The sequence below is a fragment of the Vibrio splendidus genome (assembly GCF_024347615.1).
Lineage (GTDB): Bacteria > Pseudomonadota > Gammaproteobacteria > Enterobacterales > Vibrionaceae > Vibrio > Vibrio splendidus.
On sequence record NZ_AP025508.1, the window covers coordinates 3,800,128 to 3,857,798 of the forward strand.

The window sequence follows — 57,671 nt, forward strand, 5'->3', positions numbered from 1 at the left end:
ACGAGAACCAACCTGAACCAGGTCAGTTGGAGATGAATACTCTGTACCTAGTCGATTCAGGTGGCCAGTACCTAGACGGCACAACGGACATCACTCGCACTATCGCAATTGGTCAGCCAAGCGACGAAATGATCCAGCAGTTCACGCTAGCACTTAAAGGTCATATCGGTATCGCGCGTGCACGTTTCCCACAGGGTACTCGTGGTTTCCAACTTGATATCCTAGCTCGCCAACACTTATGGGCTGAAGGCTTCGACTACGACCACGGTACTGGTCACGGTGTTGGTCATTTCCTAAGTGTTCATGAAGGCCCACAAAGCATCTCTAAGAAGCTGATCGACGTACCTCTAGTTGAAGGTATGGTGTTATCGAACGAGCCGGGTTACTACCGTGCTGATGAATTTGGTATCCGAATCGAAAACCTAGAGCTCGTGGTTGAACTGCCAACTCAAGGTGATTTCTCAGTACTAACCTTTGAGTCGCTAACACGTTGCCCTATCGATAAGCGCAACATCAATGTTGATTTGCTAACACGACCTGAACTGGCGTGGCTGAACGACTACCATCAGAAAGTATGGAACGATGTTAGCCCATTAGTTGAAGGTGATACGCTGGAATGGCTACGCCAATCAACAACACCACTTGCTCACGCTTAATGCCTTGCTCGACAGATAACTGAACCAAAACGAGCTTGCTAGGTTAATAAGTTAAATAGCAAATAGCAAAACGGCTACCCAAAGGTAGCCGTTTTTATTTGCCTGTATCATTACATCGATGTTTCACGTGGAACATCAACCAATATGTTGATTAACCAGAATAGGCACTGTGCCAGTCTCGCCACACTGGGTCGAAACCACGCTGACGAATCATAGACTCAACATCAGCAGCACTTCTCTCGTCACTGATCTCAAACTGCTCGAGTTCTTCCTCACCCGAAGCATAACCACCGGGTTGGGTTTTCGAAGCTGCCGACATACTGGTGATACCCAAAGGCAACACGTTATCGCGGAAAGTTGCCGATTCACGGGTCGAAAGGGATAACTCGACCTCAGGATTCAAGAGTCGATATGCGCAGATAAGCTGAACCAGCTGTTTATCGTTCATGATTGATTTAGGCTGTAATCCACCACCAGAGTCTCCACCCTCACACGGACGAAGACGTGGGAATGAAATTGAGTAACGTGTTTGCCAATAAGTACGCTCTAAGTAATCTAAGTGAGCAGCAACAAAAAAGCAGTCGGTTCGCCAATCTTCCAAACCAATCAAGGCACCAATACCTATCTTATCGATCCCCGCTTTTGCCAAGCGATCTGGGGTTTCAAGACGGTATTCAAAATCCATTTTATTGCCACGTAGATGATGCTCAGCGTAAGTTCTTGGCTGATAAGTCTCTTGGTAAACCATAACAGCATCTAGGCCGAGAGTTTTAAGCTCTGCGTAATCATGTTGATCAAGCGGCTGCACTTCCATCGCTAGGTAGTTGAATTGCTTTTTGATATTCGGCAACACCTGTCGAAAGTAATTCATCCCGACCTTAGTTTCATGTTCACCGGTGACTAACAAAACGCTATCGAACTTCATCTTTTTGATAGCCGCACTTTCGGCATCAATTTCATCCAAAGTAAGCGTGCGACGTTTGATACGGTTCTCCATTGAGAAGCCACAATACGTGCACGCATTAGCGCATAGATTCGAGAGGTACAAAGGAATGTAAAGCGACATTGTATTGCCAAATCGCTTACGAGTTAGCGCCAACGACTGTTGTGCCATCTGCTCTAAGTAAGGTTCTGCCGCCGGAGAGATCAGAGCCTTAAAGTCTTCTAAGTCACGTTTGGGTTTACTCAGAGCGCGTTCAACATCCGCTGCCGTTTTACTGAAGATAGACATACCAATGTCATCCCAGTTGAGCTGTTTAAATCGATCAACAAACGTCATAGGGACACTACTCGTCTAGAAATGAAGTTAACGGGCTCGAAGCAACCGCGTGAGATACTTTTCCTGCAAGCCCAGCAAGGTAAGCCATACGACCCGCTTCAACTGCCAGCTTAAAGGCAATCGCCATATCGACGGGTTGTTGAGAAGCCGCAATCGCAGTATTCACTAACACAGCGTCTGCGCCCATTTCCATTGCACGAGCAGCATGCGATGGTGCGCCTATGCCTGCATCCACAATCACAGGGACATTCGCTTGGTCGATAATGATCTCTAAAAAGTCTGCAGACGCAATACCCTTATTTGAACCAATAGGTGCGCCCAGCGGCATAACTGCAGCGCAACCCACCTCTTCCAAGCGTTTACACAATACTGGATCGGCATGGCAGTAAGGCAACACAACAAAACCATCTTTAACCAGTTGCTCAGCAGCTTTAAGCGTCTCAATTGGGTCTGGCATCAAGTACTTTGGATCTGGGTGAATTTCCAGTTTAAGCCAGTTTGTGCCTAGCGCTTCACGAGCCAAATGCGCAGCAAAGACGGCATCTTTTGCACTCTTCGCCCCAGAGGTATTCGGTAGCAAGTTCACGCCAGCATCAATGATTGGTTGTAAAATGTCGTCTTGCTCAGAGCGAATATCGACTCTCTTCAACGCCATGGTTGCCAGTTGCGAACCTGAAGCTTCAATAGCACTCGCCATCAAATGCTTGTTTGCGAACTTCCCGGTTCCAGTGAAGAGTCGTGATTGAAACGTTTTATCAGCGATAGTTAACATGGTTAGCCTCCTGCAATGGCTTGGAAAAGAGAAATAGCATCGCCTTCATTGACGACAGTTTGTTGCCACTGGCTGCGCGGGACAACCGCATTATTGATTGCAAATACACAACCTAGATCAGGTAATGATAGAGCTTGGATAATGTCCGCTAGAGACGACAAGTGCGCGACCTGTTCTGGTTGCTCGTTTATAGAGATCGTTATATGACTCATTGGATTTCTTCTTCTAAATGCTTAACTGCAGACGCACTGCACACGGGACATTCACTATCTTGAGTGACCATTAAATTTTGCCAATTCATCGTTTGGCCATCGAACAGTTTGAGCTGGTGTGTTGCTACCTGAAACTCACCACGAGTTAAACGTTGAATAGCAGCCAAAGCTTGAAGGTTCCCTATCGTGCCAACAACTGGGCCTATGATGCCGCTATCACTACAACGAGTCGTTTGCGGATGGTGACTGAACGGGAATAAACAGTGATAGCACCCTTTCTGCTTCTGATAATCAAAGACAATAAACTGACCTTTCCAGCCGATCGCAGAACCAGAAATCAAAGGCGTACTGCTGCCAAAACATGCTTGGTTAACCTGCTGGCGCGACTCAAAGTTGTCAGTACAATCCAACACCAAATCAGCGAGCATCACCTCAAGCTCAAGTTGGCTTTGAGTCATTCGCTTATTGATGGTTCTTACTTGGCTTCGACCATTAAGCTCACTCAGTTGTTGCTTCAGAGCTTCAACCTTAGGTGAACCTAACTGACTTTCCTTGAACGCTACCTGTCGTTGCAGGTTAGACGAATCCACACAGTCATCATCAACCAATACGATTTTTCCGACACCGGAAGCAGCAAGATAGAGAGCTGCTGCATTTCCTAAGCCACCACAACCGATGACCAACACATGGCTATCTAATAGATTGCGTTGCCCTTGCTCACCCACTTCAGGTAACGCAATTTGTCGTTGATAACGAATAAACTCAAAATCACTCAGCATAGCTAGGCTCCTGCATAACCTCTTCTTTGAGAGCTGGAGGTTTAGGTGCCATCAGTTTTTCGAAAAATTCGATCACCTTTTTGGGGTCTTCCGCTAATGTAATCGCACGAACAACCGCCAAACTCGACACCCCACAATCCCACACCTGCTCAGCTGTCGATTGGTCAATACCACCAATAGCAACCGTCGGATAACCGGTGAGTTGCTCTGTGTATGGGATAGTATCAATCAGCTGTTGATACAGAGATAAGCGAACTAAACCCTGAGGCTTTGATGGCATCTGTTTAGTTGTTGTTGGGAAAATGTGCCCTAGCGCAATATAGCTTGGATTGATTTGAACAATGCGTAGCAACTCGTAATAGCCATGAGTCGAGAGACCAATCTTTATACCCGCAAGGCTCAACTGTGAGAGGTTTGATTCTTCAATATCCTCTTGCCCCAAATGAACACCAAAAGCGTCATGCTTGAGTGCAAGTTGCCAGTAATCATTGATAAAAACTTGAGCGTTGTACTCACGACCAAGTTCGATAGATCGTGCGACTTGTAGTTCTAAGTCCGTTTGCTGTGGGTTCTTAATACGTAGTTGGACAGTGTTGATTCCAAGCTTGAGCAATCTTTCGATCCACTCAACATCATCAACCACAGGGTATAAACCGAGGCTACTCTTACTCAACTCAGGAAAAGAAAGTGATGTCCCTTGGTTAGCCCAACCTACGCTTATGTCCAATCGTTGATCTTCAAGAACAGGGATAGGAAAGTTTTGGTAATGTGCTGGCCATGTTCCACGTGAAACATTGGACGCTGCGCGAGCTAAAACTAGTGCGTCTTCTAATGGGAATTCCAGCGCCAACAAAGTAAGTAACCAAGCAAAGTGGCCGCGATTATCTAACTCCTGATGAGCTGTAGTGCCACTCTTGATAGCACGGCTAGCACCCAGGTGTGACCAGATATCCAGTACAGCTGAATCATCTGAAACACCGATATAAATGGTATTCGGAGTTTGTGTAAAGGCATCACAAACGTCAGCTAGCGCGACTGAATTGCTGTAATCAACAACATGGTTCAGTTCTGCTAGCTGACACACCGTCAATGAATCAAGATCATGAGCGAAGCCAATAGATAACGCCTGCTGAGAATCAACGATAGAGAAGTATTGAGTTGGGCTTACACCCAACTCAACCGCATCAGTTGCCAAGCCTTGTCGCTTAGCAACCAATAGACAGTTCTGCACCTCTCCCGTTAACTCAATATTTTGAGATGGGATTAGTATCTTCACTGTCATTATTCCTCTAATTGAGCTTCTTTTGCGGCTACTGCAGGATGATAAAGTTCAGAGCCAGTATCACGGAACTCTTGTGATTTCTGACGCATCCCTTCCAACGGGTTATCTAGCATCTTAATCTCGATAGCCTGATCCGCGGCTACTTGTTCGGTGTCTTTCGCATACTCTCGAACTTCTTGAGAAATCTTCATCGAGCAGAATTTAGGTCCACACATTGAGCAGAAGTGAGCAACCTTGCCCGACTCTTGTGGCAGAGTTTCATCATGGAAAGAACGCGCGGTTTCAGGATCTAAAGCTAGATTGAATTGGTCTTCCCAACGGAATTCAAAACGTGCCTTTGATAATGCATTATCTCGGATTTGTGCGCCCGGATGTCCTTTAGCGAGGTCCGCTGCGTGTGCTGCTAGCTTGTAAGTAATCAGGCCAGTCTTCACATCTTCTTTATTTGGTAAGCCTAGGTGCTCTTTAGGGGTGACATAACAGAGCATCGCACAGCCGTACCAACCAATCATGGCCGCGCCAATACCAGAGGTAATATGGTCGTAACCAGGGGCAATATCTGTCGTCAATGGGCCTAAAGTATAGAAAGGCGCTTCATGGCAGTGCTCTAACTGCTCGTCCATATTCTCTTTAATCAGGTGCATTGGTACATGTCCAGGGCCTTCAATGATCACCTGAACGTCATATTCCCAAGCCACTTTAGTCAACTCACCTAGAGTACGTAACTCCGAGAATTGAGCCTCATCATTAGCATCTGCAATTGAGCCCGGGCGTAAACCGTCACCTAATGACAGAGCAACATCGTACTTCGCACAGATCTCACAGATCTCACGGAAGTGGGTATAAAGGAAACTTTCTTGGTGATGAGCAAGACACCATTTCGCGATGATGGAGCCGCCACGAGAGACAATACCAGTCACACGTTTAGCGGTCATAGGAACGTAGCGAAGCAATAAGCCTGCGTGGATAGTAAAGTAATCAACACCCTGCTCTGCTTGTTCAATCAAGGTATCGCGCATCACTTCCCAGTTAAGGTCTTCGGCAACGCCATTCACTTTTTCAAGCGCTTGATACATAGGAACCGTACCAATTGGTACTGGGCTATTACGTAGGATCCATTCGCGAGTCTCGTGAATATTACGACCAGTAGAAAGGTCCATCACGGTATCGCCACCCCAGCGAGTCGACCATACTAGCTTCTCAACTTCTTCTTCAATCGAAGAGCTTACTGAAGAGTTACCGATATTAGCGTTCACCTTCACTAAGAAGTTTCGACCAATAATCATCGGTTCTGATTCTGGGTGGTTGATGTTTGAAGGGATAATAGCTCGACCTTCAGCAACCTCTTTACGCACGAACTCAGGAGTAATTTCTTTCGGCAGGTTTGCACCAAAGTTATGGCCAGGGTGTTGATGGTTAAGCTGCTCATCAGCGAACTTCTGACGTCCCATGTTCTCACGTATGGCAATGTACTCCATTTCAGGTGTGATAATACCCTGACGAGCATAGTGCAGCTGAGTAACACATTGGTTGTCTGTCGCGCGACGAATTCTAGGCAGGTTGCCGTAGCGAAGGTCGTCTAGAGTTTCATCATCTAAACGTTCTTTGGTGTAAACAGAGCTTACGTCGTCTAACAATTCCGTATCACCACGCTCTTCAATCCATTGCTCTCGCAACTTAGGAAGACCGCTATACAGGTCTATTTGATGTGTAGGGTCTGTGTAAACACCTGAGGTATCGTAAACTTGAATGGGTACATTAGGTTCGAATACAGGCTCTTTTTTGGTACCACCAACAAGGCTATCAGCGAGTGATATTTCTCGGACAGGGACTTGAATGTCCTCTCGAGATCCTTGGATGTAAGCTTTTTTTGAGTTTGGGTAGGGTTGTACGGATAAAGAATCAATGAAATTCTTCGCTTCCAGTCTTGCTTGTTTACGAGTCGACATAGCATTTTTCCTTGGCTTTTAGCCATTATTTATAGGGATAAAAATGCTTGACGGATTAGATGCTACAAGAGGGATCACGGTAAGAAATACAGTTGTGATCTGGAGATAGATCTCTAGAAGGATTCTAGTTAGATATCTACTCTTGTTCCCTTCGCAGGTATTAGCCTGATCAGGTTCAACGGATCCCGAGTTAACGGTCTCAGCCATATGGCACTCCGACAAGTTCGATCGAGTATATAAAAACGGCTTGGATAAACCAAGCCGAGTTGTTAACAAATCGTAAGAAAGTTTTAAGACTTTATCAAAAGTTGGAAGCCGATCCATGCGGCTGAAATACTGAGTACCACGTTGAGTAGCACATTGAGTCCCATCTTAAAGAAAGCGCCCTGCTGCATAAGAAGTACGTTATCCATCGAAAATGTAGAAAATGTCGTCAGTGCTCCTAGGAAACCAAGACCGATGATCTGTCTCCATGGTTCTGTCGCAACCATTTCATTCTCAAACGCAGCGATGAGCAATCCCATAATTAAAGAACCAATTACGTTAACAGTCAGCGTACCATAAGGAAAACCACGCCCTAGCATTACCACACATAACTCTGAAATCAAATAACGCGAACAAGCACCAAATGCGCCACCAATGGCAATAAAACCTAAAATAGATAACTGACCCATGAATCCTCCCAAACAATAATCCCTATATTCTAGCTTTAACGCCGATAAAAGCGAGGGTAGAAACTAAGAATGCATGCGCAAATATTAAACGTTACAGGTGTCACTTAACTTCAATGTATCCCATTAAACCCGTTTTCATGTGTTCTATAACATGACAGTGGTACATCCAGCGGCCAGGGTTATCTGCAACAAATGCAGCTTTAGCTCGGCCGTTTTTTCCAAGTAACACTGTATCGGTATGGAAAGGCTCTTCAACTTTCTTCCCATCAAGTTCCAATACAGTGAATGTATGACCGTGAATATGGATCGGGTGATGGTATTGGGTGACGTTCTTTAGATCGAATATGTAAGTCTTACCTAACTCTAAAATCGTCAACGGCTCAGGAATATTGTCTTTGCTCATCCCTTCCCATGCTCTTTTATTAGTAAGCCAAAACTTAGGCATCGATTTACCATCTTTAGAAACTGGTGATACCGCACCTTCCCACTCGAACACAAAATCGATCTCTTCAGCATTAGGAAGATCTAGATTAGGTACAGGGTTAAGAGGCAACAATGGCAATAAACGCCCTTCAGTAAGGGGGGAATCTACTACCTCGAACTCACATAAAGAGAAAGGAAAGCGGCCCTTCATTTGAAGAACATTAACTCGCTCGCCTACTTTGGGCGCTATCAGTCCAATATCCACGCGCATCCCTGGGCCGATTTTATGTTGAGTAAGTTTATATGGCGTCTTTACAGGATTACCATCAATGGCAATCACCCATGCCTCAGCCCCTTCGACAGCAATAGGATAAGTGATCGTATTATCGACATTCGCGATACGCAGTCGAGTCGTTGCGTGCTGCTTTAATTGGTACACAGGTTCATGAACACCATTGACGCTACTCCACTCTCCTGGAGTTCCCATACGAGCACTAAGTCGTGGAATCATTAAGTCTTTCCATTGACCCTGTTTATCGATGTGCCAATGCTTAAGCATCAGTGCATGCTCTTCATCAAACTGCACGGGAGTGCTTTCTTCTACGATAATTAGCCCAACCAAACCCATACCAAGTTGTTTAACGCTATTCATATGTGGGTGATACCAAAATGTGCCAGCATCTGGCGGCGTAAACTCATAAATGAATGTTTCACCTGGCATGATCGGTGGCTGACTTAAGAAGGGAACACCGTCCATTTCGATAGGAATTCTTAAGCCATGCCAATGGATAGTCGTCGGCTCTGATAGCTTATTCGTAAAACGAATTGTGACCTTTTCACCTTGTCGACATCGAATCGTTGGTGCTGGAATCTGACCATTAAAGCCTAGAATATTAGTCTCAAACCCCGTCACGAGTTCAGCGGTTGAAGGCACTGCCGTTAAGTCATAAACATACTTTCCTTGTTCATCAACCGCCCGTTTCATAGAGCAAGCAGGCAGTACAGTGAGTGCAGGTATAGCGAGAGATGATTGAATAAACTTACGACGGGAGATATCCATATTTGTTGCCTTTTAGTAATAACGACCAAAATGTAACAAAATATTGAGAATAATTCTCATAAAGAAGCGTGGTTTGTGCTGTTGATTGTTTATAAAAGAGGCTGGGATAAGTAAGCACTTACCCTTCTATGGTCAAATATCATCCAAGGCAAGAAGTGACAGCTTAAATATCCCACATATAGAAAGCCAAAAGACCTTCCTGTTCGACTAGATCTTCGAACTACTACGGAAGCGTAAAGGTTCGAATATCAACATATCCAAATTGGTAGAATTAGGTAAACCATTATAAGTCGAAGCTAATAAAAAAAGGCTCCAACATTTCTGCCGGGACGCGTAGTCTGGAGCCTTATATATGACAGGGGTGGACTGAGCTGGCACTCCGGATATTCGACCAGGCTGGCATTCCAGATCACGACATTGCTTCGTAGAAGCAATAGATGCAAAAAAGCCTCAGCATTTCTGCTGAGGCTTCGTATATGGCAGGGGTGGAGAGATTCGAACTCCCAACACGCGGATTTGGAATCCGCTGCTCTGCCAATTGGAGCTACACCCCTAAAACTTTATCTTGCTTCAGATTCGAAAAAACCTCGCACTAGGCGAGGTTATCGAATAAGTGGCGGAGTGGACGGGACTCGAACCCGCGACCCCCGGCGTGACAGGCCGGTATTCTAACCAACTGAACTACCACTCCGCAGTGGTCAACTCACTAAGTGAGCGTCCATATCTCCAGGTCGGTCAACCTAAAGATTTAATTTAAAGCCTGGCGATGTCCTACTCTCACATGGGGAAACCCCACACTACCATCGGCGCTATTGTGTTTCACTTCTGAGTTCGGCATGGAATCAGGTGGGTCCACAATGCTATGGTCGCCAAGCAAATTTTAAAATTCGGAAAGCTTATCTAAAAGTTATTTCTCTTCAAACTCATTCAAGGTCTGTCTTTGAGTCCACAAAACCCCTTGGGTGTTGTATGGTTAAGCCTCACGGGCAATTAGTACAGGTTAGCTCAATGCCTCGCAGCACTTACACACCCTGCCTATCAACGTCGTAGTCTACGACAACCCTTTAGGACACTTATAGTGCCAGGGAAAACTCATCTCAAGGCTCGCTTCCCGCTTAGATGCTTTCAGCGGTTATCGATTCCGAACTTAGCTACCGGGCAATGCCATTGGCATGACAACCCGAACACCAGAGGTTCGTCCACTCCGGTCCTCTCGTACTAGGAGCAGCCCCTTTCAATTTTCCAACGCCCACGGCAGATAGGGACCGAACTGTCTCACGACGTTCTAAACCCAGCTCGCGTACCACTTTAAATGGCGAACAGCCATACCCTTGGGACCGACTTCAGCCCCAGGATGTGATGAGCCGACATCGAGGTGCCAAACACCGCCGTCGATATGAACTCTTGGGCGGTATCAGCCTGTTATCCCCGGAGTACCTTTTATCCGTTGAGCGATGGCCCTTCCATTCAGAACCACCGGATCACTATGACCTGCTTTCGCACCTGCTCGAATTGTCATTCTCGCAGTCAAGCGGGCTTATGCCATTGCACTAACCACACGATGTCCAACCGTGTTTAGCCCACCTTCGTGCTCCTCCGTTACTCTTTGGGAGGAGACCGCCCCAGTCAAACTACCCACCAGGCACTGTCCGTAATCCCGATTCAGGGACCAACGTTAGAACATCAAAACTACAAGGGTGGTATTTCAAGGACGACTCCATCACATCTAGCGACGCAATTTCATAGTCTCCCACCTATCCTACACATGTAGGTTCAATGTTCAGTGCCAAGCTGTAGTAAAGGTTCACGGGGTCTTTCCGTCTAGCCGCGGGTACACTGCATCTTCACAGCGATTTCAATTTCACTGAGTCTCGGGTGGAGACAGCGTGGCCATCATTACGCCATTCGTGCAGGTCGGAACTTACCCGACAAGGAATTTCGCTACCTTAGGACCGTTATAGTTACGGCCGCCGTTTACCGGGGCTTCGATCAAGAGCTTCGACCGAAGTCTAACCCCATCAATTAACCTTCCGGCACCGGGCAGGCGTCACACCGTATACGTCATCTTACGATTTTGCACAGTGCTGTGTTTTTAATAAACAGTTGCAGCCACCTGGTATCTGCGACTCTCGTCTGCTCCATCCGCAAGGGACTTCACTGATAAGAGCGTACCTTCTCCCGAAGTTACGGTACCATTTTGCCTAGTTCCTTCACCCGAGTTCTCTCAAGCGCCTTGGTATTCTCTACCCGACCACCTGTGTCGGTTTGGGGTACGATTCCTTACAATCTGAAGCTTAGAGGCTTTTCCTGGAAGCATGGCATCAATGACTTCACTACCGTAGTAGCTCGACATCGTATCTCAGCGTTAATGAAAGTCCGGATTTACCTAAACTTTCCGCCTACATACTTGAACCTGGACAACCGTCGCCAGGCCCACCTAGCCTTCTCCGTCCCCCCATCGCAATTGTAAGAAGTACGGGAATATTAACCCGTTTCCCATCGACTACGCCTTTCGGCCTCGCCTTAGGAGTCGACTTACCCTGCCCCGATTAACGTTGGACAGGAACCCTTGGTCTTCCGGCGAGGGAGTTTTTCACTCCCTTTATCGTTACTCATGTCAGCATTCGCACTTCTGATACCTCCAGCAGCCCTTACAGACCACCTTCAACGGCTTACAGAACGCTCCCCTACCCCACATACCCTAAGGTACGTAGCCGCAGCTTCGGTGTATAGCTTAGCCCCGTTACATCTTCCGCGCAGGCCGACTCGACCAGTGAGCTATTACGCTTTCTTTAAATGATGGCTGCTTCTAAGCCAACATCCTGGCTGTCTGAGCCTTCCCACATCGTTTCCCACTTAGCTATACTTTGGGACCTTAGCTGGCGGTCTGGGTTGTTTCCCTCTCCACGACGGACGTTAGCACCCGCCGTGTGTCTCCCGGATAGTACTTACTGGTATTCGGAGTTTGCAAAGGGTTGGTAAGTCGGGATGACCCCCTAGCCTTAACAGTGCTCTACCCCCAGTAGTATTCGTCCGAGGCGCTACCTAAATAGCTTTCGGGGAGAACCAGCTATCTCCAGGTTTGATTGGCCTTTCACCCCTAGCCACAAGTCATCCGCTAATTTTTCAACATTAGTCGGTTCGGTCCTCCAGTTGATGTTACTCAACCTTCAACCTGCCCATGGCTAGATCACCTGGTTTCGGGTCTAATCCTAGCAACTGTACGCCCAGTTAAGACTCGGTTTCCCTACGGCTCCCCTAAACGGTTAACCTTGCTACTAAAATTAAGTCGCTGACCCATTATACAAAAGGTACGCAGTCACACCACGAAGGTGCTCCTACTGCTTGTACGTACACGGTTTCAGGTTCTATTTCACTCCCCTCACAGGGGTTCTTTTCGCCTTTCCCTCACGGTACTGGTTCACTATCGGTCAGTCAGTAGTATTTAGCCTTGGAGGATGGTCCCCCCATATTCAGACAGGATATCACGTGTCCCGCCCTACTCGTTTTCACTGATTATGAGATGTCGATTACGGGGCTATCACCCTTTATTGCGGCACTTTCCAGAGCCTTCATCTGTCTCATTAAAAGCTTAAGGGCTAATCCAATTTCGCTCGCCGCTACTTTCGGAATCTCGGTTGATTTCTCTTCCTCGGGGTACTTAGATGTTTCAGTTCCCCCGGTTTGCCTCCTGTTGCTATGTATTCACAACAGGATACTTACTTATGTAAGTGGGTTTCCCCATTCAGGAATCCCAGACTCAAAAGGTTATTACTACCTAATCTGGGCTTATCGCAAGTTATTACGCCTTTCATCGCCTCTGACTGCCAAGGCATCCACCGTGTACGCTTAGTCACTTAACCATACAACCCGAAAGGGTTTCTATTTGCTTTCACTTTAAAAAGTGAAGACAAATAAGCGTATGGCAACTAACCAAGGTTTTTGGTTGTCATCAAGAAGGGTTAATTCTTAATGACTGTTTGCCGGACTCAATTGTGAATCAAACTAAGTTTGATTCGAATACAAGACACTTGAATGTGTTTGTTGTGTCTATCTAATGAAAGATAAACATTGAGAACTTTTAAATTTGATTGAATTACTCGTAAGTAATCAATCAGTCAGCTTTCCAAATTGTTAAAGAGCATGAGACTTTAAGAACCAGCGTTCTAAAATTCACATTTTCTAAAGACTCTCAGGGTCAAACATACCAACCAACGACAAAAGAAGTGGTTTGGATATGAATATAACCAAGAATTTTTAGAGAATGGTGGGCGATACCGGGCTCGAACCAGTGACCCCCTGCTTGTAAGGCAGGTGCTCTCCCAACTGAGCTAATCGCCCACGATAGTTTTAATTCCTTCGCGGAGAAAGAATGGTGGGTCGTGCAGGATTCGAACCTGCGACCAATTGATTAAAAGTCAACTGCTCTACCAACTGAGCTAACGACCCAATGGTATCCCGTAGGGGAGTCGAACCCCTGTTACCGCCGTGAAAGGGCGGTGTCCTAGGCCTCTAGACGAACGGGACACTGCAATTTATCTCCACTTTAAAAAGTAGAAACAAACTTCGAAGAACTTGGGAGTTCTTCATCTCTTTGCTTTTCTAAACCTAATCAATCTGTGTGGACACTCATCGTGGTATCTTCGTATAAGGAGGTGATCCAGCCCCAGGTTCCCCTAGGGCTACCTTGTTACGACTTCACCCCAGTCATGAACCACAAAGTGGTGAGCGTCCTCCCCGAAAGGTTAAACTACCCACTTCTTTTGCAGCCCACTCCCATGGTGTGACGGGCGGTGTGTACAAGGCCCGGGAACGTATTCACCGTGACATTCTGATTCACGATTACTAGCGATTCCGACTTCATGGAGTCGAGTTGCAGACTCCAATCCGGACTACGACGCACTTTTTGGGATTCGCTCACTATCGCTAGCTTGCTGCCCTCTGTATGCGCCATTGTAGCACGTGTGTAGCCCTACTCGTAAGGGCCATGATGACTTGACGTCGTCCCCACCTTCCTCCGGTTTATCACCGGCAGTCTCCCTGGAGTTCCCGACATTACTCGCTGGCAAACAAGGATAAGGGTTGCGCTCGTTGCGGGACTTAACCCAACATTTCACAACACGAGCTGACGACAGCCATGCAGCACCTGTCTCAGAGTTCCCGAAGGCACACCTGCGTCTCCGCTGGCTTCTCTGGATGTCAAGAGTAGGTAAGGTTCTTCGCGTTGCATCGAATTAAACCACATGCTCCACCGCTTGTGCGGGCCCCCGTCAATTCATTTGAGTTTTAATCTTGCGACCGTACTCCCCAGGCGGTCTACTTAACGCGTTAGCTCCGAAAGCCACGGCTCAAGGCCACAACCTCCAAGTAGACATCGTTTACGGCGTGGACTACCAGGGTATCTAATCCTGTTTGCTCCCCACGCTTTCGCATCTGAGTGTCAGTGTCTGTCCAGGGGGCCGCCTTCGCCACTGGTATTCCTTCAGATCTCTACGCATTTCACCGCTACACCTGAAATTCTACCCCCCTCTACAGCACTCTAGTTCACCAGTTTCAAATGCAGTTCCGAGGTTGAGCCCCGGGCTTTCACATCTGACTTAATGAACCACCTGCATGCGCTTTACGCCCAGTAATTCCGATTAACGCTCGCACCCTCCGTATTACCGCGGCTGCTGGCACGGAGTTAGCCGGTGCTTCTTCTGTTGCTAACGTCAAGAGATAACGCTATTAACGTTACCCCCTTCCTCACAACTGAAAGTACTTTACAACCCGAAGGCCTTCTTCATACACGCGGCATGGCTGCATCAGGCTTTCGCCCATTGTGCAATATTCCCCACTGCTGCCTCCCGTAGGAGTCTGGACCGTGTCTCAGTTCCAGTGTGGCTGATCATCCTCTCAGACCAGCTAGGGATCGTCGCCTTGGTGAGCCATTACCTCACCAACTAGCTAATCCCACCTAGGCATATCTTGACGCGAGAGGTCCGAAGATCCCCCTCTTTGGCCCGTAGGCATTATGCGGTATTAGCCATCGTTTCCAATGGTTATCCCCCACATCAAGGCAATTTCCTAGGCATTACTCACCCGTCCGCCGCTCGACGCCCAACAAATCCTCCGAAGATTCAATGTTGTCGTTTCCGCTCGACTTGCATGTGTTAGGCCTGCCGCCAGCGTTCAATCTGAGCCATGATCAAACTCTTCAATTTAAGATTTTGTGACTCAATGAATACTGACTTCAAAACTAATATTTACTGCTCTTTCGAAAAAAAACAGAAACATGTAATTCTAAAGCTATTACCATTCCAACAGAATGGTAATGAATTGACTGTGCCAAATAACCGAAGTTATTTGTATTGGTCACTCAGTTCATTGAAATCAATTTGTTACCGAAGTAACTGTTTTATCCAAAGGATAAAACGTTTTGATATTCATCAACGAGTGCCCACACAGATTGATAGGTTTAAATTGTTAAAGAGCTTTTCCTTTTTGAGCTTCGCTCAAATCGGACGGCCATTTTAGCGATTTAAGTTTTAGTGTCAACCACTATTTTCAAAACTTTTTTCAAGCGCTTAGCTTGGCTAATTTGACCTGCTGATTCGTTTTGGTTTCTTACGAAGCCTTCCCGTTTCAACGAGGTCGCATTATAGAGATTTCGATCACACTGGCAAGCCCTTTTTGAAGTTTTTCTTACTTTTTTGATTGTTCGAGCGTTTTTTGTTCAAAACACTCCATTTTCACTAGTATTCCCCTTAATTAAGGGCTTAAGGTGCCTATATAAAGGAGGATTTATGAGTTCAATGCGCAGTTATAAAGGAGTATCCCCTCAGATTGGACAAGGTGTCTATATAGATACAAGTTCGGTACTGGTTGGTGATATCAAAATCGGTGACGACTCTAGCGTGTGGCCTTTGGTTGCAGCTCGAGGAGATGTGAACCACATTCATATTGGAGATAGAACGAATATCCAAGACGGCAGCGTTTTGCACGTCACCCATAAGAATGCTGACAACCCTGAAGGTTATCCTCTACTAATAGGTAATGATGTCACTATCGGACATAAAGTAATGCTGCATGGCTGCACGATTGAAGATCGTGTACTTGTTGGTATGGGAGCTATCGTGTTGGATGGCGTGGTTATTAAAGAAGATGTGATGATTGGTGCTGGTAGCTTAGTGCCGCCTAATAAGGTACTTGAGAGCGGTTATCTATATGTAGGAAGCCCGGTAAAACAAGCACGCCCATTAAATGATAAGGAGCGTGCCTTTTTACAGAAGTCAGCTGACAACTATGTTCAGAATAAAAACGACTATCTAGACTCTGTGCTTCCAGTTTAAAGCGCTTTGATCTGAATCCGATTAGAGGAGTCATACTCCTCTTCTTCTATTAACTCTTCCGCTAGCTCTTCAATATCGAAACGCAACTCTGAAAAGATAACTAAAGCTTGATCGCCCTCTTCTATCTCTTTACCTGCCAATCGTGATAATTCTTCAATAGATAAGACACATTCGATCAATGCACCCGACTGTTGTGCTGGGAAGGTGATAGATTGACTTGCTTCATCCCAATCTTGGATATCCGGAAATAGAATTGATTGATTCATTTTTTATAATTACCTTGTTACATCTCTAAGTTTCTACGTAATTCTCTTAAAATCTGTTTTGTTCCTGGGCGAAGGCCACGCCAAAGCATAAAGCTCTCTGCTGCCTGCCCCACTAGCATACCCAAACCATCATAAGCAGCATGAACACCGTTATCTAATGCCCATTGATTAAATACTGTGGTTCCAGATCCGTAAACCATGTCATAAACGGCGCTATTAGAATTGAAAATAGCATCAGACACCTCAGGAAGCTGCCCGCTTAGACCAGACGAAGTAGAGTTAATAATGACATCAAAGCCTTCATTAACATCACTTAGCCCCATCCCCTTGATGTTGCCATGCGAAGAAAACATCTCAGCCAGAAGTTCAGCCTTGGAGCTGGTTCGATTAGCGACCACCAGCTGTTGTGGCTTTTGATCGAGAAGAGGTTGAATCACTCCTCTCGCAGCACCACCAGCGCCAAGAAGAAGAACGCGAGCTCCTTTTAACGCAACTTGATGTTGAAGAAGGTCTTGAACTAAGCCTTCACCATCGGTGTTATCACCAATAATCTCTCCATCATCGAGCTTCTTAAGTGTGTTTACGGCACCTGCTAGTTCAGCTCTTTCAGTCAGGCGATTAGCGAACTGATACGCATCTTCTTTAAAAGGTGCTGTGACATTACACCCTCTACCACCCTCACTAAAAAAAGCTTGAGCAGCAATGATGAATTCACCTTGTTCTGGCTGGAGTGCTGTATAGGTAAGTTGTTGGCTGGTTTGGCGAGCAAATAATGTGTGAATGAATGGCGATTTGCTTTGCCCAATAGGGTTACCGAAAACGGCATAACGATCTACTTGCTGTGTCATATCCTTACCTAACAGAAATAAAAAAGGGTCATCTATATAGATGACCCTATCACTATCCCTATAAGGAAGGAAGAACTACCAAACTCGAGGCTTTAGGTAGTCGCTATAAAGCAGAGCTTCTGGTGAACCCGCTTGTGGTTCGTAGCGGTATTCCCAACGAGCCAATGGCGGCATCGACATCAATATAGACTCTGTGCGCCCACCGCTTTGCAGACCAAATAGGGTGCCACGGTCATACACTAAGTTAAATTCAACATAGCGACCACGACGATAAAGTTGGAAGTCACGCTCGCGCTCACCGTAAGACGTCTCTTTACGTCGTTCTACAATGGGTAGATAGGCGGCTGCAAAGCCTTCACCGACCGCCTGCATATAAGCAAAGCTCTTATCGAAACCCCACTCATTCAGATCATCAAAGAACAGACCACCAACACCGCGTGTTTCGTCTCGGTGAGGCAGATAGAAGTATTTATCACACCACTCTTTATGCTCTTGATAAACATCATCACCAAACGGCGCACAAAGATCTTTAGCGGTTTGATGCCAAGATTGGCAGTCTTCATCGAAAGGATAAAATGGCGTTAAGTCAAAACCACCACCAAACCACCAAATCGGGTCTTCCCCCTCTTTTTCCGCAATAAAGAATCGAACGTTCGCGTGTGAGGTTGGGATGTATGGGTTTTTAGGGTGGATAACTAATGAGACCCCCATTGCCTCAAACTTACGTCCAGCTAATTCAGGGCGATGAGCCGTGGCTGAGGCAGGCATTGCCTTACCCGCTACGTGAGAGAAATTAACCCCACCTTGCTCAAATACCGCACCATTGGTCATCACGCGAGTTCGACCACCGCCACCAAGGCGCTCGCCAGGTTCACGCTGCCATGCATCTTCTTCAAACAGTGCAGTACCATCAGCTTGCTCAAGCTGCTGGCAAATCGAATCTTGTAGGCTCAGTAAAAACTGTTTTACTGCTTCTTTATCAATTGCTGACATCTTTCTTCCTCTGCAGGGTTTAACCCTGTCTTAATATTTTCGACGTTTTTGCATCTCTAATTTCGCTTGGCTTCTCACGACCACCCGTTTGACCTTCTAAAATAGCCACCAAATGTTGACCCAGTTGCTGTTGAACTTCTTCAGTCGTCATACAAGGCGGTTCACCTGTCAGGTTAGCACTGGTCGAGGTTAACGGCTTACCGAATTCATTACACATTCTTTGAACTAAAGGGTGATCCGTCACTCGCACCGCGATGGATTCAAATTGGCCACTGACCCAGTCAGTTACTTTACTGCTGGTTGGCATTATCCAAGTCACTGGTCCCGGCCATGTTGCTTTTACGGTCGCTAACTGCGCTTCCGTCAACTGGCTTTCGTCAATATAGGGCAGCAACTGCTCGTAACTCGCTGCAATTAGGATCAACCCTTTTTCCATCGGCCGCTGTTTTAAATCGAGCAATTTCTTAATGGCTTGTGGATTATCGGGATCACAACCGACCCCAAAAACGCCTTCAGTCGGGTAAGCAATGACTTCACCTTGTTGTAATGCCTGCAAAGTATGTTGAAAGTTATCCAAGGGTTGCCTCATTAATTCTGTTATCGAACTCGCTAAGTGTACAAATTATCATTCACTGTGACTAAAGCTATTTGTTTATAAAATGTATCAATTAACAACTTAGACTGACGCAAACGTTTTCCTTAAGCAATTTTACCCGTATAATGCGCGCAAAATATCTAATCACTAATTAAATCGTACCTGAAGGAGTTTGAGATGACTGTCGGTATTATCATGGGTTCTAAATCTGATTGGCCAACAATGAAGCTAGCTGCAGAAATGTTGGATCAGTTTGGCGTGGCGTACGAAACAAAAGTGGTTTCTGCTCACCGCACACCTCAGTTGCTTGCTGATTACGCAACCAGTGCGAAAGAGCGCGGTATTAAAGTGATTATTGCTGGTGCTGGCGGTGCTGCGCATCTTCCGGGCATGGCTGCAGCTTTCACAAGCGTACCTGTTTTAGGTGTTCCTGTTCAGTCTAAAGCACTGAAGGGCATGGATTCTCTGCTTTCTATCGTACAGATGCCAAAAGGCATTGCGGTAGGTACTTTGGCTATCGGTGAAGCTGGCGCTGCCAATGCTGGTATCTTAGCCGCTCAAATCATTGGTACTCACAATGAAGAAGTGATGGCAAAAGTAGAAGCGTTCCGCTCTGAGCAAACAGAAACGGTTCTGGCTAATCCAAACCCTGCTGAGGACTAATTCCCATGCATGTTCTTGTGTTAGGCGCGGGCCAACTTGCTCGCATGATGTCCCTAGCTGGGGCGCCGCTGAATATTGAAATTTCTGCTTTTGATGTTGGCAGCAAAAATATTGTTCACCCATTAACGCAAGCGATTCTAGGCAACGGCTTAGACAATGCGATTGAGCGTGCGGACGTCATTACTGCTGAATTCGAACATATCCCTCACGATGTTCTTGAGGTATGTGAGCGCAGCGGTAAGTTCTTACCGACAACAGAAGCAATCAAAGCTGGCGGTGACCGTCGCCTTGAAAAAGCCCTGTTAGACGAAGCAAGCGTGAAAAATGCTAAGTACTACGAGATTAACTCTCGCGAAGACTTTGACGCTGCGATCGCTCACGTTGGCTTACCAATGGTATTGAAGAGCACACTTGGCGGCTACGATGGCAAAGGTCAATGGCGCTTAAAAACATTAGACAATGTTGGCGCGACTTGGGCAGAAATGGCCGAGTGCATCGCCGCAACAGACAACCAAGCCATTGTGGCTGAAGAGTTCGTTCCGTTTGATCGCGAAGTATCACTGGTTGGTGCTCGTGGCGCTAATGGCGAGATTCAAGTGTACCCACTGGCTGAAAATGTTCACACCGACGGCGTGTTGAGCTTATCGACAGCGATTGATGACATTGAACTGCAAGAGCAAGCGAAAACCATGTTCACCGCTGTTGCAGAACGTTTGGATTACGTTGGCGTGCTAGCGTTAGAGTTCTTTGATGTTAAAGGTTCACTGCTGGTTAACGAAATTGCACCACGTGTTCATAACTCTGGCCACTGGACACAGCAAGGCGCTGAAACTTGTCAGTTTGAGAACCACCTACGTGCTGTGTGCGGTATGCCACTAGGCAGTACTAAACTGATTCGCCCAACCGCAATGATCAATATTCTTGGTGAAGATACCCTACCTGAGGCTATTCTGGCTCAAGGTGGCTGTCATGTTCATTGGTATGGCAAAGAGAAGCGTGCAGGTCGTAAGATGGGTCACATTAACGTGAGCGCTGACTACAACGCAGAGCTGCAAAGAGCGTTGTGCTCATTGGCTGATATTCTTGATAAGCAAGCCTACCCTGCTGTGCATGAGTTTGCTGAGCAGATGAAGTAAGCCTACATTGGTTTATTGATATAAAAAGTTTATTGGATATAGAAACGGCGCTCATTGGGCGCCGTTTTTTTGTCTATAACATCAGGTTATTGAGATTGAATGTGATGACACTTGCGATCAGCACATTGCTTCTTAGTACCACTGGCCGTTTTCTTCTCCAGTAGCAGCGGGAATTTGCACTGTTCACAACGACCTATAACAGGTGGCTGATTAACGGCGAACTTACACTTAGGGTAGTTATCACACGCATAGAAGGTTTTGCCATAGCGAGATTTACGCTCAACCAAATGGCCTCTGCCACACTCAGGACAAGCAACAAGTGGCTGCTCTTCAGGTTGTTCTTTTGGTTGGTCCAAAGATTCGATGTGATTACACGTTGGGTAGCTGCTACAACCAATGAACATACCAAAGCGACCTTGCCTTAATACCAATTCGTTTTGGCATTTAGGGCACGGTACACCCAGCTCTTTCACTACGTGGCCATCGTTCTGATGCAGAGGCTTGATGTAATCACAGCTAGGATACTGCTTACAGCCTAAAAATGGGCCGTGCTTACCATGGCGAAGCTGAAGCTCTCCACCACACTGTGGACATGGTTCATGCTCTAATGCATGTTCATGTGCTGAAAAAAGCTGATTATCAATCTTACTACTCATGACAAGCCTGTATTAATGCAAGATACCTTGCTCTTTGGTGTACAACAGCTCTTCCATTTGCGTGTAAGCACTTTCATTACCCGGCACATTAAATAGCACCATTAAGATAATCCATTTCAGATCATCCAATTCAAATTCGCTCGTCTCAAGCCCCATCACACGATCAATCACCATTTCACGAATCTCTGTCGTGAGTACATTGATCTGTTCAAGGAACAATAAGAAGCCTCGGCACTCCATATTAATACGTGAAATCTCTCGACTGGTATAAATACGCATCGAGGTATTGGAACACATAGTAATCGCCGCTTGATTCTCAGTATCTTGCAATGCCGCAAGATCTTCTAACCAATGGAGGGCCTTATAAATATCATCTTGGTGAAACCCTGCTCGAAGAAGCTCATCTTCCAGCTCATCTTGATCCACCTGCAATTCAGAATCGCTATGGATGTAGGTTTCAAACAAGTACATCAGTATGTCCATCATCATAGCTTAGCCTCTCCCCTTTCGAATATAGCCACCGGAAACTGCAACAACATGCCCTGAGAGCTCAAGCTCTAAAAGCTGCATCATGACCTCATGCACAGGTATATGGGTTCTCTGTGCCAAAATATCAACGGGTGTCGCCTCTAACCCTACGTTAGCTAACAGCTGTGGAAATGGCAATTGTTCATTTTCACCCTCATTCGACGTAGGCTCGAACAAGCTAGGCTGTTGGTCTATAGACCAGTCTAACAGACTCTTTATTTCAATCAGAACATCTTGTGCACTCTGTACCAAGCATGCTCCAGCTTTGATTAAGCTATTACCTCCTCGACTGGTTGGGTTATGAATAGAGCCAGGAAGCGCAAACACCTCTCGGCCTTGCTCCATGGCATAGCGAGCTGTAATCAAAGAACCACTCTTCTCAGCCGCTTCAACCACCAAGGTTCCGAGCGATAACCCACTTATAATACGGTTACGGCGAGGGAAATGTTCAGGTCGTGGCTTGGCACTTGGGCGAAACTCTGAAATCAACGCACCATTTTCACAGATCCTATCGGCTAAATTTCTGTGTCGCGCAGGATAAATTGAATCCAATCCAGAGCCCAGCACCGCGAAAGTTTCCCCTCCTTTATCTAGAGCACCATCATGAGCATAACCATCGATGCCTAAGGCTAAGCCACTCGTGACAATCAAACCGTTTTGCACAAACTCTTTGGCGAAGGATTTCGCGGTTTGCAACCCTTCGAGACTGGCATTGCGACTGCCGACCATAGCGATTTGAGGCTCAATCAGTTTTTCAACATGACCTTTAACGAAAAGCACGCTTGGCGCGGAGGCTGTCTCGTTCAGCAGTTTGGGATAATGCGAGCAATTCGGGGTAATGATGTGATGGTTGGGTTGTCTTGCTTGCCACTCTAGGCAAGCCTCCACTTCTCTTGGGGCTTGCTCTCTTAGATAGGCAATTTGCTTGGCAGACAAACCAAGCGCTTGCAGTTGCTGACTTGAGTAACCAACAATATTCAAAGGGGAATCAATACTCAGCAGTCGAGAAAGGCGCTTGCCACCCAATTGCGGAACAAAACTTAGAGTTAACCAAGCACTCAGTTGTTGCTCATTCACTCGGTGCCCTTAGCTTCTTCCTTCAAAGCCAGATCCAAAGGTGATACCGCCAGAATATCATTACTAACCGGTTTTGAGCTCTGAGTGATCAAGGCCAAGCTAAAATACTCATAAGGACGAATGACCATCAAACTACCAAGTGAGGTACTTGGCAGCTGCACCTTATCGCTCGCCGCAGACTCTTTGTAGCTGTATTCACCTTGCTTACCAAACACCACAGCGCCGCTTTCACTGAGCGTAAACATAGAGCCTTGGCGAAGATTGTCCTGTGAGCCTTTATTAATAACGATCACTTGATTCTTTGCACTGTATTGGCTGCCATCTAATGAACCCAAGATATTAGCAAACTGCCCCGCAGCACTAGGCGCTGGATAAAATGTGGTTGAGAGCTTCACCTGATCAACGCCAAGTTCAGGTAACACGAGGTCATTAAGTAACACCTCTTGCAGTTGAGTCTCTATCTGTAAACTACTGAACTCAGCATCCACCTCTTTCAAGCGCGCCGTGGCGACCAAACGCAAAGAGGTAATACTCGCTTGAGGTTGTTGCCTTTGATAAGTCTCGACGGCACGGTAGATACCCCATTTTTGATGCTGCTGGTTTCCCGAAATAAACAATCGGTCTTCACCCGATAAGAAGCGTTTGCCATCACTGGTCCCTAACACTCGTTGCGCTGACTGGATATCTTGCTGCTCAACCAAGCGGTCAGATTGTAGATACGGTAGAACAAGCCCCTCATTCACGGTAGGTACTGCTTTCTTCTCTGATACACGAATCTTAGGGCTTAGCTTTATGACGGGTTTGAGGCTCAACACAGGCTCGCCATTAATCCAAACTAGAGACAATTTATCTCCAGGGTAAATAAGGTGAGGGTTTTCTATTTCAGGGTTTACCTGCCATAGCCTTGGCCACAACCAAGGGCTATCGAGATACATCGCGGAAATATCCCATAAGGTATCCCCCTTAACCACCACATACGCCTCGGGTGCGCCTTGTTTAATGGTTAAAGGTTGCTCACTATTTTCAGCCATAACGGCGAACGAAAGCGAGGCACAAATAAGAGAAAAAGTGGGAGAAAAATGACGCATGACCTAGGTTCCTTGGTCTGAATATATGACATCTGATTAGAGAATTAACTTCAGGATGCTGTCATTTGACCTCTAAAATGTCTAGAATTGAGCCAACAAGGTTTAAGCTGTTTCGGCACAGTTCAATATTTCGAGTGTATATGTCTGTATTACAAGTATTAACATTACCAGATGATCGTCTACGTACCGTGGCGAAACCGGTAAAAGAAGTTACCCCAGAGATTCAAAAGTTCGTTGATGACATGATTGAAACCATGTACGACGAAGAAGGTATCGGCCTTGCGGCAACGCAAGTAGATTTCCACCAGCGCATCGTTGTTATCGACATTTCAGAAACACGTGACGAGCCTATGGTTCTGATCAACCCTGAAATTACCGACAAACGTGGCGAAGATGGTATCGAAGAAGGCTGTCTATCTGTACCAGGCGCTCGAGCTCTAGTCCCTCGCGCTGCAGAAGTAACGGTTAAAGCATTAGACCGTGAAGGCAACGAATTCACATTCGACGCTGACGACCTTCTGGCTATCTGTGTTCAGCACGAACTTGACCACCTAGAAGGCAAGTTGTTTGTTGATTACCTATCGCCACTAAAGCGCAAACGTATTCAAGATAAGCTAGCGAAGATTAAACGTTTCAACGAGAAACAAGGTTAATAACCGCTGCTATTACTAAATTAAGAAGGAAGTCTACCTTGAGTCAATCTTTAAGAATTGTCTTCGCAGGTACTCCGGATTTCGCCGCCCGTCATTTGGCGGCGTTGTTGTCTTCGGAGTATGAAGTTATTGCTGTTTACACACAGCCAGATCGTCCAGCAGGCCGCGGTAAAAAACTGACTGCGAGCCCAGTAAAAAACATCGCACTTGAAAACAATATTCCGGTTTACCAACCAGAAAACTTCAAGTCAGATGAAGCTAAGCAAGAGCTAGCAGATTTGAATGCTGACATCATGGTTGTTGTCGCTTACGGCTTGCTTCTTCCACAAGCTGTATTAGATACGCCTCGCTTGGGTTGTATCAACGTGCATGGTTCAATCCTGCCACGCTGGCGTGGTGCTGCTCCGATCCAACGCTCTATCTGGGCGGGCGATAAAGAGACAGGCGTGACGATCATGCAGATGGATATCGGCCTAGATACTGGTGATATGCTCAGCATCGCAACGCTACCAATCGAAGCGACAGATACTAGCGCGTCAATGTATGAGAAGTTGGCAGGCCTTGGTCCTGATGCTCTTGTTGAGTGTTTAGCAGATATCGCTTCTGGTAAGGCAGTTGCTGAGAAGCAAGATGACGAGTTTGCTAACTACGCGAAGAAGCTGAGCAAAGAAGAAGCGAAGATTGACTGGAATGACAGTGCAGAACACATCGAACGTTGTGTGCGCGCTTTCAATCCATGGCCAATGAGCCACTTTGCGGTTGTTGATAGCAGCTCGAATGATGAAAAAAGCATTAAAGTTTGGCAGACACGTGTTGATCAAGAATCAAGGTCTGCGCCAGCTGGTTCAATCATCAAAGCAGATAAAACGGGTATCTATGTTGCGACTGGCGACAAAGTACTGGTTTTGGAACAACTGCAAGTTCCTGGCAAAAAAGCTATGTCAGTTCAAGACATATTGAACTCACGTGCAAGCTGGTTTGAAGTTGGTACTCAACTTTCTTAACCGCTTTAAAGCTACTCAATATGCACTTAAAAATGTGTAGCTTGTAAAAACACAGTTTAGAAAACCTTTACGAGGGCAGAGATGCCCTCATGTATTCAAATAAATATTCGGTACCCCTCATGAATGTTCGCGCTGCTGCTGCAAATGTCCTATTCCAAGTTGTCGATAAAGGCCACTCTCTTTCACACGCTCTCCCTGCGGCTCAAAAAACGATCCGTCCGCGAGACCATGCTCTACTGCAAGAGATTTGCTACGGCGCACTTCGTTACCTGCCTCGCTTAGAGTCAATCGCTAACGAACTGATGGAAAACTCGCTTAAAGGTAAAAAGCGCGTCTTCCATCACCTGATCTTAGTAGGCATTTATCAGTTGGGCTTTATGCGAATTCCTTCGCATGCCGCCGTTGCTGAAACAGTTGAAGCAACCAAAACACTGCGTGGCCCAAGCCTCAGTGGTTTGATCAATGCCGTACTTCGCAGCTATCTGCGCGATCAAGAAGAACTAGACGAGAAAGCCGTTAGCCACAATGCTGGTAAATACAGCCATCCAAGCTGGATTCTAAAAATGCTTCAAGAGAGCTACCCAGATCAGTGGGAGCAATTAGTTGAAGCAAACAATAACAAGGCACCAATGTGGCTGCGTGTAAATCGCCAACACCACACTCGTGACGAGTATGTTGAACTGCTTAAAAACGAAAACATTGAATACACACTGCACCCTGAAGCAGCTGATGCCATAAAATTAGCCTCACCTTGTGACGTTACTTTGCTTCCTGGCTTCGACAGAGGCTGGGTATCTGTGCAAGATGCTGCAGCTCAGCTTTCCGTTGATTTCCTAACACCAAAAGATGGTGAGCTAATCCTAGATTGCTGCGCAGCACCTGGTGGTAAAACTGCACACATTCTTGAACATACTCAAGACACTGAAGTGGTTGCAATCGACAGTGATATTAAGCGCCTAGACCGCGTTTACGATAACCTTGAACGCCTACAACTACGTGCCGACGTAATCTGTGGTGATGCTCGCTACCCTGAAGAGTGGTGGACAGGCAGTCAGTTTGACCGCATCCTACTTGATGCTCCGTGTTCAGCGACCGGCGTAATCCGCCGTCATCCTGACATTAAGTGGCTACGCCGTGCATCTGATATTGATGCTCTAGCAGAGCTGCAAAGTGAGATTTTGGATGCAATGTGGCGCCAGCTAAAAGAAGGCGGCACCATGGTTTATGCGACATGTTCTATCACGCCGCAAGAAAACGTACTGCAAGTGAAAGCCTTCTTAGAGCGTACCGAGAACGCAACGCTGGTTGGGTCTGATATCGAAAAACCGGGTCGTCAAATACTGCCTGGTGAAGAAGATATGGATGGCTTCTACTACGCTGTTCTAGTAAAACAGGCATAACAACTAACAGCGGCTAAGAATTTATTTCTTAGCCGCTGTTTCTTTCTAGTGCATTATCAAACCAAAATGAGATCACTAGAATTACAACGGCAAAAAATAAGAGAAAGGCTATGAAGATCATTATTCTAGGTGCTGGACAAGTTGGCGGTACCCTTGCTGAAAACCTAGTGGGTGAAAACAATGACATCACGATCGTCGACCGTAATGCCGACCGACTGCGTGAACTTCAAGACAAATACGACCTTAGGGTTGTAAACGGTTATGCCAGCCACCCGAACACACTACGTGAAGCGGGCGCGCAAGATGCCGACATGCTGGTTGCCGTAACCAACATGGATGAAACCAACATGGCCGCATGTCAGGTTGCCTTCTCTCTGTTTAACACGCCAAACCGTATTGCTCGTATTCGTTCTCCTCAATACCTAGAAGAGAAAGAAGCACTCTTCAAATCAGGTGCGATTCCGGTCGATCATTTAATTGCCCCAGAAGAACTCGTCACTAGCTACATCGAGCGCCTGATTCAATATCCAGGTGCATTGCAGGTTGTGAGCTTTGCTGAACAGAAGGTTAGCCTAGTAGCAGTAAAAGCTTATTACGGTGGACCATTGGTTGGTAACGCACTGTCTGCTTTGCGTGAGCACATGCCGCACATTGATACTCGTGTAGCCGCTATCTTCCGTCAAGGTCGCCCTATTCGCCCACAAGGCACTACCATCATTGAAGCCGATGATGAGGTTTTCTTTGTGGCAGCGAGTAATCATATCCGCTCAGTAATGAGTGAGCTTCAGCGTCTAGAGAAACCGTACCGACGCATCATGATTGTTGGCGGTGGTAACATTGGTGCAAGCTTGGCAAAGCGCCTTGAACAGAGCTACAGCATCAAGCTTATTGAGCGCAGTTACACTCGTGCCGAGAAGCTGTCTGAAGAATTAGAAAACACCATCGTATTCTGTGGCGATGCAGCCGACCAAGAGCTGCTGACCGAAGAGAACATCGATCAGGTGGATGTGTTCATTGCTCTAACCAATGAAGATGAAACCAACATCATGTCAGCGATGCTGGCGAAGCGAATGGGTGCCAAGAAAGTAATGGTGCTGATTCAGCGTGGCGCTTATGTCGACCTTGTTCAAGGTGGCGTGATTGATATTGCGATATCTCCACAGCAAGCGACGATTTCTGCGCTGCTTACTCACGTTCGTCGTGCTGATATTGTTAACGTATCCTCTCTACGTCGCGGCGCTGCAGAAGCGATTGAAGCCATTGCTCACGGTGACGAGACCACATCTAAAGTCGTTGGCCGAGCGATTGGCGACATCAAACTGCCATCGGGCACCACCATTGGTGCGATTGTTCGCGGAGAAGAGGTGCTTATCGCGCACGATAGAACCGTAATCGAACAGGATGACCACGTAGTGATGTTCCTAGTGGACAAGAAATACGTACCGGATGTTGAGTCTCTATTCCAACCGAGCCCGTTCTTCTTATAGCCTTGTTCTCGTAAGCTTCTTCTCGCAACTTTCTTTTTGTGAGAACGACGCTCCGGCACAAAGCTGTAATCAATTAAAGCTATGGTCTATTAAGCTATGGTCAACTTTCGTCCGATATTATTAGTGATAGGGTTAGTGTTATCAAAACTCGCCCTTTTCATGTACATCCCCACATTGGTTGCCTTTTTTACTGGCACCGGTGGCTTCCTCGAGTTTGGTCAATCAGTAGTGATCACGCACATTGTGGCGTTCATCTGCTTGAGCTTGGGCCGCTCCGCTAAGTTCCGACTTGGGGTGCGGGACATGTTCCTTATCACCTCTTTGGTTTGGACAATCGCCAGCGCCTTTGCCGCCCTGCCCTTTGTCTTCATTAACCACATCAGCTTTACGGACGCCTACTTCGAAACCATGTCAGGTATCACCACGACAGGCTCAACCGTATTAAGCGGCTTAGACAGCATGGCACCAAGCATTCTGTTGTGGCGTTCTATACTGCAATGGTTAGGCGGCATCGGCTTTATCGTTATGGCGGTAGCAGTTCTACCAATGCTCAACGTTGGTGGTATGCGCCTGTTCCAAACCGAATCATCCGATTGGTCAGATAAAAGCAGCCCACGAGCAAAAACCGTCGCGAAGAACATCGTAGCAGTTTATCTGGTTCTGACTGGTTTATGCATCATTAGCTATTTGCTTGCAGGCATGGGCATCTTTGACGCGATCAATCATGCCTTCACAACACTGTCTACAGGTGGTTACTCAACCTCAGATGGCTCGATGAACCACTTCTCTAACAGTGCTCACTGGGTGGGAACACTGTTCATGTTCCTTGGTGGACTGCCGTTCTTACTGTTTGTTAGCGCACTGCGAGGCCGAAAACTCTCAATCCTCTACAAAGACGCGCAAGTGAGAGGTTTCACGTACCTGTTCTTGGTCACCAGCGCCGTAATATCAACATGGTTGGTGGTTAGAGATGGCTACACTGTTATGGATGCGATGCGTGTTTCGATGTTCAACATTGTGTCAGTCGTCACCACAACCGGTTTTGGCTTAGAAGACTTCACCGCCTGGGGTGCACTGCCAACTACTTTGTTTGCATTCCTAATGATGGCGGGCGCTTGCTCGGGTTCAACCTCTGGCGGTATTAAAATCTTCCGTTTCCAGATCGCGATGACCATGCTCCACAAACAAATGATGAAGCTAATTCACCCATCAGGCGTATTTGTTCAACGCTACAATCAGCGACCGGTGAATGACGATATTGTGCGTTCACTCGTGGCATTTGGTTTGATGTTCTTTATCACGATTATCTTAATTGCAGGCGGTTTGAGCGCGATGGGACTTGATCCTGTGACCAGTATATCTGGCGCTATCACAGCCGTTGCCAATGTGGGCCCAGGAATGGGGAGCGTGATCGGTCCGACCGGGAACTTTGCTCCACTGCCAGACGCCGCTAAATGGTTGCTAAGTTTAGGAATGCTAATGGGACGCCTCGAGATACTGACGCTCATTGTTCTATTTTTCCCAGCCTTTTGGCGACGCTAACCAAGCAAAAAAATCAAGGAAACACAGATGAAATCATACGTACTTCTCGCTAGCGCATTGCTCGCAAACTCAGTATTCGTAAGTTCTGCCTTTGCTGATCAAATGGTCACATTGCCTGATGGCAAGCAAGTGTTACTAAAAGACGATTTTACTTGGCAGTATGTGGCAGAAAATAAAACAGAAGAAACAACAACGACAGAGATAACTTCAGCGGTAGCGACGGCGCCAGTCGCAGCTGTACCCGTAGTCGCAGTCCCAGTTGCAACCAGTACGCGTGGTACTACGATTGTGGTTAATAGTAAAAAGCCAAGCTTGCAACTGTCTCAATCAGGAGTGGATGTCGTATTAGGCGCGAGCCGCTATGAAGGTGGTGAGCTTATCATTCCGACAGCCATCACCAACCAAGGCACTCAAGCTGTCATTTTGGTATCACTTAACATCAGCGTATTTACCGCAGAAGGTGAGTTACTGGCACAACAAGAAGTCGCAGTCTGGAAATCAATCAAACGAATGGCCGACACTTACCTGCGACCAAAGACAGCTGAAGAAGGTAAGTTGATAGAACTCGACCTAGCAGAGCACCCTGAATATCAGATTAAAGCCGAGATTATCGAGGTCGTTGCCCGCTAAACCGGTGTCACAAACAGATAGATAGCGAAGAAATGGCAAGCGCAGCCCGCCAACACAAACAGGTGCCAGATGGCATGGTTATAAGGGATGCGTTTTGCCACATAGAAAATGACACCCAGCGAGTAAATCACCCCGCCAACCGCCAGTAACACCAAACCACCTATATCAATGTTCATCGCTAATTGATAAACAACAATCAAAGATAGCCAACCCATCGCTAAGTAAATGAACAGCGATAAGCGCTTGAATCGGTAAACAAAGGCAATCTTCATGATGATGCCCACCAGCGCAATTCCCCAGATCACCGCCATCAAGCCCATCGCTAATGGGGTTCTTAAGCCCACCAAAAGAAACGGCGTGTAACTGCCCGCGATCAGCAAATAAATCGCACAGTGATCGAGCGTTTTGAGTAAGCGCTTGGTTTTCTCAGTGGTGATCGAGTGGTACAACGTGGAAGCAAGAAAGAGCAGAATAATACTGCTGCCATACACCGCCATACTGGCAACAGTAAGCATGTCGGCTTGGTAATCAAACGCACGAATCAGTAACAGGATCAGGCCCACTACGCCAAGTACGACGCCCAAACCATGGGTTATCGCATTAGCGCGTTCTTCGATGTCACTGTATTCGCTGGCTGATGATGCAGACATGAGTATCCTACTAGAGTAAATGTTCGATTGACCCAGTATTACACATTAAGCTTACACGTGTAAGCTTAAATTTTTATGACAAAATGACTTATAAAATGTGCGATTCAGCTAAGACGCGTTTTCTAAATACTCGATCACCATCTTACCGGCGTCTTCTGGTGAGGTATCAAGCGGGACACTCAATTGACGCTGTAGTTGACCCATTCCCAGCAAGCTCGCCAACATACCTTTTGCGCCATCGCGATTGCGGTCTATCTCAAACCACAACTTAAGTTCTGTCTCACCACGATGAGCAACAACCTCAAGCTCACGCCAGCGACCATGATAAGGGCCAGTAGTCGGCACAAACTCAAACTCTTGGACAAACGGCAGTTCAAAGCCATCGACCGCTTCACACTCCACTTGGCGTATCCGCAGCCCTTGAGCTTCAAGCTCGTTAAAGATGCCGTCGAGGAGTGCATCAGGACGAACCGTTAAGGTGTCTTTATCCGATGGGTCAATCGCCATCGCAATATCCAACCCGGTTTCCAGCCACACCTTTGAATCACCAATCGTGACTGGTGTATTCAGCGGTACATCAAACTCACATTCAAAGTCACGGGTTTCTCCCGGCTGAATCACAAAGGCATACGGCAGGCTCCATTTAGCCAACGAGTACGTCTGGTGCATTCGGCGTTTATGACCGCCCTCTTGCCTTTGCGAGTTCATGGTGACTTCTTTGACGTAACGACAGCACAAGTTGAGATCGATGTTGTCGATTTCTTGTGGCTGAGCGCCACCATAGACATGCACAATAATGCTCGCCTTCTTGCCTGGGTAAAGCACTTCCTGTTGCAATACAGAATCCACTTTGGCAGATCCAATACCAAAACTAGCTAACGTTTTCTTTAAGAACGACATATGCACCTCCTTTAAAGCATCATCTTAAGCCTGAAAGAGGTTCAAACTCAAATATACTGCTCACACTATTTTAGCTCTAATATCGTTTAATTATCACTCAGGCGTCGATCGATAACTTAGATAGTGATAATCTAAGCCTTGATATGCATGCATATCATTATCCTGATTTATTTTTCGGATTGGCGAAAGCCAGACGAGTGACTCTTCAAGTAATTGAAGCGAAGCTCATGATAAGTCAGGCCATTAGATTGGCAATGGATATGCCTGACCGTTAGGTAAATTAATGCGCCCAACAGCTGTCAGGTTCTCGCACACCAACCGTAGTGCGATGCGTCGTCGTAGTGGCTTTGTTGCTGCTCCAACGGCTAAGAAATTGGCTCCTACAATGACTCTCGTTCAGAAGACTGCTTTATTAGCACCGACTGCAACAAAAGTAATTAAAGCCGCTTAACGAAAAGCGCAGTTTTTACTGCGCTTTTTTCTTGCCCAGTCCCATCTTGAAATGCCTTTACACATTGGTATTCCCTACCCGATTTGATACCTTAACCACAAATCATTATAAAATTTGTGGAGAAGTAAAGTATGAAGTGTCACCGCATTGAGGAACTGCTTGAACTGATGGAGCCTGAGTGGCAGAAAGATCAAGAGCTTAACCTATTAGAGTTCATTATTAAGCTATCAAACGAAGCAGGCTACCAAGGCAAGCTAGAAGAGCTGACTGACGATGTTCTTATCTACCATCTAAAAATGCGTAACAGCGAAAAAGATGAAATGATCCCAGGTCTTAAAAAAGACCAAGAAGATGATTTCAAAACCGCAATTCTAAAAGCGCGTGGCCTTCTTTAATCGCCTATTTGGTTAGAACTCAATTGCCGTATAGATAAAACACTCAATTTTAAAAAGCGACCACCAGGTCGCTTTTTTGTTTCTGTTCGCTATTTTTTCGTCACAACTGTTATGACTTTTGTTGTTAAAGGTTGATAGCGTTAAAGAAATGAGAACAAGATTGTCGCTATAATCGCCATCCATAAGAATCTTCTAAAATAATAAGAGTGAGTGCGATAACAACAAATGCACCAAGCTCAATTTCTACAGGTTCTCTAAACCATACTTTCAAGTAATGTCGTCATGCCCGACTTAACCGGGCAAACAAGCCACAAAAAGGATAGTCCATGAGTCAGGATAAAATCGACATCAAAGATGTGACTCCTAAAACCTTTAACCCAAAAACACATAAAGGTAATGGAGATCGATTTAACCCAAGTAACCGAATCTATGTTCGAGAAAGCAAAGGTAAATTCCAACAACTTCGTCGTTACGGCGGTTGGTTCTTACTTTTACTTTTTGCGCTTATCCCATGGATTCCATTTGGTGAACGACAAGCGATCTTGCTCGATATCGGTAGCCAGCAGTTCAACTTCTTTGGCACCACGCTATACCCACAAGATCTGACCCTACTCGCCATCCTATTTATGATTGCTGCGTTTGGCTTATTCTTCATAACCACCTTCTTAGGGCGAGTCTGGTGTGGTTATTTATGCCCGCAAACTGTCTGGACCTTCATGTACATCTGGTTCGAAGAGAAGCTGGAAGGTGCTGCCAATAAGCGAAGAAAACAAGACTCGGGCAAACTGACGAGCAATTTAATTCTCAGAAAAACCATCAAACACATCGCGTGGTGGGCGATTGCGATTGCGACGGGCTTAACCTTTGTCGGTTATTTCATCCCAATCAAAGAGCTGGTGGTTGGCTTCTTTACCTTTAACTCGACTTTCTGGCCGGTGTTTTGGGTATTGTTCTTTGCTGGGTGTACTTATGCGAATGCGGGATGGATGCGTTCTATTGTTTGTCTGCACATGTGTCCTTACGCGCGTTTCCAATCTGCAATGTTCGATAAAGATACCTTCATCGTGGGTTACGACACTGAACGGGGTGAAAGCCGCGGCCCTCGCTCTCGTAAAGCCGATCCAAAAGAACTTGGTCTAGGCGACTGTATTGACTGTAATTTATGTGTTCAAGTGTGCCCAACGGGTATCGATATCCGTGACGGCCTACAATACGAGTGTATTAACTGTGGCGCGTGTATTGATGCCTGCGACAACACCATGGAACGTATGGGTTATGACAAAGGTCTGATCAACTACACTACCGAGCACAGGCTCGATGGTCACACAACCAAGGTGATGCGTCCTAAGCTGCTAGGTTATGGCGCTATATTGATCGTCATGCTGGGTTTGTTCTTCGCACAGATAGCGAGTGTTGATCCTGCAGGCTTAAGCGTTCTACGAGATAGAAACCAACTATTTAGAATCAATAGCCAAGGGCTTGTCGAAAATACTTACAACTTGAAAGTAATCAACAAAACTCAGCAAGAGCAAGAGTACAAGCTTGATGTCAGCGGGCTACCAGATTCTATCTGGTACGGTAAACAAACGATTACCGTAGACCCAGGTGAGGTTTTAAACCTTCCTATCAGCTTAGGCGTCGATCCAGAAAAACTGAGCTCACCAGTTTCGACAATTCAGTTTATACTCTCGGATAATGAAGAGTTTACGATGGAAGTCGAAAGCCGCTTTATCAAGAAGCTCTGATACCAGCCAACTTAGTGCTTGGTATAACACCCCAATAAATGGAAAAAGGCTCAGTAATGAGCCTTTTTTATTCTATGACGATGCAAGCCTTTAACTTTGATAACCTGACTCCTGACTTCATGTGGTACGCACTGGAGAGCATTGGAGTTCGTGCTGAATCCGGGCTTCTCGCTCTCAACAGCTACGAAAACCGGGTGTATCAATTCACCGATGAAGACCGTAAACGCTACGTCGTTAAGTTTTATCGTCCGCAGCGTTGGAACACCGCACAGATCCAAGAAGAGCACGACTTCGCGTTAGAGCTGATCGAACAAGAGTTACCGGTTGCTCCACCTATGCGAATCAACGGCGCAACCTTGCATGAATATCAAGGCTATCTATTTGCACTGTTTGAAAGCGTCGGTGGCAGGCAATATGAAGTCGACAATCTAGATCAATTGGAAGGCGTTGGACGCTTCCTTGGTCGTATTCATAAAGCCAGTGCTGGAAGAACATTTCAGCATCGCCCGACCATCAGCTTAGATGAATACCTTTATCAGCCACGTAAGATTCTAGAGAACTCTCAGTTTATCCCAACGCACCTAGAGAACGCGTTCTTCAATGACGTCGACCTTCTGATCAAAGAGCTAGAGAGCCAGTGGCCAAGTAACATTGACAACATTCGTCTCCATGGCGACTGCCACCCGGGCAATATATTGTGGCGCGACGGGCCAATGTTCGTCGATCTTGATGACGCGCGTAATGGTCCTGCTGTTCAAGATCTGTGGATGCTGCTTAACGGCGAACGCCAAGATAAAATGATGCAACTGGATATTCTGCTAGAGAGTTATCAAGAGTTTTGCGATTTTAATACCGCGCAACTGAAACTAATCGAACCTCTGCGCGGTCTACGTATGGTGCATTACATGGCGTGGTTAGCGAAACGATGGCACGATCCAGCGTTTCCTTTGGCCTTCCCATGGTTTAATGACCCGAAATACTGGGAGCAACAAGTACTTGCTTGTAAAGAGCAAATTGCTACCCTGCAAGAGCCACCACTTTCGTTAATGCCTCAGTGGTAACAGCAATCGCAACATACAACTAGATAAAAATTCAAACATAATGGAGATTGGATAAATGAAAAAGCTATTCGCATTTTTCTCATTAATCATGTTGAGCCTTTCAGCTCACGCTGCGAAATTTAACGAAGGTGAACACTACAAAGTTCTCGATCTAGAAGCATCAAAAAAACCAATGGTGACAGAGTTCTTCTCTTTTTACTGCCCACACTGTAATAGCTTTGAGCCAATCATCCAGCAGCTAAAACAACAGCTACCTAAAGACGCTAAGCTACAGAAGAACCATGTTTCATTCATGGGTGGCAACATGGGTCTGCCAATGAGCAAAGCTTACGCGACCATGATTGCACTGAAAGTTGAAGATAAAATGGTGCCAGTGATGTTTAACCGCATCCACACCATGAACAAGCCACCACGCGATGAAGCAGAACTGCGTCAAATCTTCCTTGATGAAGGCGTTGATGCTAAGAAATTCGATGCGGCATACAACGGCTTTGCCGTAGATTCTATGGTTCGTCGTTTCGACAAAGCATTCAAAGACAGCGGCTTGTCAGGCGTTCCAGCTGTTGTAGTAAACAACCGCTACCTGATTGACGCTCAAGGTATTAACTCTCTCGATGAGTACTTCGAGCTGGTTAACTTCTTATTAAAGAAGTAAGGTAATGATTAAAGGAAGCTTCGGCTTCCTTTTTTTTTGCTTGTTCAAAAATCATCATTGATAAATAATTAACCTGGAAATTTAAAGCTTTACTGCTATTAATAACCCGTCCTAAGAACTGGTGGGCAAGGAGCCCTTGAATGAAAATAAAAATAACTCTTCTCGCATTGAGCGTTGCAGCCTCTCCCGCTTTTGCCAAGCTTGCAGACGAACAAGGTTTCAGTGGTGAAATATCTATCAATACCGGGGTTGCCTCTTCCACCTCAAACTTTAATACCGATGCTGATAGCACCATTTCGTCCAATACACAGAAAGCCTCATCTGAGAGCTCATTTCTTGTCGCACCTTTAGGCAGTGTCGCTTACACCTTTGGTGAAAAGCTAAATCACCAGGTGTACACAGGTACCGCTCGTGATGATGTGGCAACCGGTACTGTTGTGCTGGAGGTTGGCTATAAATACCAACTAGAGTCAGGCATGACTATCGACGCGTCACTTCTGCCAACCATCATGTCAGGTGAGACTTGGGCTGATCCGTACAACACCACATCAGCTCGCACAAAGACCGATGAAACTGGCAATGCCTTTCGTTTGAAGCTAAGCAGTATTGCGGGCTCAGCTTTCTCGCTAGACATGGCCTATGCGACCAAAGACGTGAAAGATGATCTGGTTAGAGAAGAGCTTCAACGAGATGCCGATACTTTTTACCTAAAAGGTCAGTATCGTCAGCCAATCAGTCGCACCATGATGTTAGTACCATCATTGATTTACCAATCAAGTTCTGCCGATGGCAAAGCTGCCTCTTATGAACAGTTTGGTGGTGAAGTAAGCTTATTTGGCGGCAAAGGGCGTCACCAATATGCATTGACTGCGGGTTACAACCAACGCTCTTACGATGCAAGTAACCCCATCTACGATAAGAAACGCAGTGATGACAACATTAACCTGTTTGCCGCGTATGAATATGAGCAATTCATGAACTGGGACAACTGGTCGTTTGTCTCTCTTGCGGGCTACGGCACCAGCGATTCAAACATTACCTTCTACGATGAATCACAATACATCGTCTCAGTCGGCCTGAACTACAAGTTCTAGTTAGGCATCACTACTCGCTCATAACCATTAGTTAATAACAATTGGTTCATAACAACGAAAGCCTGCGTAACAAGCAGGCTTTCTTGTTTTTATACCAATCACAGTAAATAAATGACCCGTTGTTTACTACGATTGGTATGACTACACAGCTTGAGCTGAAAGTTGTTTCAGCAAGCGATCCATCGCTCGATAGCCAAGCGCCTCCGATAAATGCTTCTTTTCAATCTGCTCGTTACCCTCTAAGTCTGCAATAGTTCGCGCTACCTTGATGATTCGATGATAGGCACGAATCGATAAACCCAATCGATGCAGTGCGGTCTCGAGAAACTCCGCATCTTCGCGTCGCAATGGGCAATACTTTTCAATTTCTCGGCTACCTAACAGTGCATTCGACTTATGGTTTCGAGATAACATCAACTGACGCGCTTGTTTAACTCGTTGCTTCACGACTTGAGTGGTTTCTCCACGATCGCCTCCTTCGGCTAACATCCCTTTGGGCAATAGAGGGATCTCCAATGACATATCGAATCTATCCAATAATGGCCCAGATAAGCGGTTGAGGTAGCGCAGGATAATTTGCGGGTTCGCTCGAGCTTGATTGCCCTCGTAATAACCTGTTGGGCTTGGGTTAAGTGCACCGACTAATTGAAAGCGAGCAGGAAAGCGAGTCTTACCCGCGACACGGGAGATAATGATTTCACCCGACTCTAGCGGCTCTCGCAGTGAATCAAGCACCTTACGCTCAAACTCTGGCATCTCATCAAGAAACAATAAGCCATTATGCGCCAAAGATATCTCACCGGGGCGAGGTATCGAGCCACCACCGACCAATGCTGCCATCGAACTCGAATGGTGTGGGGAACGGAAAGGTCGTTGTTTCCAGTTGTATTGATTAATCTCTTGTTGCGTTAAAGAAGCCACCGAAGCGGTTTCCATCGCCTCGTCGTCACTCATCTCAGGTAACAAATCGCGCAATCGAGAAGCCAACATGGTTTTCCCAGTTCCAGGCGGGCCGAGAAAAAGTAGGTTATGGTTACCAGCAGCAGCGATCTCCAGTGCTCGCTTACCTTGCTGCTGGCCAATAATATCTTGTAAGTCACGATTATCAGACACATCGACATGATGATGCTCGGTTCGATATAAACCAAGCTGAGCCTGGCCACACATATCCGCACAAACCTCTAGCAAGGTTTGCGCTGATTTATGGGCCCCCTTGCCGACTAAGGCCGCCTGATCACCATTGTGATGTGGAACCACTAAGCATCGCTCGACACTATCGGCGGCTAACGTCGCAGGCAGAACGCCCTTTACCGAGCGCAACTCTCCTGACAATGCCAACTCACCGATAAATTCATGTTGAGCTATTTTTGATGTCGGAAGCTGATCTGACGCCACCAAAATCCCAAGCGCGATTGGCAGATCGAAACGTCCTCCCTCCTTAGGTAAATCAGCAGGCGCGAGGTTGACCGTGATCCTTTTCGATGGAAATTCAAAGCGAGAATTGATGATGGCACTCCTGACTCGATCTTTAGATTCCTTGACCGTCGTTTCAGGTAGCCCCACCAATGTAAACCCAGGCATACCGTTGCTTATATGCACTTCAACGGTCACTTCTGGTGCCTCTACTCCCACACTAGCCCGGCTGTGAATTATCGCGAGTCCCATAACTTTCCTTTGTCTTTGATTTAAAAGTATTCGCTCTGGGTATTCGTTGCTCACCAAAGCGATAAGGTTGTTATATAGCTTGGTGGAATGGTGTTTTAATGTGAAAAAAGAATGACATTTTCCTTGTCATACTGCAGATTTGTGTGATAACACTAGAGATGTAGACTTTTACTGAAGACAATAAACGAGAAAACTCGAATATTATGATTTTTAACGCTCGCATTTACGCACTGATTAACCTGATTATCGTAGTCATTATTAAGACTGCGCGGGGGCGAGTGGGAAGAAAGTAACCACGAATTAGAAAAAACCCCCGCACTGAAAAGTCCGGGGGTTTTTTCTAATTTAGCGATTCGATTTTTATAATTTTTATTATTTTCGGCCTTGCCGATTTACAGGAAGAATGGGAGCACAAGATGTGCAAAGACAACGGAAACAATGACCAAAATAAAGGTAATACGGAGGGATTACGATGAAAGGCGCAGAACTAGTCGTATCCGCACTCAAGCAACAAGGCATTGAGATCGTATTTGGTTACCCAGGTGGTGCCATCATGCCAATCTACGATGCACTTTATGACGGCGGTGTTGAACACATCCTTTGTCGCCATGAACAAGGTGCTGCAATGGCTGCCATTGGTATGGCGCGTGCAACACAAGACGTGGCTGTTTGTATGGCAACCTCAGGCCCAGGCGCGACTAACCTAGTAACAGGTCTTGCTGATGCCTTTATGGACTCCATCCCACTCGTCGCTATCACTGGTCAAGTTGCTAGCTCCCACATCGGTACCGATGCATTCCAAGAAATGGATGTGATTGGTATGTCTCTGTCATGTACTAAACACAGCTACCTCGTTACCGATATTGAAGATCTTGCGCCAACATTGGCTGAAGCATTTATCGTTGCAAAAGCAGGGCGTCCCGGTCCGGTTATTGTCGATATCGCTAAAGATGTTCAACTAGCCGAATCCCCTGTAAAAATTCTTCCTGAATTTACACCACCAGCCATTCCTGTTGTGACAACGGATGCTATTGAACAAGCTCAGTACTTCCTGTCTCAAGCGACTCGTCCTGTTTTATACGTAGGTGGTGGCGTTCAACTGGCGAAAGCAACCGATGCAGTTCGCGAGTTTTTACGCCTTAACCCAATGCCGGCCGTAAGCACACTGAAAGGCTTAGGCACTATCGAACGTGACGACCCGCACTACCTTGGCATGCTTGGTATGCACGGCACTAAAGCCGCTAACCTAGTGGTTCAAGAAAGTGACCTGTTGATTGTTGTTGGCGCTCGTTTTGATGACCGAGTAACAGGCAAGCTTGATACTTTTGCTCCTCACGCAAAAGTTATCCATATCGATATCGATGCGGCAGAGTTCAGTAAACTGCGCCTTGCTGATGCGCCAATTCGCGGTGACATCAACAAGATCCTGCCTCAACTAGAACTGAGCCAAGACATCTCATCTTGGGTTCACCACTCAGAAGGCCTTCGTAGCTCATTCAAGTGGCGCTATGACCACCCTGGTGATCTGATCTTTGCTCCACTACTGCTAAAGCAGTTATCAGACATGATGCCAGCAAGCTCTATCATTTCGACGGATGTTGGCCAACATCAGATGTGGGCCGCTCAGCACATTCAGCCTCGCGATCCTCAAAACTTCATCACCTCAGCCGGTCTAGGCACTATGGGCTTTGGTTTACCAGCCGCTATGGGTGCATCGGTTGGCCGTCCTGATGACCAATCTATTCTTATCTCTGGTGACGGTTCATTCATGATGAATATACAAGAGCTTGGCACGCTAAAGCGTCGTCAGATCCCAGTGAAGATGGTGCTTCTGAATAACTCTCGCTTGGGCATGGTTCGCCAATGGCAATCTCTGTTCTTTGATGGCCGACACAGTGAAACCATCTTGGATGACAACCCTGACTTCGTCATGCTCGCGAAAGCATTTGATATCCCGGGCAAAACCATCACGCGTAAAGAAGAAGTAGAGCCAGCATTGAAAGAGATGCTAGAAAGCAAAACCGCTTACCTACTTCATGTTCTTATCGATGAAGAAGAAAACGTATGGCCATTAGTACCGCCAGGTGCTTCAAACAGTGAGATGTTGGAGAACACATAACATGAAAAGATACCTATTAGACATCAAAGCCGATGATAAGCCAGTACTACTAGAGCGTGTTCTTCGTGTTATCCGTCACCGTGGCTTCATCGTTAAGCAAGTCGCGGGCACTCAAAACCACGAAAGCAAGGTGGCGAGTGTAGAGATCATTGTCGACAGTGACCGTCCGATCTCTTTTTTGGTAAACCAAATCGAAAAGCTGTGGGATGTACGTTCCGTTGACGTTATCTCTATCAGTCGTAATGAATTGCCAAACAACAACTTACAGCAAAAGATAAACGCATAAGGAACCGCAAACATGACAGCTAAAACAGCAGACTATATTTGGTTTAACGGTGAAATGGTTCCTTGGGCAGAGGCGAACGTTCACGTCCTGACTCACGCAATGCACTACGGTACTTCTGTGTTTGAAGGCGTTCGTTGTTACAACACGCCAAAAGGGCCGGTAATCTTCCGTCACCCAGAGCATGCAAGACGCCTAAAAGACTCAGCGAAAATCTACCGCTTCCCTATTCCTTTTACTGAGGAAGAAATTATGGAAGCGACTCGCGAAACGCTACGCCAAAATAAGCTACAGTCTGCGTACATACGCCCACTGGGCTTTGTTGGTAACGTTGGTTTGGGTGTCTGCCCGCCAGAAAATACTGAGATGGATCTGATCATCGCTGCGTTCCCTTGGGGTTCTTACCTAGGTGAAGAAGCGCTAGAGAATGGTGTAGATGCGATGATTTCAAGCTGGAATCGTGCCGCGCCAAATACTATCCCTACCGCTGCGAAAGCTGGTGGTAACTACCTATCTTCATTACTGGTTGGTGGTGAAGCTCGTCGTCATGGTTACGATGAAGGTATCGCACTGAGCGTCGATGGTTACCTTTCAGAAGGTGCTGGCGAGAACATCTTTGTGATTCGTAATGGTGTGTTATCAACGCCACCAGCAACCAGCGCGATTCTACCGGGCATCACCCGTGATTCAATCATGACACTAGCAAAAGACATGGGTTACGAAATCCGTGAAGAGAACATTGCTCGTGAAGCGCTATACCTTGCCGATGAAGTATTCATGACAGGCACAGCTGCAGAGATCGTTCCGGTTCGCAGTGTAGACAAAATTACAGTAGGTGAAGGCAAACGCGGTCCTATCACTGAAAAAGTTCAAGCAGCTTACTTTGGTTTATTCAATGGAACCACTGAAGATAAATGGGGCTGGTTAGACTACGTTTATCCAGCAGACCATGCGTCAGAAAGCCAAACACAAACAAATAAGTAAGCAACAGCCAAATATTTTATAAGGATTTAAACAATGCCAATCTATCGTTCAGCAACGACAACCCACGGACGCAACATGGCTGGTGCGCGCGCTTTATGGCGTGCAACTGGCGTTAAAGATGATGACTTCGGTAAGCCGATCATCGCGGTTGTAAACTCTTTCACTCAATTTGTTCCAGGCCACGTTCACCTTAAAGATATGGGTCAGCTGGTTGCGGGTGAAATCGAGAAAGCGGGTGGTATCGCAAAGGAATTCAACACCATCGCAGTCGATGATGGTATCGCAATGGGCCACGGCGGCATGCTGTACTCACTGCCATCACGTGAGCTTATTGCAGACTCAGTAGAATACATGGTCAATGCACACTGTGCGGATGCAATGGTGTGTATCTCTAACTGTGACAAAATCACTCCGGGAATGATGATGGCAGCAATGCGCCTTAACATCCCAGTGATCTTTGTATCAGGCGGCCCAATGGAAGCAGGTAAAACCAAGCTTTCAGATCAGATCATCAAGCTCGACCTTGTTGATGCAATGATCCAAGGTGCCGATCCAACGATTTCAGATGAGCAAAGTGAGCAAGTAGAACGTTCTGCATGTCCAACCTGTGGTTCATGTTCAGGTATGTTCACAGCGAACTCAATGAACTGTCTAACAGAAGCACTTGGCCTATCTCAACCGGGTAACGGTTCAATGTTGGCGACGCACGCAGACCGTGAAGAGCTATTCATCAACGCGGGTAAACGCATCGTTGATCTAACCAAGCGCTACTACGAGCAAGATGACGAGTCAGCACTACCTCGCAACATCGCAAATCGCGCAGCCTTTGATAATGCGATGGCGCTTGATATCGCAATGGGTGGCTCAAGTAACACAGTACTTCACCTTTTAGCCGCTGCTCAAGAAGGTGACATTGATTTTGATATGGATGATATCGATGAGATGTCTCGTCGTGTTCCGCACCTTTGTAAGGTTGCTCCTTCAACACCGAAATACCACATGGAAGACGTTCACCGTGCTGGTGGCGTAATGGCTATCCTAGGTGAGCTTGATCGTGCTGGCCTACTGAATAATCAAACTCGCACCGTACTTGGCCTAAGCATGCAAGAGCAGCTCGCTCAATACGACATCATGCAAACAGAAGACGAAGCCGTGCTTAAGTTCTTCCGTGCAGGTCCTGCGGGCATCCGTACCACCAAAGCTTTCTCACAAGATTGCCGTTGGGATCGTCTAGATGACGACCGCAAAGAAGGTTGTATTCGTACCAAAGAAAACGCGTTCAGCCAAGAAGGTGGCCTAGCGGTACTTTCAGGTAACATCGCCGTTGATGGTTGTATCGTTAAGACCGCGGGGGTTGATGAAGAAAACCTTAAATTCCAAGGTCCTGCAATCGTATTCGAAAGCCAAGATACGGCAGTAGAAGGCATCTTAGCGGGTAAAGTAAAAGCAGGCGAAGTGGTTGTCATTCGTTACGAAGGTCCTAAAGGCGGCCCGGGTATGCAAGAAATGCTCTACCCAACGACTTACCTAAAATCGATGGGTCTAGGCAAGTCTTGTGCTCTTCTAACCGATGGTCGTTTCTCTGGTGGTACATCAGGTCTTTCTATCGGTCACGCTTCTCCAGAAGCAGCAAGCGGCGGCGTAATTGGTCTAGTGAACACAGGCGATATCATCACTATCGATATCCCTAACCGCTCAATCACGCTTGATGTGGCTGAAGATGAACTAGCAGTACGTCGTGAAAAACAAGATGCATTAGGCTGGAAACCAGAAAACCGTCAACGTGAAGTGTCTTTCGCACTGAAAGCTTACGCAAGTATGGCGACAAGTGCCGACAAAGGCGCTGTGCGTGATAAGTCTAAGCTTGAGGGTTAACTATGAGTGATGACACCTCCACTCCCAAAAAACAAAGTGGCGCAGATTATCTGCGCCAGATCCTGAGAGCGCCGGTTTACGAAGCGGCAATCGTGACACCTCTGCAAGATATGCCACGCTTAAGCGCTCGTATCGGTAATCAGGTTCAGCTAAAACGAGAAGACCGTCAGCCGGTACACTCGTTTAAGCTGCGCGGTGCTTACAACATGGTTTCAAGCCTTTCTGAACAACAGAAAGCAGCCGGTGTTATCGCAGCATCCGCAGGAAATCACGCACAAGGTATGGCGTTATCTGGCTCTAAGTTAGGTATTCAAACCACAATCGTGATGCCGAAAACGACACCGGATATCAAGGTTGATGCAGTACGCGGATTTGGCGGTAAAGTCGTTTTACACGGCAGTAATTTCGATGAAGCGAAAGCGGAAGCGGAACGTCTGTCGGCTGAACATGGCTTCACCTTTGTTCCTCCTTTCGATCACCCACTGGTGATTGCTGGGCAAGGCACTATGGGTATGGAGATGCTGCAGCAAAACGGCCACATGGATTATATCTTTGTGCCGGTTGGTGGTGGTGGCTTAGCCGCTGGTGTTGCAGTGCTTATCAAACAACTGATGCCAGAGATTAAAGTGATTGCGGTAGAGCCTGAAGACTCGGCTTGCTTGAAAGCAGCACTGGATGCGGGTGAACCAGTGGTACTGGATCAGGTCAGCATGTTTGCTGATGGTGTTGCGGTTAAACGCATTGGTGAAGAAACCTTCCGTCTTTGCCAACAGTACATTGATGGTCATATTACCGTCTCTAGCGATGAAATCTGCTCTGCGGTAAAGGACATCTTTGAAGACACCCGTGCGATTGCTGAGCCTTCAGGAGCGCTTGCTCTGGCAGGCCTTAAGAAGTTTGCAGAACAAAACAAACTGCAAGATAAGCAATTGGCGACGGTATTGTCTGGTGCAAACACCAACTTCCACGGTCTACGTTATGTCTCTGAGCGTTGTGAATTGGGTGAGAAGCGAGAAGGTCTACTTGCGGTAACGATTCCAGAGCGACAAGGTGCGTTCCTAGAGTTCTGTAACATTATTGGTGGTCGAGCGGTGACTGAGTTTAACTACCGCCACAACGACGAAAGCCTGGCGAATATCTTCGTTGGTGTACGTCTACAAGGTGGACAAGAAGAACTCGAACACATCATCAATGACTTACGTGAGGGTGACTACGCGGTTGTCGACTTGTCTGATGACGAGATGGCAAAGCTGCACATTCGTTACATGATTGGCGGTAAACCATCGAAGCCATTGAAAGAACGTCTTTACAGCTTTGAGTTTCCTGAATACCCAGGTGCATTGATTAAATTCCTTGATACCTTAGGGACTCACTGGAATATCAGCCTGTTCAACTATCGTAACCATGGTGCCGATTACGGTCGAGTGCTGTGTGGCTTCGAACTCGGTGATGATGATTTAGCTCAGTTCTCTACACACTTAGAAGAACTTGGCTACCAATGCAAAGATGAAACCGATAACCCTTCCTACAAGTTTTTCTTGTCTTAAGAGTTAAGCTATCGAACCAAAAGAGCGAGTATTTACTCGCTCTTTTTATTTGAGCGTTTCCGATAAACCTCACACGATCCTATTTCAAATAGATCATTAAAGTGCTTTACGATGATCCAACCAATCTTGGTGCAGCTGTTCACTTGATCCTAGATATTTGACCATCCATTCGATCAATTTATGGTTGTCATCTTTTCTCCACACCAAACAACAGTGACTCTGCGGGCTAGGCTCCGGTAGTATTTTTTCCACCAGCAAGCCTTGTTCGATAATAGGCGCGGCAATATGCCTTGGCATGTAACCCACCCCAACACCATTCTTGAGGCACTCTATCGCACTGTACCAATTAGGTAATAGAAGACGTCTCTGACTCGCATAATGGCCAGTGTGACGCTTTGGCAGTACACTAGAGGTATCATCCAAACAGATCGCGGGATACTGGCTAACAAAGGCTTCATTAAGGTTTTGCTCTCGTACACATGGGTGACTGGGTGACATCACAAATGCCCAATCTAACCGCCCCATATCCTTAACTTCAAAGTCACCGCCAACCGGAATCGCCGAAGTGGCTCCAATGACGACATCGGCCCTCCCCTGTGCAATAGCTTCCCAAGAACCATTAAACACTTCCATGTTGATCTGCAGCTCAGCGAACTCAAAGGTTTGATAAAACTCTTCAATCATCGGCTTCATCTTGTCGAGCTTAACCACGTTATCAAGGGTTAGACGTAAGGTTTTCTTCCAACCACGCGCAGCTCGACGAGTTTGCGCACTGAGTTCTTCCATCTGTCTCAGCAGTTGACGAGCCTCTTCAATAAACAGCTCCCCAGCAGGCGTCAGCTCTACTTTTCTTGGTAAGCGTCTGAAAAGTAGAACATCAAGCTCTTGCTCTACCTGCCTAACCCCATAGCTGATCGCCGATGGTACTTTGTGCAATTGCTCTGCAGCCGCAGTGAAGCTGCCCAAGCGAGCAACGGTATCAAGCATTTCTAACGAGGATTTAGAGAACATAAGCCTTCAAATTTTTTGATTGATAACTACATATTTTAGCGTTTTATTTTATCAGCTCTGAAAAATAGAATGTCAGCATAAATAAACAGGGGTTCTTTCTCCTGAGTATCTAACAATTTTTTTGATGATAAAAACATCACTACCTTTAGCTTAATGGCATCTTATGAATATTTCTAAATTTCAATTGGTCTACCTTGCAGTTCTTTCTATGCTTGGCTTTATTGCGACCGATATGTACCTTCCTGCATTTAAGGCAATGGAAGTCGATTTTGCAACCGGTCCAGAGCAGATTGCTCTGTCTCTAACCGTATTCCTTGGTGGTATGGCAATGGGTCAGCTTCTTTGGGGTCTGGCGAGTGACAAGTATGGTCACCGTAATACGCTAGCGGTTGGTCTTGTTATCTTTACTGCAGCTTCATTCGGCTTAGCATTCAGTACCGAAGTATGGCACCTACTAACGCTGCGCTTCATTCAAGCGATCGGTGTGTGTGCGCCTGCGGTAATCTGGCAAGCAATGGTTATTAAGCGTTACTCTCAAAGCAGCAGCCAGCAAATTTTTGCGACTATCATGCCTCTAGTAGCGCTATCTCCAGCATTAGCACCGCAACTGGGTGTGTTGCTAGCAGACAGCTTTGGTTGGCACAGTATCTTTATCACACTGACGCTAATGGGCGCATTGTTGATCGCAACGACCATGGCTCAACCAAAAGAAGCGCCAGAAGTAAAACAAACGTCGATCAAAACCGATATCAAAGCACTGCTTCATTCAAAGCCTTACATGGGTAATGTGTTGATGTTTGCTTCAGCGTCAGCAGCGTTCTTCGCTTACCTAACCGGTATGCCAGAGATCATGGCTCAACTGGGTTATGAAGCAAAAGACATCGGCTTGAGCTTTATTCCACAAACCATTGCATTCATGGCGGGTGGTTACTTCGGTAAGCAGGCAGTGAAGAAGTATGGCGATGGTGTCGTACTAAGAAATCTTATTGGTTTGTTTAGTGTTGCCGCATTACTGATTTTCATTGCATCACAATGGGAACTGACTTCGATCTGGCCTCTACTCGCACCTTTCTGTCTAATTGCCGTAGCGAATGGCGCACTTTACCCAATCGTAGTAAACCGTGCCCTATCAAGCGCGAAACAGAGCCCTGCGACAGCGGCTGGCTTACAAAACAGCCTGCAAATCAGTATTAGTGGCCTAGCAAGTGCATTGGTTGCAGCAATGGCAAGCCAAGCACTAAGCGCAACAGGAATAGCGGTAGTGATTTGTTTAGGTGCATTGTGGGTTGGCTATATTGTTTCGAACAAAGAGCTTTCTGAACACTTCGCAACACCGGATAACTCTCGAGTGGTTGCTGACGATAAGCAAGACTAGTTTATCGTTTAACGAAAACAAAAAAAGAGCGAGTAATCTCGCTCTTTTTTTATATCTAAAGTTATTTAGAAAGCAGCCAGTAGCATTGCTACTGGCTTGTATCAAAATATCTTTTGGACGTTAGTACTTACTTCTTAGTTGGACGTTTCCAATCAGCAATCTTACGTTCTTTAGCACGACTGATAACTAACTCATTTTCAGCAACATCACGAGTTACTGTAGAGCCAGCACCAACGGTAGCGCCATTACCAATAGTAACGGGAGCAATTAATTGACTATCTGAGCCAACGAATACGTCATCGCCGATGATGGTCTTAAACTTGTTTGCGCCATCATAGTTACAAGTGATAGCACCTGCACCCACGTTTACGCGCTGACCAATTTCAGCATCGCCTAAGTACGTTAGGTGATTCGCTTTAGAGCCCTCACCAAGGCGAGTGTTCTTCACTTCAACGAAGTTACCAACGTGCGAGTTATTACGCATGTCAGCACCAGGACGTAGACGAGTGAAAGGACCAACCGTACAGTCTTCACCGACCGTTGCACCTTCAATTACACTGTATGGACGCACGATGGTGTTGTCATCGATCTCACAGTCTTTCAATACACAACCGGTACCGATAACCACGTTGTCGCCAATGCTTACGCTGCCTTCGATGATAACGTTAGTATCAATCTCAACATCCATACCGCACTGCAATTCACCGCGTAGATCAAAGCGGCTTGGGTCACGTAGCATAACGCCTTGCTTCAATAGTTTGTCGGCTTGCTCAGCTTGATAAGCGCGTTCTAAACGAGCCAGTTGAGAGCGGTCGTTCACGCCTTCAACTTCAATAGGGCTTACTGGGTGTACAGCTTCTACAGCACGACCTTCATCGTGAGCCGCTGCAATAACGTCAGTCAGGTAGTATTCACCTTGTGCGTTATCGTTGCTTAAGCCAGACAACCAACGCTTCAGATCGCCACCAGTCGCAACCATAACGCCAGTGTTGATCTCTTTGATAAGCTTCTGCTCATCCGTTGCATCTTTCTGCTCAACGATAGCCACAACAGGGCCATTACGACGAATAATACGACCGTAGCCCATTGGGTTGTCTAACACGACCGTAAGTAGCGCGATGCCACCGTTTGGTTGAGCGTCTAATAGGTTTTCAATGGTTTGAGGTGAAATCAATGGAACATCACCGTATAGCACTAGTACTTTTTCATCATCAGCGAAATGTGCAGATGCCTGATCCACAGCGTGGCCAGTACCCAACTGCTCAGCTTGCAGTGCCCAGTTTACCGATTCTTCAGCTAAAGTAGTCTTCATCTGATCACCACCGTGACCGTAAACCAAGTTGATGTTTTGAGCACCTAGACCATTACAGGTATCGATAACATGCTTCACCATTGGCTTACCTGCAAGCGTGTGCAGAACCTTTGGTGTGTTTGAATACATGCGAGTGCCTTTGCCCGCTGCGAGAATTACCGCGCTAAACTTCATTGTAAACCTATCCAACATTATTTTTATTAAGCCGATATTGTAACCGTTTTTAGCTAACAAATTAAATTGTAATAGCTATTTAACCAGTACTGATACGTAAAAGGGTCATCATTAGTCCTCAATGTGTAACCACATTTCAGGGCGGGATAACCTAAAAATGCAAAAAGGCGACCCTTAGGTCGCCTTTATCTCAGAGTCAGTAATCTTATAAAAGATTAACGACGCTGTTTTGTCAGTTCGATAACTCGTAACTGAGCAATGGCTTTAGCCAGTTCACCGGCCGCTTGTGCGAAGTCTATATCGCCATGCTGATTTTGGATATTCTCCACAGCCTTGCGTTTAGCTTCTTCCGCCTTTGCTGCGTCTAGTTCTTCACCACGGATAGCCGTATCAGCCAGTACAGTCGCTGTACCAGGTTGAACTTCTACCATACCACCAGAAACATAAATAATTTCTTCGTGGCCGTGCTGCTTAACAATACGCACCATACCAGGCTTGATAGCGGTCAGCAGTGGAGTGTGACCATGGAAAATACCAAGCTCACCCTCACTACCGGTCACCTGAAACGTCTCAACAAGGCCTGAGAAAATTTGTTTCTCTGCACTTACAACGTCTAGGTGAAAGGTTATTGCTGCCATATCGCCTCCTAGTTAGCCTTATAGCTTCTTAGCATTCTCAATAGCTTCGTCAATTGCACCACAGTACATGAACGCTTGCTCTGGAATGTCATCGTATTCACCAGATAGAAGACCTTGGAAGCCACGTAGAGTCTCTTTAAGAGGTACGTAAACGCCTGGGTCACCTGTAAATACTTCCGCTACGTGGTAAGGCTGAGTTAGGAACTTCTCAATCTTACGAGCACGAGATACAACTTGCTTATCTTCTTCAGATAGCTCGTCCATACCTAGGATAGCAATGATATCTTTCAGCTCTTTATAGCGCTGAAGAGTAGACTGAACGCCACGAGCGATGTCGTAGTGCTCTTGTCCAACTACCAATGGATCCAGTTGACGTGAAGTAGAATCTAGCGGGTCGATCGCTGGGTATAGACCCATAGATGCGATATTACGGTTAAGCACTACCGTTGCATCTAAGTGAGCGAACGTTGTTGCTGGAGACGGGTCAGTCAAGTCATCCGCAGGTACATATACCGCCTGTACAGACGTGATAGAACCAGCTTTAGTTGACGTGATACGCTCTTGTAGAACACCCATTTCTTCAGCTAGTGTAGGTTGGTAACCTACCGCAGAAGGCATACGACCTAGAAGTGCTGATACTTCAGTACCTGCTAGTGTGTAACGGTAGATGTTATCAACAAACAGTAGAACGTCACGACCTTCGTCACGGAAGCGCTCAGCCATTGTTAGACCAGTCAGTGCAACACGTAGACGGTTACCTGGTGGCTCGTTCATCTGACCGTAAACCATCGCTACTTTTGATTCTTCAGGGTTTTCGATGTTTACAACACCTGCTTCCTGCATCTCAAAGTAGAAATCGTTACCTTCACGAGTACGCTCACCTACACCTGCAAATACAGATAGGCCTGAGTGTTGAAGTGCGATGTTGTTGATAAGTTCCATCATGTTAACGGTCTTACCTACACCAGCACCACCGAATAGACCGATTTTACCACCCTTAGCGAATGGACAAATCAAGTCGATTACTTTAACACCAGTTTCTAGAAGAGAAGTCTCGTTAGACTGCTCTTCGTAGCTTGGAGCTTCGCGGTGAATTGCGTAATGCTCTTCAGCACCGATTTCACCACACTCATCAATTGCGTCACCTAGGACGTTCATGATACGACCAAGTGTCTTAGTACCTACTGGTACCGAGATTGGAGCGCCAGTATTTTCAACTGTCAAACCACGACGTAAACCATCAGAGCTACCCATTACGATTGCGCGTACTACGCCACCGCCAAGTTGTTGCTGAACTTCAAGAACTAGACGTTCTGTCACTTCATTAACATTCAGAGCATCGTATACACGAGGTACTTCGCCCTGTGGGAACTCTACGTCGACTACCGCACCAATGATCTGTACGATCTTACCTGTAGCCATCGTTAATCCTCTAACTATTTAGTTTTACCTAAGCTTAAACCGCAGCTGCGCCTGAAACGATCTCAGAAAGTTCTTGTGTAATCGCCGATTGACGGGCTTTGTTATACACAAGTTCTAAGTCATCAATAATGTCACCAGCGTTATCTGTTGCTGATTTCATTGCAATCATTCGAGCTGCTTGCTCACAAGCAAGATTCTCGACCACACCTTGATACACTTGAGATTCGACGTATCGAACTAATAGTGCATCTAGTAGTGGTTTTGGCTCGGGCTCATAAATGTAGTCCCAAGAATGACTGCGTTTCATTTCTTCGCTGTCTGATTTAGGCAAAGGAAGTAATTGATCGATCGTTGGTTCTTGAACCATAGTGTTTTCAAATCTGTTAAACACTACGAACAGGCGATCCAATTCACCTTCATCATATTTCTTCAGCATAACGCTTACAGAGCCAATCAAGTCTTCAAGGCTTGGGCGATCACCCAGACCAGAAACTTGAGCTGCTACTTTCGCGCCGCTGTTATTGAAAAATGCTGTTGCTTTAGAGCCTACAATTGCAAGCTCTACATCAGCACCTTTCTCAGACCAATCTTTCATGTCGTTCATAGCTTTTTTGAACAAGTTAATGTTCAAACCACCACAAAGACCACGGTCTGTAGAAACGATGATGTAACCAACACGTTTGGCTTCACGTTCCTCAAGATAAGGATGCTTATACTCGAGGCTACCATTAGCCAAATGACCGATCACTTTACGCATTGTTTCTGCATATGGACGAGTAGCTTCCATTGCGTCTTGAGAACGACGCATTTTCGAAGCTGCTACCATTTCCATTGCTTTCGTAATCTTCTGTGTGCTTTTAACACTACCGATTTTATTACGTATCTCTTTTGCGCCGGCCATCGTTACTCTCCGTTAATGGTATGAGGTGGCCCTAAGACCACCTACCAATTACCAGGTCTGGGTTGCCTTGAAATCGTCAACAAGCTTCTTCAGCTCAACTTCGATTTCTTTGTTGAAAGCACCCGTTGCGTCGATCTGTGTTGCTAGATCAGCGTATTGACCACGAGCAAACGACAGTAAAGCAGCTTCAAAATCTAGAACTTTTGACAGTTCTACGTCTTGAAGGTATCCACGCTCTGCAGCGAAGATTACTAGAGCTTGGTCAAATACAGACATAGGAGCGTATTGCTTCTGCTTCATCAGTTCTGTAACTTTTTGACCGTGGTCTAGTTGCTTTTTGGTCGCTTCATCAAGATCCGATGAGAACTGTGCAAATGCTGCTAGTTCACGGTATTGAGCTAGAGCAGTACGGATACCGCCAGATAGCTTCTTGATGATTTTAGTCTGCGCCGAACCACCTACACGAGAAACTGAGATACCAGGGTCAACAGCTGGACGTACGCCCGCGTTGAATAGTTCAGTTTGTAGGAAGATCTGACCATCAGTAATCGAGATTACGTTCGTTGGTACGAATGCAGATACGTCACCAGCTTGCGTTTCGATGATAGGAAGAGCAGTTAAAGAACCAGTCTTGCCTGTCACTTCACCGTTAGTGAACTTTTCTACGTATGCTTCGCTTACACGAGCAGCACGCTCTAGTAGACGAGAGTGAAGGTAGAAAACATCACCAGGGAACGCTTCACGGCCAGGTGGACGCTTAAGTAGTAGTGAAATTTGACGGTAAGCTACCGCTTGCTTAGATAGATCATCATAAACAATCAGTGCATCTTCGCCGCGATCACGGAAGTATTCACCCATCGCACAACCAGCATACGGTGCAAGGTATTGCAGCGCAGCAGATTCAGAAGCAGATGCAACAACAACAACAGTGTTAGCCAGTGCGCCGTGCTCTTCTAGTTTGCGAACTACGTTAGCAATAGTCGACGCTTTTTGGCCGATAGCTACGTAGATAGAGAAAATACCAGAGTCTTTCTGGTTGATAATCGCATCGATCGCCATTGCTGTTTTACCAGTCTGACGGTCACCGATTACTAGTTCACGTTGACCACGACCGATAGGGATCATTGAGTCAACTGACTTGTAACCAGTTTGAACAGGTTGATCTACCGATTTACGGTCGATTACACCTGGTGCGATAATTTCTACAGGCGAAGTTAGTTTCGCTTCGATAGGACCTTTACCATCAATTGGCTCACCTAGCGTGTTTACAACACGACCAAGCATTTCAGGACCTACTGGTACTTCAAGAATACGACCAGTACCTGTAACTTTCATGCCTTCCTGTAGGTCAGCATACGGGCCCATTACAACAGCACCAACCGAATCACGGTTCAAGTTTAGTGCTAGCGCGTAACGGCCACCCGGTAGTTCGATCATTTCACCTTGCATCACGTCCGCTAGGCCGTGGATGCTAAGGATGCCATCGCTTACAGAAACGATAGTACCTTCATTGCGAGCTTCACTAACAACGTCGAAAGATTCAATACGTTGTTTAATTAGATCGCTAATTTCAGTGGAATTAAGTTGCATGCTCCAATCCCCATTAAGACTGCAATGCATCGCTCAGGCGGTCTAAACGACTGCGCGCTGAGTTATCGATGACTAGGTCTCCGGCTCGAATAATAACTCCACTAAGTAGAGTCTCATCTATACTGCAATTCAGCTGAACTTTGCGCGCTAGGCGCAGTTCCAATTTGCTGATGATGCTTGTGCGCTGTTCTTCAGAAAGTTCAACCGCTGAAGTAACATCAACGTCGATTTCTTTCTCGTGCTCTTGTTTAAGCAATAAGAACTGTTTACAAACATCAGGAAAGGCCATTAAACGACCATTCTCTGCCATCACTTTAATTAAGTTCTGGCCGAATTCATCAAATTGTTCGCCACAAATTACAATGAATATTTCAGCTAACTTTTCAGCAGTCATTGAACTGCTTAATAAATTATGAACATCATCATTTTGTGCCACTTCGGCAGCAAAAGTAAGCATTTGACCCCATTGGTCTAGCTCACCTTTATCTACCGCAAAGTCAAACGCTGCTTTAGCATAGGGGCGTGCGATTGTAGTCAAATCAGACATATACAGCCCCTTGCTTTAAAGTTTTGCAGTAATGTTGTTAAGAAGATCATTGTGTACATCTTTATCGATTGTACGCTCAAGGATTTTCTCAGCACCAGCTATAGCCAGAGTTGCGACTTGTTTGCGCAGGTCATCACGGGCACGTGTGCGTTCAGCTTCAATTTCAGCTTCAGCTTGCGTTAAGATCTTCTGGCGTTCTGCCTGAGCCTCTTCGCGAGCTTCATCAATAATTTGAGCTTTACGTTTGTTTGCCTGATCAATAACCTCAGTTGCAGTGCGCTTCGCTTCCTTCATTTGCTCAGAAGCGTTGGCTTGTGCCAGGTTCAAGTCTTTAGCAGCGCGTTCAGCGGCTACAAGACCGTCAGCAATTTTCTTCTGACGCTCTTCAATTGCTTGCATGATTGGTGGCCATACATATTTCATGCAGAACCAAACAAACAGCGAAAAAGCAATTGCTTGACCTAACAGAGTTGCGTTCATATTCACAACAGCTACTCCTCGTTAAGAATCAACTACAAAAATTTAATTAACTATTAAGAGTTAATTAGCCTGCTAGCTGACTTACAAATGGGTTAGCAAACGTGAATAGTAGTGCGATTACGATACCGATCATTGGAACAGCATCCAGTAGACCAGCGATGATGAACATCTTAACTTGTAGCATTGGAGCCATTTCAGGTTGACGCGCAGCGCCTTCTAGGAATTTACCACCAAGAATAGCAAAACCAATTGCAGTACCTACGGCACAAAGACCAACAATGATAGCAACAGCGATTGCTGAAAAACTTAGTACAGTTTCCATTTACGTTCTCCGATTAACATTAATAGTTAGAATAAAGCTTAAAAATTTTTTTAGTGATCACTATCTTCATGGGCCATTGATAGGTAAACGATTGTCAACATCATGAAAACAAACGCTTGAATCAAAATAACCAAGATATGGAAGATAGCCCAAGGTAGTGCACCTACCCATTGTAAGTACCACGGTAGCATTGCCGCGATAAGAATAAACACCACCTCACCCGCAAACATATTACCAAATAAACGCATACCTAGAGATAGTGGCTTCGCTAATAACGAAATTACCTCAAGCACCAAGTTAAATGGAATCATGATTGGGTGATTAAATGGATGCAGTGCCAATTCTTTAGCAAATCCGCCTAAGCCTTTTACTTTGATGCTGTAGTAGATCATCAGAGCAAAAACACCTAAAGCCATTGCCATTGTTATATTTACATCAGCTGTAGGAACCACTTTCAAGTAAGGGATACCTAGCCAATGCTCTGCAGGATACGGTAAGAAATCGATAGGCACTAAGTCCATCAAGTTCATTATGATAATCCAGCAGAATATAGTCAGTGCTAATGGAGCTACCAGAGGATTGCGGCCATGGAAAGTTTCTTTAACGTTGTCGCCAACGAATTCCACTACCATTTCAACAAAACACTGAAGCTTACCAGGTACACCTACTGTTGCTTTCTTAGCGACTGAGCGAAAAACCCAAAGGAATAACACCCCTGTCAGCACAGAAAAAAACAGACTGTCTATATGTACGTTCCAGAAACTTGTTTCCTCTACAAGACCAAACTTAGCTAAAGAAAGGTTTTGTAAATGGTGTTCAATGTATCCGGATGCTGTTGGCGCAGCCATAACTCATCCTATTTTTTATTGTTAATGAAAAGCACTGGCGCAAAGATATTAATACCTAGAACCAGTAAATAGGTCAGTTTGAGGGGAATTAATTCCACCTGCATATACATGTAGACAATAGAGAATAGTAAAACTGTGATTAAGATTTTGAGCACTTCGCCAGCATAGAACGACGCCGCAACTAACTTAGTTGCACGAGCTCCACAAAATAGGAAAGCACACACACAAAAAACTACATTCGCGATGACAAAAATACCGCCACCGATTAATGCAGCAAAACCCCAATCAGGATTAACAGCTAAACCTAACCCTATCGCCACTAATATAACCGCGCTAAGCTCGATCAATAACATTTGCTTTGCAAGCACTCGTCCTGGTCTTGCTAACGCCGCTACCATGTATTCGTTCCTCTTTAAGCCCACTTTACCACTCGCTTATAAGCGTGCTGAGAAATTGGCGAAAATTATACGTTCAGCCAAATTGATTGCAATCACAATGCAGCAATCTTTTACATTTTTGCATACAAACCGACAACTTTTGTACGAAATTACTTGTTTATTACATAATTGACCTAAATCAATTATCTCATTTAGTACTCTAGTTTAGCAATAAGTTGCTCTAATTTGTGAGGCTCATCAAGAGTA

General features: G+C 46.1%; 53 protein-coding genes, 5 tRNA genes, 3 rRNA genes and 1 riboswitch (2 of these 62 only partly in view). Of the genes, 22 read left to right on the plus strand and 39 right to left on the minus strand.

The window, feature by feature from the left end; translation table 11 throughout:
* Window positions 1-656, plus strand: the 3' portion of a protein-coding gene (locus OCU90_RS17085) for an aminopeptidase P family protein (RefSeq protein WP_061025857.1). Its footprint begins 1,135 nt before the window's first position; 656 of the gene's 1,791 nt are visible here — the last part of the coding sequence; its start codon lies beyond the left edge, outside the window; the stop codon is at window positions 654-656.
* Window positions 657-807: 151 nt separating this feature from the next.
* Here the strand turns inward: OCU90_RS17085 and thiH are convergent, their stop codons facing one another.
* The 16 genes from thiH to OCU90_RS17165 form a co-directional block, all read right to left on the minus strand.
* Window positions 808-1,935, minus strand: a complete 1,128-nt coding sequence (gene thiH / locus OCU90_RS17090; RefSeq protein ID WP_004736658.1) for a 2-iminoacetate synthase ThiH — start codon at window positions 1,933-1,935, stop codon at window positions 808-810.
* A gap of 7 nt (window positions 1,936-1,942) precedes the next feature.
* Window positions 1,943-2,707: a thiazole synthase gene (locus OCU90_RS17095; protein WP_004736659.1), complete on the minus strand. Its 765-nt coding sequence runs from the start codon at window positions 2,705-2,707 to the stop codon at window positions 1,943-1,945.
* A gap of 2 nt (window positions 2,708-2,709) precedes the next feature.
* Window positions 2,710-2,919 (minus strand): sulfur carrier protein ThiS, encoded by a 210-nt coding sequence (gene thiS / locus OCU90_RS17100; RefSeq protein ID WP_017085664.1) that lies wholly within the window; start codon window positions 2,917-2,919, stop codon window positions 2,710-2,712.
* Window positions 2,916-3,698 carry a HesA/MoeB/ThiF family protein gene (locus OCU90_RS17105; protein ID WP_061025858.1) on the minus strand — a complete coding sequence of 261 codons (783 nt, stop codon included), beginning with the start codon at window positions 3,696-3,698 and terminating at the stop codon, window positions 2,916-2,918. Before OCU90_RS17105 ends, thiS begins: the two co-directional genes overlap by 4 nt.
* Complete coding sequence (locus OCU90_RS17110) at window positions 3,688-4,980, minus strand: thiamine phosphate synthase (RefSeq protein WP_061025860.1); 1,293 nt, start codon at window positions 4,978-4,980, stop codon at window positions 3,688-3,690. Before OCU90_RS17110 ends, OCU90_RS17105 begins: the two co-directional genes overlap by 11 nt.
* Window positions 4,980-6,929 (minus strand): phosphomethylpyrimidine synthase ThiC, encoded by a 1,950-nt coding sequence (thiC, locus tag OCU90_RS17115; protein WP_061025862.1) that lies wholly within the window; start codon window positions 6,927-6,929, stop codon window positions 4,980-4,982. Before thiC ends, OCU90_RS17110 begins: the two co-directional genes overlap by 1 nt.
* Window positions 6,930-7,058: 129 nt before the next feature.
* Window positions 7,059-7,157: riboswitch (TPP riboswitch) on the minus strand.
* Between the two features lie 62 nt (window positions 7,158-7,219).
* Window positions 7,220-7,603, minus strand: coding sequence for a fluoride efflux transporter CrcB (gene crcB / locus OCU90_RS17120; protein ID WP_004736665.1), 384 nt, complete (start codon window positions 7,601-7,603; stop codon window positions 7,220-7,222).
* 100 nt (window positions 7,604-7,703) lie between these two features.
* On the minus strand, window positions 7,704-9,086 hold the full coding sequence (locus OCU90_RS17125) for a multicopper oxidase family protein (RefSeq protein WP_061025863.1): 1,383 nt from the start codon (window positions 9,084-9,086) through the stop codon (window positions 7,704-7,706).
* 477 nt (window positions 9,087-9,563) lie between these two features.
* A tRNA-Trp gene (locus tag OCU90_RS17130) sits at window positions 9,564-9,640 on the minus strand.
* A 60-nt stretch (window positions 9,641-9,700) separates the two neighbouring features.
* Window positions 9,701-9,777 (minus strand) — tRNA-Asp (locus OCU90_RS17135).
* A gap of 67 nt (window positions 9,778-9,844) precedes the next feature.
* Window positions 9,845-9,960 (minus strand): 5S ribosomal RNA (gene rrf, locus OCU90_RS17140).
* A 95-nt stretch (window positions 9,961-10,055) separates the two neighbouring features.
* Window positions 10,056-12,949: ribosomal RNA gene (locus OCU90_RS17145) — 23S ribosomal RNA — on the minus strand.
* 402 nt (window positions 12,950-13,351) lie between these two features.
* Window positions 13,352-13,427, minus strand: a tRNA-Val gene (locus tag OCU90_RS17150).
* Between the two features lie 32 nt (window positions 13,428-13,459).
* Window positions 13,460-13,535: transfer RNA gene (locus tag OCU90_RS17155), tRNA-Lys, on the minus strand.
* A 2-nt stretch (window positions 13,536-13,537) separates the two neighbouring features.
* A tRNA-Glu gene (locus OCU90_RS17160) sits at window positions 13,538-13,613 on the minus strand.
* A gap of 121 nt (window positions 13,614-13,734) precedes the next feature.
* A 16S ribosomal RNA gene (locus tag OCU90_RS17165) occupies window positions 13,735-15,289 on the minus strand.
* The 16S, 23S and 5S rRNA genes sit together here with 5 tRNA genes alongside, the layout of an rRNA operon.
* 582 nt (window positions 15,290-15,871) lie before the next feature.
* Between OCU90_RS17165 and OCU90_RS17170 the strand changes: the two genes are divergently transcribed.
* The gene (locus OCU90_RS17170; protein ID WP_061025239.1) at window positions 15,872-16,417 is read left to right on the plus strand and encodes a gamma carbonic anhydrase family protein; all 546 of its coding nucleotides are present in this window, start codon (window positions 15,872-15,874) and stop codon (window positions 16,415-16,417) included.
* On the opposite strand, the gene OCU90_RS17175 is transcribed toward OCU90_RS17170, so the two are convergent.
* From OCU90_RS17175 to OCU90_RS17190, 4 genes are all read right to left on the minus strand, one after another.
* Window positions 16,414-16,683: a DUF1488 family protein gene (locus OCU90_RS17175; protein ID WP_017081754.1), complete on the minus strand. Its 270-nt coding sequence runs from the start codon at window positions 16,681-16,683 to the stop codon at window positions 16,414-16,416. The two genes, OCU90_RS17170 and OCU90_RS17175, sit on opposite strands and share 4 nt — an antisense overlap.
* Window positions 16,684-16,700: 17 nt before the next feature.
* Window positions 16,701-17,531, minus strand: a complete 831-nt coding sequence (gene aroE, locus OCU90_RS17180; RefSeq protein ID WP_061025237.1) for a shikimate dehydrogenase — start codon at window positions 17,529-17,531, stop codon at window positions 16,701-16,703.
* A gap of 75 nt (window positions 17,532-17,606) precedes the next feature.
* The gene (hemF, locus tag OCU90_RS17185; RefSeq protein WP_061025234.1) at window positions 17,607-18,524 is read right to left on the minus strand and encodes an oxygen-dependent coproporphyrinogen oxidase; all 918 of its coding nucleotides are present in this window, start codon (window positions 18,522-18,524) and stop codon (window positions 17,607-17,609) included.
* A gap of 19 nt (window positions 18,525-18,543) precedes the next feature.
* On the minus strand, window positions 18,544-19,101 hold the full coding sequence (locus OCU90_RS17190) for an L-threonylcarbamoyladenylate synthase (protein ID WP_004735778.1): 558 nt from the start codon (window positions 19,099-19,101) through the stop codon (window positions 18,544-18,546).
* 195 nt (window positions 19,102-19,296) lie between these two features.
* On the opposite strand from OCU90_RS17190, the gene purE reads away from it, so the two are divergent.
* Window positions 19,297-19,782 carry a 5-(carboxyamino)imidazole ribonucleotide mutase gene (purE, locus tag OCU90_RS17195; RefSeq protein WP_004735777.1) on the plus strand — a complete coding sequence of 162 codons (486 nt, stop codon included), beginning with the start codon at window positions 19,297-19,299 and terminating at the stop codon, window positions 19,780-19,782.
* A 5-nt stretch (window positions 19,783-19,787) separates the two neighbouring features.
* Window positions 19,788-20,918 carry a 5-(carboxyamino)imidazole ribonucleotide synthase gene (locus OCU90_RS17200; protein WP_061025232.1) on the plus strand — a complete coding sequence of 377 codons (1,131 nt, stop codon included), beginning with the start codon at window positions 19,788-19,790 and terminating at the stop codon, window positions 20,916-20,918.
* 86 nt (window positions 20,919-21,004) lie between these two features.
* Here OCU90_RS17200 and OCU90_RS17205 read toward each other — a convergent pair whose 3' ends face one another.
* From OCU90_RS17205 to OCU90_RS17220, 4 genes are read right to left on the minus strand one after another with little or no spacing between them, the layout of a single operon-like run.
* Window positions 21,005-21,574 (minus strand): DNA topoisomerase family protein, encoded by a 570-nt coding sequence (locus OCU90_RS17205; protein ID WP_061025229.1) that lies wholly within the window; start codon window positions 21,572-21,574, stop codon window positions 21,005-21,007.
* Window positions 21,575-21,586: 12 nt separating this feature from the next.
* Window positions 21,587-22,063: a DUF494 family protein gene (locus tag OCU90_RS17210; protein WP_004735774.1), complete on the minus strand. Its 477-nt coding sequence runs from the start codon at window positions 22,061-22,063 to the stop codon at window positions 21,587-21,589.
* A gap of 3 nt (window positions 22,064-22,066) precedes the next feature.
* On the minus strand, window positions 22,067-23,179 hold the full coding sequence (gene dprA, locus OCU90_RS17215) for a DNA-processing protein DprA (protein ID WP_061025227.1): 1,113 nt from the start codon (window positions 23,177-23,179) through the stop codon (window positions 22,067-22,069).
* Complete coding sequence (locus OCU90_RS17220; RefSeq protein WP_017080841.1) at window positions 23,176-24,267, minus strand: LysM peptidoglycan-binding domain-containing protein; 1,092 nt, start codon at window positions 24,265-24,267, stop codon at window positions 23,176-23,178. The genes dprA and OCU90_RS17220 overlap by 4 nt, the downstream gene beginning before the upstream one ends.
* Before the next feature lie 140 nt (window positions 24,268-24,407).
* On the opposite strand from OCU90_RS17220, the gene def reads away from it, so the two are divergent.
* From def to OCU90_RS17250, 6 genes are all read left to right on the plus strand, one after another.
* Window positions 24,408-24,920, plus strand: a complete 513-nt coding sequence (def, locus tag OCU90_RS17225; RefSeq protein ID WP_004735769.1) for a peptide deformylase — start codon at window positions 24,408-24,410, stop codon at window positions 24,918-24,920.
* Between the two features lie 38 nt (window positions 24,921-24,958).
* Window positions 24,959-25,924 carry a methionyl-tRNA formyltransferase gene (fmt, locus tag OCU90_RS17230; protein WP_061025224.1) on the plus strand — a complete coding sequence of 322 codons (966 nt, stop codon included), beginning with the start codon at window positions 24,959-24,961 and terminating at the stop codon, window positions 25,922-25,924.
* 119 nt (window positions 25,925-26,043) lie between these two features.
* Entirely contained in the window at window positions 26,044-27,324 is a 1,281-nt protein-coding gene (gene rsmB, locus OCU90_RS17235; protein WP_017077320.1) for a 16S rRNA (cytosine(967)-C(5))-methyltransferase RsmB, read from the plus strand.
* A 110-nt stretch (window positions 27,325-27,434) separates the two neighbouring features.
* A complete protein-coding gene (gene trkA / locus OCU90_RS17240) occupies window positions 27,435-28,811 on the plus strand; it encodes a Trk system potassium transporter TrkA (protein ID WP_061025222.1) in 1,377 nt (458 codons plus the stop codon).
* A gap of 96 nt (window positions 28,812-28,907) precedes the next feature.
* Window positions 28,908-30,353 carry a TrkH family potassium uptake protein gene (locus OCU90_RS17245; RefSeq protein WP_017081746.1) on the plus strand — a complete coding sequence of 482 codons (1,446 nt, stop codon included), beginning with the start codon at window positions 28,908-28,910 and terminating at the stop codon, window positions 30,351-30,353.
* A 27-nt stretch (window positions 30,354-30,380) separates the two neighbouring features.
* Complete coding sequence (locus tag OCU90_RS17250; protein ID WP_017081745.1) at window positions 30,381-30,983, plus strand: DUF3157 family protein; 603 nt, start codon at window positions 30,381-30,383, stop codon at window positions 30,981-30,983.
* Here OCU90_RS17250 and trhA read toward each other — a convergent pair.
* Window positions 30,980-31,633: a PAQR family membrane homeostasis protein TrhA gene (gene trhA / locus OCU90_RS17255; RefSeq protein ID WP_004735763.1), complete on the minus strand. Its 654-nt coding sequence runs from the start codon at window positions 31,631-31,633 to the stop codon at window positions 30,980-30,982. The genes OCU90_RS17250 and trhA overlap by 4 nt on opposite strands.
* A 108-nt stretch (window positions 31,634-31,741) precedes the next feature.
* Window positions 31,742-32,533 (minus strand): sporulation protein, encoded by a 792-nt coding sequence (locus tag OCU90_RS17260; protein ID WP_061025220.1) that lies wholly within the window; start codon window positions 32,531-32,533, stop codon window positions 31,742-31,744.
* 283 nt (window positions 32,534-32,816) lie between these two features.
* Here OCU90_RS17260 and OCU90_RS17265 point away from each other — a divergent pair, with 283 nt between their 5' ends.
* The 6 genes from OCU90_RS17265 (at window position 32,817) to OCU90_RS17290 (ending at window position 37,934) form a co-directional block, all read left to right on the plus strand.
* Entirely contained in the window at window positions 32,817-32,984 is a 168-nt protein-coding gene (locus OCU90_RS17265; protein WP_004735761.1) for a hypothetical protein, read from the plus strand.
* Window positions 32,985-33,115: 131 nt separating this feature from the next.
* Window positions 33,116-33,379 carry a YihD family protein gene (locus OCU90_RS17270; protein ID WP_004735759.1) on the plus strand — a complete coding sequence of 88 codons (264 nt, stop codon included), beginning with the start codon at window positions 33,116-33,118 and terminating at the stop codon, window positions 33,377-33,379.
* A 326-nt stretch (window positions 33,380-33,705) separates the two neighbouring features.
* Complete coding sequence (ccoG, locus tag OCU90_RS17275; RefSeq protein ID WP_004735757.1) at window positions 33,706-35,124, plus strand: cytochrome c oxidase accessory protein CcoG; 1,419 nt, start codon at window positions 33,706-33,708, stop codon at window positions 35,122-35,124.
* Between the two features lie 74 nt (window positions 35,125-35,198).
* Window positions 35,199-36,185, plus strand: coding sequence for a serine/threonine protein kinase (locus OCU90_RS17280; RefSeq protein WP_004735756.1), 987 nt, complete (start codon window positions 35,199-35,201; stop codon window positions 36,183-36,185).
* Window positions 36,186-36,240: 55 nt separating this feature from the next.
* Entirely contained in the window at window positions 36,241-36,840 is a 600-nt protein-coding gene (locus OCU90_RS17285; protein ID WP_004735755.1) for a thiol:disulfide interchange protein DsbA/DsbL, read from the plus strand.
* A 140-nt stretch (window positions 36,841-36,980) separates the two neighbouring features.
* A complete protein-coding gene (locus OCU90_RS17290) occupies window positions 36,981-37,934 on the plus strand; it encodes a DUF2860 domain-containing protein (protein ID WP_061025218.1) in 954 nt (317 codons plus the stop codon).
* A 141-nt stretch (window positions 37,935-38,075) separates the two neighbouring features.
* Here the strand turns inward: OCU90_RS17290 and OCU90_RS17295 are convergent, their stop codons facing one another.
* A complete protein-coding gene (locus OCU90_RS17295) occupies window positions 38,076-39,599 on the minus strand; it encodes a YifB family Mg chelatase-like AAA ATPase (RefSeq protein ID WP_004735753.1) in 1,524 nt (507 codons plus the stop codon).
* A gap of 472 nt (window positions 39,600-40,071) precedes the next feature.
* Here OCU90_RS17295 and ilvG point away from each other — a divergent pair, with 472 nt between their 5' ends.
* From ilvG to ilvA, 5 genes are read left to right on the plus strand one after another with little or no spacing between them, the layout of a single operon-like run.
* On the plus strand, window positions 40,072-41,718 hold the full coding sequence (gene ilvG, locus OCU90_RS17300) for an acetolactate synthase 2 catalytic subunit (RefSeq protein WP_017107540.1): 1,647 nt from the start codon (window positions 40,072-40,074) through the stop codon (window positions 41,716-41,718).
* Window position 41,719: 1 nt separating this feature from the next.
* Window positions 41,720-42,004 carry an acetolactate synthase 2 small subunit gene (ilvM, locus tag OCU90_RS17305; protein ID WP_017077311.1) on the plus strand — a complete coding sequence of 95 codons (285 nt, stop codon included), beginning with the start codon at window positions 41,720-41,722 and terminating at the stop codon, window positions 42,002-42,004.
* Window positions 42,005-42,016: 12 nt separating this feature from the next.
* Window positions 42,017-42,985: a branched-chain amino acid transaminase gene (locus OCU90_RS17310; RefSeq protein ID WP_004735750.1), complete on the plus strand. Its 969-nt coding sequence runs from the start codon at window positions 42,017-42,019 to the stop codon at window positions 42,983-42,985.
* A 33-nt stretch (window positions 42,986-43,018) separates the two neighbouring features.
* Entirely contained in the window at window positions 43,019-44,860 is a 1,842-nt protein-coding gene (ilvD, locus tag OCU90_RS17315; protein WP_061025215.1) for a dihydroxy-acid dehydratase, read from the plus strand.
* Between the two features lie 2 nt (window positions 44,861-44,862).
* Window positions 44,863-46,407 carry a threonine ammonia-lyase, biosynthetic gene (gene ilvA, locus OCU90_RS17320; RefSeq protein ID WP_061025213.1) on the plus strand — a complete coding sequence of 515 codons (1,545 nt, stop codon included), beginning with the start codon at window positions 44,863-44,865 and terminating at the stop codon, window positions 46,405-46,407.
* Between the two features lie 96 nt (window positions 46,408-46,503).
* On the opposite strand, the gene punR is transcribed toward ilvA, so the two are convergent.
* Window positions 46,504-47,418 carry a DNA-binding transcriptional activator PunR gene (gene punR / locus OCU90_RS17325; RefSeq protein ID WP_004735746.1) on the minus strand — a complete coding sequence of 305 codons (915 nt, stop codon included), beginning with the start codon at window positions 47,416-47,418 and terminating at the stop codon, window positions 46,504-46,506.
* 163 nt (window positions 47,419-47,581) lie between these two features.
* On the opposite strand from punR, the gene punC reads away from it, so the two are divergent.
* Complete coding sequence (gene punC / locus OCU90_RS17330) at window positions 47,582-48,793, plus strand: purine nucleoside transporter PunC (RefSeq protein WP_017090728.1); 1,212 nt, start codon at window positions 47,582-47,584, stop codon at window positions 48,791-48,793.
* 127 nt (window positions 48,794-48,920) lie between these two features.
* Here the strand turns inward: punC and glmU are convergent, their stop codons facing one another.
* The 11 genes from glmU to OCU90_RS17385 form a co-directional block, all read right to left on the minus strand.
* Complete coding sequence (glmU, locus tag OCU90_RS17335) at window positions 48,921-50,279, minus strand: bifunctional UDP-N-acetylglucosamine diphosphorylase/glucosamine-1-phosphate N-acetyltransferase GlmU (RefSeq protein WP_061025211.1); 1,359 nt, start codon at window positions 50,277-50,279, stop codon at window positions 48,921-48,923.
* 215 nt (window positions 50,280-50,494) lie between these two features.
* Complete coding sequence (locus tag OCU90_RS17340; protein ID WP_004735742.1) at window positions 50,495-50,917, minus strand: F0F1 ATP synthase subunit epsilon; 423 nt, start codon at window positions 50,915-50,917, stop codon at window positions 50,495-50,497.
* An 18-nt stretch (window positions 50,918-50,935) separates the two neighbouring features.
* Window positions 50,936-52,339 carry a F0F1 ATP synthase subunit beta gene (gene atpD / locus OCU90_RS17345; protein WP_017077305.1) on the minus strand — a complete coding sequence of 468 codons (1,404 nt, stop codon included), beginning with the start codon at window positions 52,337-52,339 and terminating at the stop codon, window positions 50,936-50,938.
* A 34-nt stretch (window positions 52,340-52,373) separates the two neighbouring features.
* Window positions 52,374-53,240 carry a F0F1 ATP synthase subunit gamma gene (atpG, locus tag OCU90_RS17350; protein WP_004735739.1) on the minus strand — a complete coding sequence of 289 codons (867 nt, stop codon included), beginning with the start codon at window positions 53,238-53,240 and terminating at the stop codon, window positions 52,374-52,376.
* 48 nt (window positions 53,241-53,288) lie between these two features.
* Window positions 53,289-54,830: a F0F1 ATP synthase subunit alpha gene (gene atpA / locus OCU90_RS17355; protein WP_061025209.1), complete on the minus strand. Its 1,542-nt coding sequence runs from the start codon at window positions 54,828-54,830 to the stop codon at window positions 53,289-53,291.
* Between the two features lie 13 nt (window positions 54,831-54,843).
* Complete coding sequence (gene atpH, locus OCU90_RS17360; RefSeq protein WP_004735736.1) at window positions 54,844-55,377, minus strand: F0F1 ATP synthase subunit delta; 534 nt, start codon at window positions 55,375-55,377, stop codon at window positions 54,844-54,846.
* Window positions 55,378-55,392: 15 nt separating this feature from the next.
* Complete coding sequence (gene atpF / locus OCU90_RS17365) at window positions 55,393-55,863, minus strand: F0F1 ATP synthase subunit B (RefSeq protein ID WP_017077303.1); 471 nt, start codon at window positions 55,861-55,863, stop codon at window positions 55,393-55,395.
* A gap of 58 nt (window positions 55,864-55,921) precedes the next feature.
* Window positions 55,922-56,179, minus strand: coding sequence for a F0F1 ATP synthase subunit C (gene atpE, locus OCU90_RS17370; RefSeq protein WP_004735734.1), 258 nt, complete (start codon window positions 56,177-56,179; stop codon window positions 55,922-55,924).
* Window positions 56,180-56,229: 50 nt separating this feature from the next.
* Entirely contained in the window at window positions 56,230-57,027 is a 798-nt protein-coding gene (atpB, locus tag OCU90_RS17375; protein ID WP_004735733.1) for a F0F1 ATP synthase subunit A, read from the minus strand.
* 8 nt (window positions 57,028-57,035) lie between these two features.
* Complete coding sequence (locus OCU90_RS17380) at window positions 57,036-57,425, minus strand: F0F1 ATP synthase subunit I (protein WP_004735732.1); 390 nt, start codon at window positions 57,423-57,425, stop codon at window positions 57,036-57,038.
* A 191-nt stretch (window positions 57,426-57,616) separates the two neighbouring features.
* On the minus strand, window positions 57,617-57,671 hold the 3' portion of the coding sequence (locus OCU90_RS17385) for a ParB/RepB/Spo0J family partition protein (RefSeq protein WP_017081731.1). 827 nt of this gene lie beyond the right edge of the window; the window shows 55 of its 882 coding nt (coding positions 828-882); its start codon lies off the right edge, out of view; its stop codon occupies window positions 57,617-57,619.

What these genes read in the sequence shown, in the direction of transcription:
- rsmB (WP_017077320.1), top strand. Translation starts at nt 26,044, where the DNA reads ATGAATGTTCGCGCTGCTGCTGCAAATGTCCTATTCCAAGTTGTCGAT.
- crcB (WP_004736665.1), bottom strand. Translation starts at nt 7,603, where the DNA reads ATGGGTCAGTTATCTATTTTAGGTTTTATTGCCATTGGTGGCGCATTT.
- OCU90_RS17260 (WP_061025220.1), bottom strand. Translation starts at nt 32,533, where the DNA reads ATGTCGTTCTTAAAGAAAACGTTAGCTAGTTTTGGTATTGGATCTGCC.
- OCU90_RS17095 (WP_004736659.1), bottom strand. Translation starts at nt 2,707, where the DNA reads ATGTTAACTATCGCTGATAAAACGTTTCAATCACGACTCTTCACTGGA.
- OCU90_RS17280 (WP_004735756.1), top strand. Translation starts at nt 35,199, where the DNA reads ATGACGATGCAAGCCTTTAACTTTGATAACCTGACTCCTGACTTCATG.
- OCU90_RS17380 (WP_004735732.1), bottom strand. Translation starts at nt 57,425, where the DNA reads ATGGTAGCGGCGTTAGCAAGACCAGGACGAGTGCTTGCAAAGCAAATG.
- OCU90_RS17250 (WP_017081745.1), top strand. Translation starts at nt 30,381, where the DNA reads ATGAAATCATACGTACTTCTCGCTAGCGCATTGCTCGCAAACTCAGTA.
- atpA (WP_061025209.1), bottom strand. Translation starts at nt 54,830, where the DNA reads ATGCAACTTAATTCCACTGAAATTAGCGATCTAATTAAACAACGTATT.
- OCU90_RS17105 (WP_061025858.1), bottom strand. Translation starts at nt 3,698, where the DNA reads ATGCTGAGTGATTTTGAGTTTATTCGTTATCAACGACAAATTGCGTTA.
- thiH (WP_004736658.1), bottom strand. Translation starts at nt 1,935, where the DNA reads ATGACGTTTGTTGATCGATTTAAACAGCTCAACTGGGATGACATTGGT.
- atpG (WP_004735739.1), bottom strand. Translation starts at nt 53,240, where the DNA reads ATGGCCGGCGCAAAAGAGATACGTAATAAAATCGGTAGTGTTAAAAGC.
- glmU (WP_061025211.1), bottom strand. Translation starts at nt 50,279, where the DNA reads ATGAAGTTTAGCGCGGTAATTCTCGCAGCGGGCAAAGGCACTCGCATG.
- atpB (WP_004735733.1), bottom strand. Translation starts at nt 57,027, where the DNA reads ATGGCTGCGCCAACAGCATCCGGATACATTGAACACCATTTACAAAAC.
- OCU90_RS17265 (WP_004735761.1), top strand. Translation starts at nt 32,817, where the DNA reads ATGCGCCCAACAGCTGTCAGGTTCTCGCACACCAACCGTAGTGCGATG.
- trhA (WP_004735763.1), bottom strand. Translation starts at nt 31,633, where the DNA reads ATGTCTGCATCATCAGCCAGCGAATACAGTGACATCGAAGAACGCGCT.
- OCU90_RS17125 (WP_061025863.1), bottom strand. Translation starts at nt 9,086, where the DNA reads ATGGATATCTCCCGTCGTAAGTTTATTCAATCATCTCTCGCTATACCT.
- OCU90_RS17175 (WP_017081754.1), bottom strand. Translation starts at nt 16,683, where the DNA reads ATGAATCAATCAATTCTATTTCCGGATATCCAAGATTGGGATGAAGCA.
- ccoG (WP_004735757.1), top strand. Translation starts at nt 33,706, where the DNA reads ATGAGTCAGGATAAAATCGACATCAAAGATGTGACTCCTAAAACCTTT.
- OCU90_RS17205 (WP_061025229.1), bottom strand. Translation starts at nt 21,574, where the DNA reads ATGAGTAGTAAGATTGATAATCAGCTTTTTTCAGCACATGAACATGCA.
- OCU90_RS17245 (WP_017081746.1), top strand. Translation starts at nt 28,908, where the DNA reads ATGGTCAACTTTCGTCCGATATTATTAGTGATAGGGTTAGTGTTATCA.
- thiC (WP_061025862.1), bottom strand. Translation starts at nt 6,929, where the DNA reads ATGTCGACTCGTAAACAAGCAAGACTGGAAGCGAAGAATTTCATTGAT.
- def (WP_004735769.1), top strand. Translation starts at nt 24,408, where the DNA reads ATGTCTGTATTACAAGTATTAACATTACCAGATGATCGTCTACGTACC.
- punR (WP_004735746.1), bottom strand. Translation starts at nt 47,418, where the DNA reads ATGTTCTCTAAATCCTCGTTAGAAATGCTTGATACCGTTGCTCGCTTG.
- atpD (WP_017077305.1), bottom strand. Translation starts at nt 52,339, where the DNA reads ATGGCTACAGGTAAGATCGTACAGATCATTGGTGCGGTAGTCGACGTA.
- OCU90_RS17200 (WP_061025232.1), top strand. Translation starts at nt 19,788, where the DNA reads ATGCATGTTCTTGTGTTAGGCGCGGGCCAACTTGCTCGCATGATGTCC.
- punC (WP_017090728.1), top strand. Translation starts at nt 47,582, where the DNA reads ATGAATATTTCTAAATTTCAATTGGTCTACCTTGCAGTTCTTTCTATG.
- OCU90_RS17270 (WP_004735759.1), top strand. Translation starts at nt 33,116, where the DNA reads ATGAAGTGTCACCGCATTGAGGAACTGCTTGAACTGATGGAGCCTGAG.
- ilvA (WP_061025213.1), top strand. Translation starts at nt 44,863, where the DNA reads ATGAGTGATGACACCTCCACTCCCAAAAAACAAAGTGGCGCAGATTAT.
- trkA (WP_061025222.1), top strand. Translation starts at nt 27,435, where the DNA reads ATGAAGATCATTATTCTAGGTGCTGGACAAGTTGGCGGTACCCTTGCT.
- OCU90_RS17295 (WP_004735753.1), bottom strand. Translation starts at nt 39,599, where the DNA reads ATGGGACTCGCGATAATTCACAGCCGGGCTAGTGTGGGAGTAGAGGCA.
- OCU90_RS17310 (WP_004735750.1), top strand. Translation starts at nt 42,017, where the DNA reads ATGACAGCTAAAACAGCAGACTATATTTGGTTTAACGGTGAAATGGTT.
- ilvM (WP_017077311.1), top strand. Translation starts at nt 41,720, where the DNA reads ATGAAAAGATACCTATTAGACATCAAAGCCGATGATAAGCCAGTACTA.
- hemF (WP_061025234.1), bottom strand. Translation starts at nt 18,524, where the DNA reads ATGTCAGCAATTGATAAAGAAGCAGTAAAACAGTTTTTACTGAGCCTA.
- OCU90_RS17220 (WP_017080841.1), bottom strand. Translation starts at nt 24,267, where the DNA reads ATGCGTCATTTTTCTCCCACTTTTTCTCTTATTTGTGCCTCGCTTTCG.
- OCU90_RS17110 (WP_061025860.1), bottom strand. Translation starts at nt 4,980, where the DNA reads ATGACAGTGAAGATACTAATCCCATCTCAAAATATTGAGTTAACGGGA.
- OCU90_RS17340 (WP_004735742.1), bottom strand. Translation starts at nt 50,917, where the DNA reads ATGGCAGCAATAACCTTTCACCTAGACGTTGTAAGTGCAGAGAAACAA.
- OCU90_RS17290 (WP_061025218.1), top strand. Translation starts at nt 36,981, where the DNA reads ATGAAAATAAAAATAACTCTTCTCGCATTGAGCGTTGCAGCCTCTCCC.
- thiS (WP_017085664.1), bottom strand. Translation starts at nt 2,919, where the DNA reads ATGAGTCATATAACGATCTCTATAAACGAGCAACCAGAACAGGTCGCG.
- purE (WP_004735777.1), top strand. Translation starts at nt 19,297, where the DNA reads ATGACTGTCGGTATTATCATGGGTTCTAAATCTGATTGGCCAACAATG.
- OCU90_RS17170 (WP_061025239.1), top strand. Translation starts at nt 15,872, where the DNA reads ATGAGTTCAATGCGCAGTTATAAAGGAGTATCCCCTCAGATTGGACAA.
- ilvD (WP_061025215.1), top strand. Translation starts at nt 43,019, where the DNA reads ATGCCAATCTATCGTTCAGCAACGACAACCCACGGACGCAACATGGCT.
- OCU90_RS17285 (WP_004735755.1), top strand. Translation starts at nt 36,241, where the DNA reads ATGAAAAAGCTATTCGCATTTTTCTCATTAATCATGTTGAGCCTTTCA.
- atpE (WP_004735734.1), bottom strand. Translation starts at nt 56,179, where the DNA reads ATGGAAACTGTACTAAGTTTTTCAGCAATCGCTGTTGCTATCATTGTT.
- atpH (WP_004735736.1), bottom strand. Translation starts at nt 55,377, where the DNA reads ATGTCTGATTTGACTACAATCGCACGCCCCTATGCTAAAGCAGCGTTT.
- OCU90_RS17210 (WP_004735774.1), bottom strand. Translation starts at nt 22,063, where the DNA reads ATGATGATGGACATACTGATGTACTTGTTTGAAACCTACATCCATAGC.
- ilvG (WP_017107540.1), top strand. Translation starts at nt 40,072, where the DNA reads ATGAAAGGCGCAGAACTAGTCGTATCCGCACTCAAGCAACAAGGCATT.
- aroE (WP_061025237.1), bottom strand. Translation starts at nt 17,531, where the DNA reads ATGACACAGCAAGTAGATCGTTATGCCGTTTTCGGTAACCCTATTGGG.